The sequence below is a fragment of the Shewanella basaltis genome, from assembly GCF_023283885.1.
Taxonomy (GTDB): domain Bacteria; phylum Pseudomonadota; class Gammaproteobacteria; order Enterobacterales; family Shewanellaceae; genus Shewanella; species Shewanella basaltis.
Map to the genome: position 1 here is coordinate 57,672 of NZ_JAKILA010000017.1, position 53,343 is coordinate 111,014.

Below are 53,343 nucleotides of genomic sequence, written 5' to 3' on the forward strand. Positions count from 1 at the left end.
CCGGCTGTTAGCCACTCGCTCGGTAAACTCAGGGCACATTTTGATGACGCCTTATTCATAAGGCAGGGTAACGAGATGCGACCTACCCCTGTAGCCAAAAATGTGATTGACGATGTTCGTGAGGCATTGCACCAACTGCAAGTGTGTTTAGTGCAATCGAGACAATTTGAACCGCTCACGTCTCGCAAAAGCTTTTCGTTGTCATTGCATGGCTCGTTAGAGCCATACTACCTGCCCATTTTACAAGAAAGTTTATCGCTAGAGTCACCAGCGATTCACCTCAATAGCAATAAGCGAGTTAACCGTAACGAACTGGAAAATAAATTAGCCAGTGGTGATATCGATTTAGCCATTGATGCGTTATTACCTGTTAGTAACAACATTTGTCATACCCAACTGCAACGCGATAAATTAGTCGTAGTGGCTCGCAAAGGCCACCCCGCACTGTCTACAACCCTTGATTTAGACACCTACTTAAAACTTGATCATGTGTTGGTATCCTCTCGTTCGACAGGACCAGGCTTAGAGGATTTTGAGCTATCGCGAATGGGTTATCACCGCAAAATAGCACTGCGATGCCAACAGGCTTTATCTGCATGTAAAGTTATATTAAACAATGACATGCTTCTAACCTTACCTAAAACCGCCGCTCAGATGTACAGTGAAATGCTCGATATAGCCACACATCCCATGCCGGTCGATTTACCCGAAATTGGCATACATTTGTATTGGCACGTAAATGTCGATAAGGAACCCGCTAACAAATGGCTAAGAAATAAGATGATACTTGCAGCATCGAGCACTACAAAACCAGTTTAATACCCATTTGCGTAAGTATGTGAATATGTTCCAGCATGCAATACTGCTACTGTTTGTGCTATGCGCAAGAATGTTGTTAAGTGTTTGTATTATAAACAAAAACAGCTGGACACATTTTAGCGATTTATTCATTAATGCGTTTTGTATTATAGCGTTACATCTGTAGCCTATAATTGAGACTTGCCACCACAATATTTAACAACATCATAAGTTTTCGTCTATCCAGTCGACTATTTGTTTGTCTGAAACCAAGTTTAACAGAGTCTCTTTTTCGCTTTTATCAAGCTTACATAAAAGTCTCAATTTAACTAAATACATAATTAAACCCAGTTTGTCTTCGTTGAAAGCTTGAGCGCCAAAATTAGGATTATCTTGTAGCAAAATCAGTTTACAAAGATCGACAGAAAACCCCCACAAGGTCAAAATATACACAGTAAGAATACTTGCATCTCTGAGCACAAATAACTGTTCATCACATTCAGCTGTATTGATGTATTCATCTGACTCAGCAATCAGTGCTAATTGGCCAATACCTGTAAGTAAGGCAGCAATTGATACCATGTCGGTCATAGCAGAGTTAAACCCCATAGACTGGCTCAATTGTCTTGATTGACTAGAAAAATTAAATGCCCAGTCATTAATCAAATGGTGCAAATTAGCGGGTACTTTATCACGCAGGCAATCACTGACAGCCATTGATATTACAATGGTTTCTGTCATTTTTAATCCTAAACGCTTTATTGCTTCCGCCAATGACACCGTTGGGCGGCTGTATCCTAAAAAAGCTGAATTGGCGAGTTGAATAATTTTAGCGGCAATAAAAGATTCATGGATAATAACGTCTGCGGCTTGTTCTATATCGACGTCATCTGAGGCAAACAATTTCTGTACCTCTGTGACAATCTCAGGTAAGGCAAAATAGTAACCTATTCGTCCAAATTTATTACGAGTTTCTTGGTTAAAATTGAGAGTATTAAGACGCTCTACACATGAAAAGACATGAGTTAAATCGTCAATAGAAAAAGGTTTTTTCAATACAAAATGGGTAATGGCACTGACTTTAGTGACAACATCTTCGGCCGTATCACCTGTCAGTAAGACTCTCACCGCAGAAGGAATTATGTTTGCTATGTCTAACAGAACATCATCACCATTACTTTGTGGCATGAGGTAGTCACAAAAAACCACGTCAGGAATGACACCAATTGGTAATACCGATTGCCAATTATTACAATCTTCACAAAGATAAAAATCCCAATCAGGCTTACTTCTGCGTGCTGTACGTTGCAATGCTTTAAGCATAAATACATCATCATCTATAAACAGTGCAGTCAATTTTTTCATATTTTACCCATCACAGAAGCAATAGACACATCGGCATTAGAAATCAGCGCAGTAAAATGATCTTCAGCCTGGGGCCTAGCAATAATAAACCCTTGAATAACATCGCACTTGAGTTTTTCTAACAACTTGATTTGATCAATCTGCTCAACGCCCTCAACAACCACTTGCATACCGAGATCGTGAGCCATACGGGTGACACTACCGACCATACTTTGGGTGTTTACATTATGAACGATATCCGTAATAAGTGACCGATCGATTTTAAGTACGTCAATGGGGAGTTTAGATAAATAAGACAAAGATGAATACCCAGTACCAAAGTCGTCCATTGCAATACTGATCCCCGCATTTTTAAGGCGCGTTAATTTTTCAGCACTTTCTTCCAAGTTATCAACAAGCCATGATTCTGTTAACTCAAATTCAAGCTTGGTCATATCGATATCAAACCCAGAAAGTAAAGCTTCGACACGAGGAATAAAATCAACTTGCGATAATTGTTTACCAGAAACATTAATTGCGACCTTGTCCAGGTGAATGCCTTTTTGTGTCCAACTCGAAATCGCTTTACATGCACTCTCTATCACCCAGTAACCTAACTCAATAATTTGACCTTCTTGTTCAGCGATAGGAATAAACACCCCTGGCGAGACATTACCCAATTCAGGGTGGTTCCAGCGTAACAACACTTCGCAACTGCAAATTTTACCTTTGTTTAAATCAAATTTAGGTTGGTAATGCAAAAACAATTCATCATTTTCGACGGCATGAAATAACGCTTTACTGATCAATAACTGATTGCGTTTTTGCTCTATCATCGCAGCATCATAACGCATAAAAAAATGGGTATGCGAAGAACGATATAAACGATTAGACATTAATACGTTATTGAGTAACTGTTGAGCGTTATCGCCATCTTCATGGGCAATACAATAGGTAATAACAAATTCCACGTGCACTGATTTGTCTGAAAACCGGCTCGTATTAAACGGCTCAATAAAATCAGTAAGTTGTTTATGTAAATCAAGTTCAGATTTGTAATTATCCAAGAGTAAAACAAAGTGTTCGTCACTCAAAAATGATAAAGACGCATTAAACTGTTTAGATTGGCTTAACATTGTGGAAGTAATTTCATCGAATAAGGCTGTACTCTCTGGCAAGCCCATCATATCAGTCCAATAGCTATAGTTTTTTAAATGAATCGCAATCATTGCAAAATGGGTGTTTGATTTAATCAAACCATCTACAGACGACAACAATTCATTTTTGTCTAAAAATGCCGCCAACGGCTTGCGATTAGACACCGCATCGTCATTTTTATTAACAAAATGCAGCTCAAAAAATCGAGAATTATCTGTTGCCAGCTTAAAATGTAATTCAACATTTTTGCCTTGACGGTTTTGCATAGTGATTGTGTGTAAATCATCTTCAAACAATGCAGATACGCCGTTATCAGTACAATACGGAAACATATCAGACAATAAAATGTGGTTTTGGGTAAAATCAAATAATTGTTTAGCAACACCATTAACGCGTCCCAATTGGCCATTAGGGTGTAATTCAACCAGCGCTTCAGCAGTATTGGACATGAGCAAGTTGACTTGCTGTTGATGTGCACGACTGTGAAAAGTACTAAAGGCTTCTTTCACTTCAGTAAACAGCGTTTGTTCATCCCAAGGTTTTTGTAAAAATCGAAATGCTGTTCCAGAGTTAATTAAAGCAACCACAGAATTAAAATCAGTATAGCCGCTGAGGATCATGCACATTGTCTCTGGATATTGGGCTTTAATTGCTGCGAGCAATTCAGCGCCATTCATTGTGGGCATTCTAAAATCTGAAATAACCACCTGACACACTTGTTGCAGCATAATACTTAGGGCTTCTTCGCCACTATTTGCTTTAAAAACTTGATATCCCGCGCGCGTCAACACTCGACTCAATGCACGTAAAATAGCAACTTCATCATCTACAATTAGCAGCTTGTTAGTCATAGTATTCCTATTTACTTTAATTGATTGTTAATCGTCGATATCAGTTGTGTGTTGTCAAAGGGTTTAGGCAGCACAGCATTAGCACCTAACTCCAAGGCTTTTTGTAACTGAGGATCAGATAATCCAGAAATAACTACAATCTTAATGTCTGCTAATTCTGGTTGCGCACGAATAAAGGTCAACACATCAAATCCATCAAGACCTGGCATTGATAAATCTAAGGTGATCAAGTGTGGTTTGTCACGTAGGATTTTTACACCTGCCTGAAAACCGTCGGCTGCAATATCGATAACAAAGCCCTTTTTCACTAGCACTCTGCGTATCGCATTGCGGATCTCTGTTTCATCATCAATAATTAAAATTCGTTTTTGTAATGCTGCGTCAACCGAGTTTTGCTCGACACTGGAGTGAGTGATTAACTCTGCTGGCATAGGCATATTTTGCGTTTGCAAAAATAAGATAAAGTCACTTAACAGCACGCGATAATTGCCCCGACCGGGCAGTTTATGCCCCTTGAGCTGCCCTTGAGCTATCCAACGACTGACCGTTCTTTGGTGCACATCACAATACTGGGCTATTTCACTCGGTTTTAAGGTTTTCATGTTTTGTCTACATTTGCACCGCTTGATTATTAACCATTTATAGCATACATTACCCTAAGAGACAAATAAGACATTAAAGACAAATGAGACGCTATGGCCACAAATAAATTGTCTTATTTCTCATACCCCATGCCAGGTTATTTTTGCGAAGCCATAAGAATAAACATGGCACAAAAGTATCTTGTAGTGATTAATAACAAAGAGTTAATTTGACATGATATTAACCAATAAACCCACATTACTGATCGCAAAACCTTTAACGATAAGACGTTTACGGTTTTTTTTCAGCATGTCGTTAATTGGCATATTAATGAATACTATTGCAGTAGACCTGCCTTTTGTGGTGCCATTTTTAATGGGCAATGTGGCATTTTTTATTATTTTATTTCGATTAGGATTCCTGTGGGCATTGCTAAGCATGATCTTGGTGACCTTGCCACTTAACAGCGAAATAGTCTGGTTAGGTAACAGCTTACAATTGCTTTTACTGCTGCCATTAACCCTAAAATTAACTCAACCTTTATGGAAAATAACACTCGTTTATGCCTTGTTGATCAGCCTGATATACCGATTATGTGGTTATGGCATTTTTTATGACTCGCTCGATCTTTTTGCCTGGACCGTTATTCTTAATACTTGCATATTTGTTCTATGTACACGAACGGCTTTATTATTAGAAAACATCACAAGCTCACCTGTAATACACAAAAAACAGAGCTTAAAACTTCAACTAAGCCACCGCATCGCGCTATATTGCTCAGTACCCGCAACCATCTTAATTGCAATGATTTTACAGGGTATTATTGGCCTTCACTTATCATCACAACTTAATTATTACGACAAAGTACAAAACACATTTGTTGACAGCATTGGCAGGCATATTGACAGTTACATCAATGAAATAGAAATGCTTGCGAGCCTTGGACAAGACTATATCAATAAAGAAACCTTAAAAGTCATGACTGATAAGCATCCCGAAAGTATTTCGGCATTGATGACAGATAAACATGGAAACATTATACAATTTTATAAAGCAGGATTTAACGACAATACCGTTAACCACGCATCAGTCAGTGATCGCAGTTACTTTTTTAAACCTAAAGAGTTAAATAGCTCATACATCAGTGAGATATTTCAAGGCAGGACCCTAGGTCAGGACTTATTGTTTGCGGTAAGTACCCCCTTGTATAAAAACGGCCAATTTGACGGCGTACTAGAACAATCAATCAACATTGTTTCATTAACAGACCATTTGTTACATGATAACAACACTCAAAACACAGCTGAGGTGTCCATTAACCGCATTATACTTGATAACCAGTCAAAGAAAATTTGGGGAAGTGAGCAATTAGGTGAACTAGGTAAAAAATGGACTAATCGAACATTACTAGACCCTTATATCCCCCCATTCTATCGGCAGATATTTTTAAACCAGCCAGAAAGCATTATTTTTACATCTGATGCTAAATATATTGTTATTCAAAAAAATATCGATAACTTACGCTGGACTGCGCAATACTATTTAGATGTAAAACCTTATGCGGTCAGATATTTTATTTACCTCAGTATTGCGATGTTATTAGTGATGTTATTAATGCAGTACATCACCATTTTATCTACTCGCTTTATACGAAATTATACCAATACCCTCGAACGAATAGCTCAATATGCACATCATTGGGATTTAGACACTCCGGCCTATCAATCATTAGAATTCGAACACAGCTCTATCGAATTTGAAATGTTGTCCAATAGCATAAATGAAATGCAAAACAAAGTGATGTTGTCACGTAAGGCGCTCATGAACTCGATGAAAGAAATTATAGTCATGAACGACGAACTAGAAGAAAAAGTGGCAGAGAGAACCAAAGAACTCGCACAAGAACGCGATAAAGCAAACCAACTCGCAGCCATTAAAACGCGGTTTTTAGCGAACATGAGCCACGAAATTCGCACGCCAATAACGATTATTAAAGGTTTTACAGAAGAACTGTTAGCCACAACAACAGGTGAAACTCACGCCACCCTAACACGAATAAACAGTAATACCCTTCATTTACAAAATGTCATTAATGATATTTTAGACACTGCAAAAATTGATGAAGGAAAAATGGAAGTCGCATTTGAAAACGTAGAAATAAAGCCATTTTTAACTGAACTTATCAATAATACTGCCATTTTAGCGAAACAGAAAAAGTTAAATTTTAACTACACCATATCTGTACCAGACACACTCAGCGTTTACGTTGACATGTTTAGGCTACAACAAATATTGCTCAATCTACTCAGCAACGCGATTAAATTCACCAAGCAAGGTACTGTCAGCCTAGACGCCACTTTATTACACAACAACCAACTACAAATTCGAATTTGTGATGAAGGTATTGGCATAAACCCAATACAACAAACACAACTGTTTAGCCCTTTTAACCAAGGTGATTCAAGCATCAGTAGAGATTTTGGTGGCACGGGACTGGGGTTACATATCAGTAAAAAACTAGCCGATGCCATGGCGATTGATTTATCATTTACGAGCAAACTGGGACAAGGTAGCGTATTTACATTACTGATAGATGCGAATGAACATGCTCCAAAATCGAGTGTTATAGCAACACCAAACAAACCGCTCACTCAAGATGTGGTTAATTCATTAACGGGCACCTTATTAATTGTCGATGATGTACCAGATATTCGCTCCTTGCTTGCATCCTACCTTAAAACGACTCAATTGCAGTTATTATTTGCCGAAAATGGCCAACAAGCACTAGAAGTGGCCCTAGCCCAAAAACCGGATGTAATATTAATGGATCAGCAAATGCCGATCATGGATGGCTTAACAACGGCAACTGAACTGAGAAAACGTGGATTTTTGTCGCCGATAATCTCCCTCAGTGCCGATGTATTTGAAAGTGATAATGACCAGCAAGCGTGTCCATTTAATAGCAAATTAACCAAACCAATAGACAAAAATGCATTGCTCACCATATTGTCAACATTACTGACAACATCGAGAACTGTTCAACCACAAGTGGCAATGCAAAAATCAATAAACATACCTGCAGACGACAGTGAAGATAACGAATTGCAATACGATTACTTGCATAGTCTGCTTAATATTGCGGCCGAATTAGAACACATGGTTAGCATTTCGGATAATGATTCATTGTTAACACTTTTACATAAAATTAAAGGCACAAGTGCATGTTTAGGTCTAAACGCCCTGAGTGAAGCTGCAACACAGGCTGAAGAGTCGATAAAAAAAGGGCTACCAATTGCGCAACTAACGTCTTCATTTATGCTTACACTTAGAGAAATTCAACTGGCGCATAACATCATTTAATCAATAGCAAGAACATCAACAAGGCGAAGCGATAATTTAGTCCAAGACAACGCATACTATAATCGCTATTGTTGTAATAAACACAAAGAGGGTTTTATGAAAGGTATTATTTTTAATGTACTTGAAGACATGATAGTTAAACAGTGTGGAATGGCTGTCTGGAATGATTTATTAGCAAAACATGCTCCCGAAGATAGAGTCTATATCTCAGCTAAAAATTACCCAGAAAATGAACTCTTTGCCATCGTCACAGAAGTGGCGACCATGCTAAACCTTCCAATACAAGATGTGATAAAGGCGTTTGGGCAATTTTTATTTTCGGGTTTAGCCGCCAACCATATAAAAGTCGTTGAACGGTTCGCAGACTTTACGTCGTTAGTGATGGGGATTCATAATATTATCCATGTTGAAGTCAATAAACTGTATCACGAGCCAGCCCTTCCGACGATTATTTCAACGATGCTAGATAGCAATAATATCGAACTAAAATACCACTCGCCACGCAAGCTGTGTTTTTGCGCTGAAGGCTTAATCTTTGGTGCGGCAGATTACTACCATCAACACATAAGCATTAAACATGATACTTGTATGCATCACGGTGCAGAACAATGCATCTTAAACATAGAGTTAAAACATGACTGATAAATCAAACCCTTACTACATAGCCTATATTCGTGAAAAAAAAGCACGTGCTGAAATTGAGCAGATGCTAGAAGATTACACGAGACAAGTGTATGAAAAAAACGTGTTATTAGAACAACAAATAGAGCAAATTAAAAACCAACAACAATCACTCATTCAACAAGAAAAACTTGCATTATTAGGTTCATTGGCCGCTGGTGTGGCCCATGAAATCAACAATCCGTTGGCTTTCGTGATAAGTAATGTCACCACATTAAATAGTTATATTGCAGACTTGTTACGTGTTATTGGCAAAGATCAATTAACTGATCCAGACAAACACAATATTGAATTTATCATTGAAGACTTACCAGAACTGATTAGTGATACCGACCAGGGATTTTTCCGTATAAAGGATATTGTCAAAAACCTGCTGTTTTTTGCGAGAACAGATACGGAACAAATTACCGAGATTGTGTTGTGTAATGCAATTGAAATGGCGGTAAAACTACTCGGGCCTAAACTAAAGAATATTCACATTAAACAGGAGCTTAGTCAGGTTTCTAATGTTCAGTTTAACACTGGGGAAATAAATCAAGTATTGGTTAATATTTTAGTTAACGCTATACAAGCCTGCGAAGCGTCAAACACTGATGACCCAATCATTACCATAAAACTGGCTCAAGATAATGATAAAATCAAACTCAATATAATTGATAATGGCTGTGGAATGACATCAGAAGTTAAACAAAGAATGTTTGATGCTTTTTACACCACCAAGCCTATTGGCACGGGTACCGGTATTGGTATGTCTATCGTTTTACAGATACTGCAACAGCACAAGGCCCAAGTTGAGGTTCAATCTGAAGTCGGTAAAGGCACTGATGTCCAAATAACATTCAACGCAGCATAGTTTAATATTTTCAATAACTTAAATGTTACTCATCAGCGGTTTTGTTAGTTAATAGTTTAATGATGGTCATCAGTACTGCAGGTCAGTATGCTTTAATTTACCTTAAATAATTTAATAACCTAAAATGCAAATCACCTCACCTATATTATTAATCTTGTTCAATATAATTATTATGAAAACAAGAAATAATTAAAATAAAATCTTGCAATATCAGGTAAGCGATTAAAACAATATCATCTCAATCGCTTTGTTAAATTAACGAACATACTTATCAAAAAAAGCTAATGTGCGTTGCCACGCCAGTTCTGCATTGACTTCATCAAACCGGGCTGTCGAATCATTATGAAAACCATGATTAGCTTTGCTGTACATTTGCATGGTGTAGGTCACTTTAGCTGCGATTAAGTCTTGCTCGTATTCTGGCCAGGTTGCATTAACACGTTCATCGAGTTCAGCTAACTGAATGAGTAACGGCGCTTTAATATTAGCCCTTAATGTTTTTTCAGCCGGTGTGCCATAAAACGGCACTCCAGCTTGCAATAAATCGGGTTTATAAGCTGCAAGGTAATTAACAATGTAACCACCAAAACAAAATCCAACCGCGCCTAATTTGCCATTACTGCGCGGATTGGCTTTTAAAAACTCAGCCGCGGCAACAAAGTCCTCTTCTATTTTGCTTCTATCAAGCGTGCTTTGCATTTGACGACCTTCATCATCGTTACCAGGATACCCTCCTAATGGAAACAATGCGTCGGGCGCAAAAGCAATAAACCCCGCTTTTGCCAGTCGTCTAGCAACATCTTCAATGTAAGGGTTTAAGCCGCGATTTTCATGTACCACTAACACAACGGGTAACGGGCCCTGCGTATTAACGGGTTCAACTAAATACCCTCGCCCTTTACCGTGTCCAGAAGGTGAATCAAAATTGACATACGTGGCCTTAATATCTGCATCATTAAACGACACCTGTTCTGCCAATGCATAATTAGGTAACAAAGCAGACGTTAACACACTCATTGAGTAGCCTAATGCCACTAATGATCCTAATTTTGCAATAAAAGTACGACGATCCATCCCGCCATGTGCATACGAGTCATACCAATCAAACGCTTCTTGCGGTATCGCTTTGGTTGATTTTATCTCCATGAGTTCCCTCTGATATTGATGAATAAGTTACAAGTAATAGCATGATGATGTATGGCAATATTACACCAGTGGTTGAACAATACGATTACCAGGTTCATTTAAGTTCATTTTTGATGGCGTTTCAGTGTTTGTGAAGGATTTTCTCCAAATAACTGGGTGTAATCTTTAGTAAATTGCCCTGGATGCCAAAATCCCCAATTTGCAGCAATGACCGATATTGTTTTATCTTGAGCCGGTTGTTTCAGTTCACGCCTGACGTTATTAAAACGTGTTAATCGTAAAAAACGTAATGGATTAATGCCTAGTATCGATTCAAAACTGTATTGCAAGGTTCGGCGGCTAACATGAGTGTACTCACACAACTGACTAATCGTGATTGCTTGATATGGATTAGCTTCAATAAATTGTTTTACCTTATCGACAACCATCAATCTATGCTTGTAACTCGGGGCCGCTGTTGGTACTGCTTCTTGCTTGCCTAATAAACTGATGGCTATTGTATTGATTACATCTTGCTGTAATTGACTTTGCAAACCTAAATCACTGGACACAAGTAGTTGCGACAATGCCTGTTTACTTTGTGCCAATATACTCGGGTTTATCGCTAAACGGGCTTGATTTTGTGACAAGAGATTCATTAGATTAACCCCTTGAATGTCTGCTATATCCTGCAAGACTTGTCGATTTAACACAATACCAAATACAGTAAAGTATTCTGGCGTAATTAACTCAAAATCATACTCGCTAGTGCGACACATAATTTGATGTTTCTCAACATGCAAACCATTGATTTTACTTTCAGTTGAATTTTCTGGAATACCTATCCATACAGAGTCTGGGGCAATATTACACTGCTGTCTTAATGCTCGCTGCGTAAACTCTTTAAACACATGTGAATGGGGGTATGTTACCCCTTCAATACAGCCATAAAATTCACCATCACTGGTTTGGTCATAAATTTGTTGCCATTGCGTCAGATTGTGTGCCTGTTGATCAACATCAGTCGTTTTAAAAATGTTCTTTCGTGGTGCTTGATGACCAATATGGTGCTGCATACGTGACCTCAATACTTTCTTGTTTTATTCATCACTGGTTATTCACCTATAAACCTAAGCCTATCTATCTGAAAAATAGCTAAAAAACTAGATTTGCCAAAAATCGATAGTCACTTGGTACGGTTTAAGCTGAATGACTTAAGGTGAGCAGAACTTATCTGAATGCAATTCAGCAAAAGCTATACCAAGAGTGCAGCGGTCAATATTGAGGTTTTAATGAGTCAGTCATACCGGTACATGTTAGGTAATCAAACCTATCATTTTAAAAATTTAGCGCAACTAATGGCCAAAGCGACGCCACAACGCTCTGGTGATCGATTAGCTGGTGTTATTGCGCACTCTGCTGAAGAACGGGCGGTTGCCCAAATGACATTGGCCGATGTGCCATTAAAAAACTTTTTGAATGAAGCCTTAATTCCTTACGAAAAAGACGAAATAACTCGGCTTATTTTAGATGAACATGACATCAAAGCATTTGCATATATCAGTCATTTAACCGTTGGCGATTTTCGTAATTGGTTATTGAGTGATTACGCAACACCTCAGGTATTAGCTTCGGTACGCATGGGGATTACTCCTGAAATGGCCGCTGCAGTCAGTAAAATTATGCGCAATCAAGATTTAATTTTAGTGGCTAAAAAATGCCATGTCAGTAGTGCATTTAGAAATACGATTGGCCTACCTGGACACCTTTCTACCCGTTTACAACCTAACCACCCTACTGATGATGTTAATGGTATTGCTGCGTCAATGCTCGATGGGTTGTTATATGGTAATGGCGATGCTGTCATCGGAATTAATCCAGCCACAGACAATGTGGCACAGGCCATAAAATTGATGAAACTAATGGATGATGTTATTCAAAAGTATCAAATCCCAACCCAAAGTTGTGTGTTAACACATGTCACTAACACCATTGAGTGCATAGAAGCTGGCGCACCTGTTGACTTAGTATTTCAATCCATCGGCGGAACAGAAGCGACTAACAGTAGTTTTGGTTTTAGTTTAAATACCTTAGCAGAAGCACAAGATGCAGCCCTTAGCCTGCAGCGCGGCACAATTGGCAGTAATGTGATGTATTTTGAAACAGGTCAAGGCAGCGCTCTGTCGGCCAATGCGCATCACGGTTTAGATCAACAGACTTGCGAATCTCGGGCTTATGCTGTTGCACGAAAATTTAATCCATTACTGGTCAATACCGTGGTGGGGTTTATTGGTCCCGAATATCTGTTTGATGGCAAAGAAATCACCCGAGCAGGTTTAGAAGATCATTTTTGCGGCAAATTGCTTGGCATCCCAATGGGGTGCGATGTTTGCTACACCAACCATGCTGAAGCAGACCAAAACGACATGGATAACTTACTCACATTGCTCGGCGTGGCAGGATGTTCGTTTGTTATGGGTATTCCTGGCTCTGACGACATTATGCTTAATTATCAAACCACTTCATTTCACGATGCTTTATATGTTCGCCGAGTGCTAGGTTCGCGCCCGGCTCCAGAATTTGAACAATGGTTAACTAAAATGAACATCATGCAAGATGTTTCAGACACCATTTTGTCAAATCGCCTCCCAAGTGCATTCGCTAAACCGCTGCGAGCTATACAAGGAGGTCATTAAATGAAGCAAATGAATACCAAGTCACCATTTACACACATCGACTCAGATGAAGCATTGGCACAAAACGGTGCTGTGGTTGCCAATCCTTGGCGCGATTTACGCCAATTTACAGATGCCCGAATTGGGCTAGGTAGAGCAGGAATTAGCTTACCTACAGCAGAATTACTCGCGTTTCAGTTATCACATGCACAGGCTCGTGATGCCGTAAATTTGCCTTTAGACATCAGACGTTTAACAACCTTGCTATCCACAACCTCAGTATTAGAAAACCTTGATCCACCCTTGGTGGTAACAAGCCAAGCTATAGACCGCTTAACCTATTTACAACGACCCGATCTGGGTAGAAAACTCTCTGAACATGGTCGCAACCAGTTAATCGATTATGTTAATCGAAACAACATACCCAACAAACCATACGATTTAGCTATTGTGGTGGTTGATGGTTTGTCATCACTGGCAGTACAAAACAATGCCCAACCATTTATCAACGAACTGATAACTCAACTTAACGCAACCGACACCCCATTAACCTTAGCGCCAATCACATTAGTACAACAAGGACGAGTTGCCATTGGTGATGACATCGGCCAATTGCTCAATTCACAAATCGTCATTGTACTGATTGGAGAACGTCCAGGATTAAGCTCACCAGACAGCCTAGGGTTATACATGACATGGGCGCCTAAAACGGGCTTAACTGACGCTTATCGAAACTGCATCTCAAATATTCGTCCGGCAGGATTACCCTATCAAGAAGCAGCAAAACGCACAATCTACCTGATACAACAGGCTAAAAAGCTCAAGTTAACAGGCGTAAATTTAAAAGATCGAACTCAGGACGATGTAATAGAACACCAAAATAACACTAAAAACTTTTTAATCGCATAACAAATAATAACGGAGAAATGCAATGTCAGATAACAATGAGTATCTTGCCAAACGGCAATTAAAAAGCGGCACTGCCGGCTGGATTTTATTAGCAGGTTTAGGGGTGTCCTATGTGATATCTGGAGATTTTGCTGGTTGGAATTTTGGCATAGCCGAAGCTGGCTGGGGCGGATTTGCCATCGCAGCTATGTTGATGGCGGTAATGTATTTGTCTTTAGTGTTGTCATTAGCAGAAATGTCAGCAGCCATCCCGACAGCGGGAGGTGGTTATAGTTTCGCGCGACAAGCCATGGGCCCTGCCGGTGGCTATTTAACAGGCTTGGCAGTATTAATTGAATACGCCCTAGCACCTGCTGCCATTGTCATTTTTATTGGTTCAGCAGTACAAGAACTGCTTGGCTTTAACGGCCCTTGGGTTTATGCGCTATTTTATTTAGTATTTGTTGGTATCCATTTAGCCGGCGTCGGTGAAGCGCTAAAAGTAATGATGGTAATCAGTGGGTTAGCAGTACTGGCCATTATTGCTACCGCAGTGGTGTTAGTGGCAAATTTTGATGCCAGTAAGTTATACGATGTTGCTGTTACTGATGCCGCCGGAGCCAGTGAATTGTTGCCATTAGGCTGGTACGGTGTATGGGCAGCATTACCCTTTGCGATGTGGCTATTTTTGGCTGTTGAAGGTGTACCATTAGCTGCAGAAGAAGCTAAAAACCCTGCAAAAGATGTCCCCAAAGGGATTATAGGTGCAATGATCTTTTTATTATTTACCGCGTTACTTGTGGTGGTATTAGTGCCAGGCGTTGGCGGCGCGGCTGCAATGGGCGCGAGTGCGGTTCCGTTAGTAGATGCATTAAAGGTGACCGGTAATGACAGTTTAGCAACTGTGGTAAACATTTTAGGATTAGCGGGGTTAGTGGCATCATTTTTCTCCATTATTTATGGATATAGCCGTTTAGTCTTCGCATTGTCTCGTGCAGGGTATTTGCCACGTTCATTATCAATTACTACGTCTCGTAAAGTCCCTGCCCGTGCACTTATTGTACCTGCGATATTTGGTTTTATTGCCTCGCTCAGTGGCGAAGGAGATTTAATGTTGGCAATGGCTGTGGTTGGTGCAACCGTATCTTATGCATTAATGGCACTGAGCCATATATTACTGCGTATTAAACAACCTAATTTAGCACGACCATACAAAACACCTGGCGGAGTGTTTACCTCTGGGCTGGCGCTTGTTCTGTCGTTAATAGCCTTAACAGGTGTTTATGCCTTTGACCCACGTGCTTTTATTTTTACCATGGGCTTATTTGTTATTGGTGCGGCATATTATTTTGGCTACAGCTCAAAACGATTAGTCGCAAAAAGTGCAGACGAAGAGTTTGCCATGTTAGCCGCAGCAGAATCCGATTTATCACTGGCTAATTAGTTAACCTGAGCTCAGGATAAGGGATGAACTTATGCTATTTAAAATCAACATGTTACCCATTCTCACTTTCAAGCTTGTCATTTGTTCTGCTAACAAGGCGAATTGACGCGTCAATAGCTAGCCTATTGTAAGTCGATTCAACGCAGTGAGCAGGGCAAAGGACTGTTTGAAAGGCATTTATTATCCCGAGCTCAGGTTAGTTAGAGTTTACTATAAAAAGGCCCTGATTATTCAGGGCCTTTTAGTATCATTATTTACCCCAGGGATTACTGGGATCTGACGACACAGAACGACTAGGTTTAGATGAACTGTCACCATCTCGACGGTAGGAGTTCTTGGGTGCACTTGCCCCAGCACGATTGTCATAACCTGTGTTTTTTCTATTCACTTGATGCTTACCCGCACCTCTTGGACCATTGGTATTTCGGTTTGCTTCAAAATTTTCGGCCGCTTGGGCGTGCATTCTTGCGATAGACTCAAAGGTAAGCTCCATTGGCTTACGTGGTACTATGCCGGCAGCAAAGCCACGTTCCCGTGGTTTTAAATCAAATTGATCGCCTACCGCTTTTGGCATGCGTTTATATCGGTATAAATAAAAATTTTCGACTTTTTCTCTGGCCCATTCGGTCTTTTTTAAAAACTTAATGCAACCTTCAATTGACGGATTTAAATTAAAACATTCAAGCTTTAATGCCGCGTATAATATTTTCCAATCGTAACAATTAACCAGCTCAGTAATTAATGTTTCAAGCTTAAGTCCATGTAATGGATTGTTTTGTTGCTCTTCTACCATGGTATGTCCAATTTTGTACTGCATGCCAAATATGCATTAATGCCTTTATACCCAAACAACCTGAAGAGGCTCGATTTCAGCAAGCATTACAGGTTAATTGGGTATAGTATCAACAAAACACCATAAACTACGATTAAATCTGATGTGCTTGGCACATAAAACCCAGTTTTAAGTCTGGTTAGTAAAGTAATGTTTGCAAATCTCATTGGCGCTTAATGGCCGTGAAAAATAATATCCTTGGGCGATATCACAACCATGCTCAACTAAAAAATCCAGCTGTGCTTGTAACTCGACTCCCTCAGCCGTCACTATTTTACCCAACGAATGTGCCATGCTGATTACCGCTTTAACCACGGCTTGATCTTCAGCTGAATCAATAAGATTGCGGATAAACGATTGGTCAATTTTAAGCGTTGTTGCAGGTAATGACTTAAGATACGCCAGCGATGAATACCCGGTACCAAAATCGTCGATAGCCACATGCACATTAGCAAGTCTAAATTTTTGTAAAATATCAATAGATTGCGTTGGTATTGCCATTAACGCGGTTTCGGTAATTTCAAACTTAAACCAACTAGGTCGTGCCCCATGTTCGTCAATTAACGCAAGTAGCTCATCTGCTAGCAGTATATTCATTAAATCTAGCGCAGATAAATTGACCGATACACGTTTAAAATCATAACCTTGATGATGCCACAACACTAATTGCTCACACACATTAGCCAATACCCAACGGCTAAGTTCAAATATCAGGCCTGTATCCTCAGCAATGGGGATAAATTCAGCAGGAGAAATAATACCTAAATCGGGATGATCCCATCTCACCAGCGCTTCAAAGCCAGCGAGTTGACAATCGGGTAACGAAATTAATGGTTGGTATACCATAAATAACTGTGGTTGTTGCAGTGTTGACACGGTTAACGCCTGACGCAAGCCTTGCTCAATAACCAATCGCTTCTTATTAAAAATGGCTTGTTCTTTATTACAAAAAGCCACACAAAACGGTGTTTTTTTAGCTTCAAACAAGGCCGAGTCAGCTTTGCTCAACATGGCTTCAGCATCGGCGCCATCATCAGGAAAAACACTAATACCTACTCGACAACCTAAAATGATGGTTTGCTCAAGAAACTCAAAGTGATGTTTAAAATTATCGATTAAATCAACGGCAATAAGATTGGCTTTTGTCGCATCAATGTTCGGCAACGAAATACAAAACTTATCACCGCCAAAGCGTGCAACCGTATATTCAGAGGTTAAACTTTTAATAATCCTTTGCGCAGCTTGTTTAAGAATATAATCACCTGCGCTGTGCCCAAAAGTATCGTTGATGACTTTAAAGCGAGTTAAATCCAAAAAAAGTAACGCCAAAGGCTGCTGATTTTTTTGACACGATTCGATCTCATCGTCTAATAATAGTTTAAAAAAATAGCGATTCACTAAGCCTGTCAGTTCATCGTAATGAGATAATTGGTAAAGTTCATCTTGCTGTTGTTTACGCGATGTCACATCGTGGGCAATCCCTTCGCAGCCTATACAATTACCCTCTGCGTCGTGCATAGGACGTTGCAGCACCTCAAAAGTATGAATATTTCCTTTGGTGTCATACATTTCAATTTCAAATGGTGGTAAATGCTCGCCAGCTAAAATACGTTTAGTGTAATCAGCAATCTTGGCATTGCGAGGGTTATTGGTTAAAAATTTACTGTAATAATCACCAAAACCAGTGATCGTATGGCCCAATATATGAGTCACAGATGGGCTAACATAATACACAAAGCCATTGGTATCATGCTGGTAAAATATGTATTCGTCTTCAAGTGACTCAACTAAACCACGATATCGATTTTCACTATGGCTTAACTGTAATGTTCTTTTTGACACCTGCTGCTCAAGATTATCCTTAATGAGATTTAACTCGGCATTGGCTTTTGCAGTTTGTTTATTGGCCAATAATAGCGCACGATTATTACGCCTTGTTTGGATAATCCAAATAATCAGTAACAACATCAGCACACTGGTTATCACTGCCACCTCAATAAACTCTTGATAATCTTTTGGCAGAGTAATGTTTGCGCCCCAAGCATCATTGATTGCTTTCTTTTCTGCCAGGGTGACCGAATCGAGACCTTTTTGCATAATGACTGCCAGGATAGGTAAATCATCCCTTATCGCAATAGATTCATTTGCATTGTTTTTTTCGTAAAAAGCCGCAACCTTTAAATCCGCAAAAGAATATTTAAATTGGTAATAATTAGCTGCAGCCAAAAAACTAATGGCAGCATCTGCCTGACCAGCTTGCACAGCCTCTAGTGCTTCGCGCATATTGTCTACATAAAAAGGCGTTACTGTTGGGAATTCAGCAATGATTTTTTCTGCATAATGATAACCCTTTACCAACGCGACAGTTTTACCACCAATGTCGCTACGGTTAAAAATAGAGAACTTGCTTTTTTTAGTAATGATGACTAAAGACTTGTAAATAATTGGCGTGGTAAACATAAATCGTTCGGCTCTTGAGGGGGTATTAACCATAGTAAGCACGATATCGAGTTGTTTATTTTCAAAGTTATTGACGATGTTTTGCCAGTGATATTCATCATCTATTTCAAAAGTAATGTTAAGTTTTTCGCCTATCAAATTAAGCGTATCAACTGCAAGGCCAACAACTTTGCCATGTTCATCAATAAAACTATAAGGTGGGAAATAACCGTCTACCCCCACTTTAATGGGCTGATGTTGTGCTAACCATGCGATTTCTTGTGGCGTCAAAACATCGGTTAACACAGCTGGAGAGTCAACTGCAGGCGCAGCGCGCTCAATGGCTGGGGTAAAAGCAACAAAACATAAAATGGTAATCAAACAAAACACAATTTTAACAAGCACATTTGAGATTATCTTAATCATTCAACCAGTCCATAGTCATACGTACACAAATGCGTTCGTTTATCTAAAAATATTATTTGGGGAAGACCAAATAAAACCAGACAAAATATATGGTTTTAGTATAGACAGTTAACAGTAAAACATGAAAATTAAATTAGCGAGCGCTTATTTTGATATAAATGTTGTGAACAAGTACACAAAAATAGACTTAAAGCTAACTAAAACACTGTTAACTTTAAAATTATATTCACAAAAAGCTCAAATACCCTTCTGTTGAAGGCGTAAATGCTAACAAGCAAATTGTGCACTTAATGGCAATATTAGCCTATCCTTGTTATCAAACTGATTTAACATTAGATAATAAATCGACAATTGATGACTTATCGGTATAATTCGCGCACTTTTATCTAACGTCCTGTCAGTCTTCTTTTCACAACGCTACACCCTAGCCGCTTGCGATAACAATGCTGTATCACTCTATGGAAACTTGTTTTGATTTCTACCGCTAATATTACTATGCAGTTTGGCCCTGAGCCGTTGTTTGAAAACATTTCGGCACAATTTGGTAACGGCAATCGTTACGGTTTAATTGGTGCCAATGGTTGTGGTAAATCCACATTTATGAAAATACTCAGCGGCGCATTAGCACCGACATCCGGCAACGTATCGATTACACCGGGTTTAAAAGTCGGGACATTAAGCCAGGATCAGTTCGCCTTTGAAAAATACACCGTGGTTGATGCTGTCATCATGGGTGATGTAGAACTGTGGAAAGTCAAACAAGAGCGTGATTACATTTACAGCAAAGCAGAAATGACCGATGAAGATGGCATGCGTGTTGGCGATCTTGAAAGTCAATTTGCCGAAATGGACGGCTACACAGCAGAAAGCCGTGCAGGTGAAATTTTATTAGAAGCAGGCATTGAAGAGTCGTTTCATTTTGGGTTAATGCAACAAGTTGCCCCAGGTTGGAAACTCCGCGTGCTATTGGCTCAAGCTTTATTTGCCAACCCAGACATTTTATTACTCGACGAGCCCACCAACAACCTAGATATTCATACCATCAGTTGGTTAGCCACTGAGTTAAATAAACGCAAGTGCACCATGATCATCATTTCGCACGACAGACACTTTTTAAACTCAGTGTGTACGCACATGGCAGATATCGACTACGGTGAGCTGCGTATTTACCCTGGTAACTATGAATATTTCCTCGCACAATCTAGCCTGCTGCGTGAACAACTCTTAGCCGGTAACGCTAAAAAAAGTGCAGAAATTGAAGAGCTACAAGACTTCGTTAACCGTTTTGGTGCTAACGCATCTAAAGCTAAGCAAGCCAGTTCGCGCGCTAAAAAAATGGATAAAATTAAGCTAGATGAAGTTAAATCATCAAGCCGAATTACGCCATCCATACGTTTTACCGAATCCAAAAAATTACACCGCCAAGCCTTAGTGCTAGAAGATCTAGGCCATGGGTTTGATGAGGTGCTATTTGAACATGGCGATCTCATTTTAGAAGCGGGCTCAAAGCTTGCCATTATTGGTGAAAACGGCGTGGGTAAAACAACCCTGCTACGATGTTTGGTAAATGAAATCCAACACAACCATGGCCGTATTAAATGGTCAGAAAATGCCGCCATAGGTTATTGCCCACAAGACAGCACCGCAGACTTTGACAATGACATGTCAATATTTGACTGGATGTCACTATGGCGCACGCCAAAACACAATGATTTAATGGTTCGTGGCATGTTGGGGCGTCTTTTGTTTACCGAAGACGATGCCAATAAAAAAGTCCGTAACTGCTCAGGTGGTGAAAAAAACCGTTTACTATTTGGTAAGTTAATGATGATGGACATTAACGTACTGGTCATGGACGAACCAACAAACCACATGGACATGGAAGCAATTGAAGCATTAAATCAAGCGTTGAAATTATTTGAAGGCACATTAATATTTGTTAGCCACGACCGCGAGTTTGTGTCATCACTTGCAACTCGAATTATTGATGTTAAAGGCAAAAAGCTCGTTAACTTTCAGGGTACTTTCGATGAATATCTTGCAAGCCAAGCAGTAACTGAGGCTTAATACTACCCGTAGTAAATGCGTTAAACCGAATAATTAAGGCCTTTATTGTGGGGTATTCAAACCACATTGAAGGCCTATTTATTGATTAAACAGCACACGAAAAACCTCAAGCACACATATAACCAATCAACCCCCGGATTTCCAATAAAAGCACTTTGGGATGACGGCACAAGACGACAGCAACATCACCCGCTTTGTAATCCCTGCCTTGTCGCACTTATGTCACTCCTGCAATGCTGCACTTATGTCATTCCTGCAATGCCGAACTTATGTCATTCCTGCAATGCCGAACTTATGTCACTACTGCAATGCTTTTAAGCAGGAATCCAGATGTTCGCTCTGGCTGTTAAACAAATGCGTAAAAACCAAAGCAACACCTGGATCCCCAATACAAGCATTTGAGGATGACGACATAAACCAAACCACCCGGATCCCCATACAAGCATTTAGGATGACGACATAAACCAAACCACCTGTACCCCCATACAAGCATTTAGGATGACGGCATAAACCAAAAGCCACACCGGGATCATCATTAACCAATCTCACAAATGGCAGACAAAAATTAAAACGCCAATCCCTAAATAAAATAGTCTGCGACATGCCATGACAGTAGGTAATTCGGTAACAAACCAAATTGGTATGACAACAAATTAAAACAAGACTGACCAATTGTAGATAATTGTTATGGCTTTGTAACTCACTTAAGACACGTCAAAATCAATTTAACAGAAATAAGATTCTGTTTTTTCTTAAACAATAAATACGTCCTATTTATTAGCTATAATAAGCATTAGTGCTTATTAACATTGAGAAAACCATTCAAATTTCTCCTCATTAGACCTTGGTATGACAAGATTGTTATTTTGGTAAAGTAGATTGCAATTATTGGTAACGTGTTATATAAATGTTGGTGTTGAATAAAACAACGACAATTGGTAGACCAACTGGTAATGCCAAACAATTAGTTCTTTGGGGGGAATTATGAAGCTTAATAAAATAAGCGCTATGTTTAGTAGCTCAAAAAAGAAAGCCAATAACATCACAATTTTTGGCGCAACACTGACGGCATTGTTAAGCATGCCTGCAGCATACGCCGCTGATGCAGAACAGGTTGCTGCAGAAGAAGTCGATACAAGTGAAATTGAAGTTATTGCGGTTCGTGGTATTTTTGGTAGCTTAAAAGCAGCTAATTTACTTAAACGTACTGACGACCGTATTGTTGATGCCATTGTTGCTGAAGACATTGGTAAACTACCTGATAACAACATCGCAGAAGCACTACAACGTATTACCGGCGTGTCAATTGAATCAGATTTTGGTGTGGGCGAATCGGTCACGATCCGCGGCGTATCTGAAAACCTTATTCTATTAAATGGCCGTTCTACAGCCGGTCCTGGCCGTGGCGGTATTAGCCTAGATGACTTCCCTTCAAGCTTTTTGAAAACCGTTGAAGTTGTTAAATCACCAACACCAGAAATGATTGAAGGTGCACTCGGTGGTACGGTTAACATGCAAACGGTTCGTCCTTTAGAACTATCTGAGCCGCTTTATGCGTTTACACTTGACGGTGAATACGCCGACAAAACAGAAAACGTTGCCCCAAACTTTACCGCAGCAATGGGTAATAACTGGGATCTAGGCGAAGCCGGTACCTTTGGTGCATCAGTTAACTTATCTTACCAAGACCGCGAACTACGTCGTGACGAATACTTTAACAAGGTCGACTTACAAAATGATATTGATATCGATGGTGACGGCACAGTTGATGTATCTGGTGGACCAAATGGTAAATACCTACGTCGTACTGAAAGCACCGTTGAGCAAAAAACCGAAGAGCGTGAACGTACCGCTTACGGTTTATCACTACAATGGGCGCCAACAAACGAAGATTTAAACATCTACGTTGACATGAACGCAACTGAACTTGACGGCGGCCAAGCAGCCTACTCTATTCTTGACGTTGGCGGAACTGTTGTACCAAGAAGCGATTCTTACTATGACAGCAATGGTCAACTACACAATTACGATTTAACCGGTGTGTTAACTATTCCAAAAACGTGGAGTGACTTTACCACCAATGAAACGTCATCTCATGCCATCGGCGCAGAGTGGAACCTTACTGACAACATCGAATTGTCTGGTGAGTACTCAATTTCTAAGTCAGAAGAACGCCAAGTTGCATCAGAGTTTAACCTACGTCCAATTGAACGTACCGATCCAACCCTAAGCCTTGTCACACACACCAGTACGGGTAGTTCAACCAGCGGTGATGGTATTCCATCTTACGTGTTTGCTGACACAGGTATGTTAACTAACCCAGACAACCTTGTTTTCCGTGAGTTTTTCCATAAAACATTAGACACAAATAACGAAGAACAAGCATTACGTTTCGACTTTAAAATCAATGATATTGGTGTTGACTTTGTCAGTGCAGTAAAAGCCGGTGTGCGCTTTACCGACCGTGACTATTCCGCTAACCGTTTTGACCTTAAGCCAAATGGTAGCACGTTAAAAGACGCTTATAAGAATGCTAAAAATGCCGATGGTTTATACAGCCCAACCTGGATTGATAACCCAATCATTGCCGGCAGTTTCAAAACCATTAACATGGACAACTCATTTGACCAAACCGGTATTGCAGGTCAAAACGATTTGTTGACTTACAATGTTTACGATGCTGAACGTTTACAAGACACTGAAGCAACTTATGCACTTGTACAGCAGATGTTAGCAGGTACCACCTATGCGATGGATGGATCACTTGCAGACAACATGGTTGAAGACACAAGCGCTTATAAAGAGATTAACGAGAAAACCAGTGCTATTTACGCACAATTCCACCTAGACTTTGAAGACATTAAAGCCGTTGTGGGTGGTCGTTACATTCAAACAGAGTTGGAATCAAGCATTGTTGACTCAATCGACTCAAACGGTAACCGTATTCTAACAACGGGTAAAAATGACTACTCAGACTTTTTACCTAGTTTAAACGTAACTTACACATTATCTGAAGAAACATTATTACGTTTTGCAGCGGCAAAAGTGATGCGCCGTGCTGACTTTGATGAGCTAAGCCCTGCACTGTCAATCGATAACTCGCTAGTGACTGGTACTCAAGGTTCATATCAACTCGATCCATACCGTGTCACTCAGTATGACTTCTCGGTTGAACACTACTTTGACGGCGGCGGGATTGTCTCTGCGGCGATATTCTACAAAGATGTGCAATCGTTTACTCAAAGCGACAGCAGCTGTTTAGCTGACTCTGCGACCATTACTGGCCAAAACACAACGCAATGGAACAACATCTGTTTACTTGACACCGCAGGCCAAAGCCAAGGTGACATAGTCAACGCGACAGAAGCACAAGGCCTTGCGTATGTTGATGCAGAAAAAGCCGCTGGCCGTACAGGTATTGTAATTGATACCGACGTCAATGGTGGTAGTGGTGAAGTAAGAGGTTTAGAGCTAGGTTATCAACAGCAGTTTGACTTTTTACCAGGCATTTGGTCAGGTTTAGGCGTTAACGCTAACTATACTTACGCAGACAGTGAGCAACCAGACGGTAACCCATTGTTGAATATCTCTAAAAATACCGCTAACACGCAAATCTACTGGGAAGGTGAAGATCTTCAACTACGTCTTGCATACAACTGGCGTGACCGTTATTTAGATGAGCAAACAACTAAGCGTGTTCAAACGGTAGGTGCGTTAGGTTACAACGTGTTTAACCAAAACGACCCTACAGCAGACGGCTATGATCCAACAGTAGGTAACAGCTACCGTGAAGCCAGAGGGCAATTTGACTTCTCTGTGAGCTATGACATCAACGAAAGCTTCACTGTTGTAGCCAATGCGGTAAACCTAACAGGTGAACCGATTGAATACACAACAGAGTTAGGTTCGGTTTGGGCGTATAGCGAAGCAGACCGTCGATACACACTAGGCGTGCGCGCCAAGTTCTAATCGACAACCCGTAAAAGCCTATCAAATTGATAGGCTTTTTTATTCATGTACTCACACAAACAACTCACAAATACGACACGAATTAAGATTGTAAAAAACTAAAATAAGCTCATTAAAATCAGTTGGTTTATATAGAACCTTACCAATTTTACTTTTGGTATGTCCAATTGCTATAATTGGTTGACAATCTGGTTGTAATTAACTAACATTTTGTAATACAAGTTCATTGATCAGTTATAAACAGTAGTAATAGCTCATTCAGTATGTATACCCAAACAACCTGAAGATGCTCGATTTCAGCAAGAATTTACACACGTTTAGGCAAGGCATTGATTATGGGTAATGGTTGTTCCCTTTCCAAAATCAGCTAAATTAACAAAAGCCGCCGCATAAACGCGTGTATAACTTGCTCCTTGGGAGTTTATCCGTGTTCCTACTACGTTGTTGCGTTAATTTATAAGGTACCTACATTACCGCATTAACGCGCCTAGTATTGAAAACAAGGTGAAGCTCTGAAACACAGATCTTCAAGTTGATTGAGCACAAGACATTGCCTACCTCTAAACGCAGGTGTGCACTTTTAATTGCCAGATACGCATTAACTAATATATTTAGGAGTTAGATATGACAAAACCAGTCATCGGTTTCATCGGCCTAGGCCTTATGGGCGGCAACATGGTTGAGAACCTACAAAAAAGAGGTTACCAATTAAATGTAATGGATCTTAACAAAGATGCCGTTGCAACGTGTGTTGCTCGTGGTGCTAAAGCGGTTAGTTCAGCAAAAGAGCTTGCTGCAGCCAGTGACATCGTCATGTTATGTTTAACCACCTCAGCCGTAGTAGAAAAGCTAGTTTATGGCGACGACGGTATTTTAGCAGGCATTAAAGAAGGTTCAGTACTGATTGACTTTGGTACTTCTATTCCATCATCTACACGTAAAATTGGTGCAGATCTGGCCGCAAAAGGCGCAGGTATGATAGACGCACCACTAGGCCGCACCCCTGCTCACGCTAAAGATGGCTTATTAAACATCATGGCTGCTGGCGACATTGACACCTTTAATAAAGTGAAGCCTGTATTAGACGATCAAGGCGAAAACGTATTCCACCTAGGTGAATTAGGCGCTGGCCACACAACAAAGTTAATCAATAACTTTATGGGTATGACCACAGTTTGCGCAATGTCACAAGCTTTTGCTGTTGCGAAACTTGCAGGTGTTGACCGTCAACAATTGTTTGACATCATGTCAGCTGGCCCATCTAACTCACCGTTTATGAAGTTTTGTAAAAACTACGCGGTTGATGGCGTAAGCGACCTAGGTTTCTCGATTGCTAACGCAAATAAAGATTTAGGCTACTTCTTAAAAATGGTAGAAGATTTAGGCACAGAATCTAAAATTGCTGAAGGTTCATCTGCTAACTTACAAGCAGCATTTGACGAAGGTTTAGGTAACGGTAACGTACCAGAAATATTTGATTACTTTGTAAAACTAGCTAAATAATCAAACGGTTGTTATTTAAGCAACTGAATTTACATATATTTTGACGTGTTAAGCAGCATTAAAATACTAAAATGGTCTTCATTATGAAGACCATTTTTTTTATCAAGATGTTTAGCTATAAACTCGGCGCTCAACGCTTAGTGATACTGTAACTAAATCTAGTCAGTTTGAACAAAAATCGACACAACACATGTTGAGTAATTATAAAAGTTACATTTCGTCTTCTTTTCTTATCATTTTACGGCGCTTAGTTGAGTATTCATCGTTTGTAACCTCAAACGAGTCAGTTAACTCACGCAGTCTGGCACCTAACTTGGTAATATCAATACTGACATGATCGCAAAGCTCAATAGATTGGCGAGTGTTTTCAAAACTGGTATCCATGTTGTTAAAATTGTCAGACACACCAGACAATGAATGAAGCTGCCCTTGTATCGCTACATCAATCGTTTGTACGTATTTTTCTATTGTTTGCATTGCAGACTCAATATCACCCCAACTAGACTCCGTTTTATTCACATTAACAGCACATTCACGCGTGGATTCTAAGCTTTGCTTCATAATAATCGCCACTTGACCTGTGCTTTTTGTAATATTATTAATCATAGTTGCCACGTCATTTGTCGACTCTTGAGTACGAGAAGCAAGGCCCCTCACCTCATCGGCCACTACAGCAAATCCACGGCCCATGTCTCCAGCTCTTGCCGCTTCAATTGAGGCATTAAGTGCTAATAAATTAGTTTGCTCAGCAATGGTTTTAATCACATCGACAATACGCACAATTTCATTGGCGTTTTGTTCCAGTAAATTAACTGCCTCTGCGGCACTGCTAATATCTTGCTGTAACGCCAGCATTTGCTTAACGGTTGTAGCAACGGTTGTTCTACCCACACTGACCTCTTGCGACGCATGTGTGGCTGCCGTTTTAATATTGGCTAATTCAGTGTCAACCACTCGGCTAGAACTTAACGAATCGGTTAATTGTTGCTGAACATGAACAGACTGCTCCTGCGTGTTGTTAGCATACTCAATTAAATGGGCGTTAATGTCTTTCACATCTTCAGACATGGGCTGCATTCTAATAATCGAAGCCATCAAACTTGAAAACGTATTGTCCAGGTAATCGATAAACTTATTCACTCCTGTAGCCAACGTTGCCAGTTCATCACTGCCGCTCACAGGTAACCGGATACGTAAATCACCTTTACCCGACGACAACTGATTAACGGTATCTAACATGATTCGCAACGGTGACGTGATAGTCGTGGCCAACACCCAACCAGCAAAACTACCAATAATCAATGCAGCAATAGACAACACAATTAGCGACATCAGCGTTTTTTGCTCTAACAAAGCCACAAGCCGTAGTGCTTCCTCTTCATCAATTTCGCTTAATACGCCCCAATTGAGTCCCTCTACCTTAAGGGGTTGATAGGCAGACACAACACTAATATTGCGATAATCATTAAAAATGGCAATGCCTGTTTCCCCTTTTTTAATCCGCTCAGCGCCAATCGTATTCACCGGCTGCAAGCCCATAGAAGTCACATTGGTTTTCATTTTTTGGATTACCGACTCAGGTAAGCCAACATTCTTCATGGTATTGTAATACGCCGTTGGGTCCTCAATTAAAAAACGCGCATCCGAGCGCATTAACCCGTCGTGACCAATTAAATAGGTTTCACCACTGTCACCAAAACCAGAGTCAGTCCAGTTTTTATTGTGGGTCATAATATTATTTAAACGATCAATCGGTAATTGAAAAATTAACACACCAATAATACGGTCTTGTTTCATTATGGGGGTCGCGATAAACGCAGCTTGAGCATTATAAGAAGGTAAATACGCTGAAAAGTCGGTTAAATAAGTGCTTTTAGTTACAAGAGACTGTCTAAATGCTTCTGCGATTGCACTTTTTGCAAATGGTCCATGGAGTAAAGAGGTTGCATAATCGATTTCTTTAAATACCGAATACACAATATTACCGTTTTGGGGCTCAACCAAAAAAACATCGTAAAAACCAAACTCGCGTTGAAACGCCCTAATAGACTCATGATACTTTGCATGCACATCAGCATAATACGAACCGTCATTAAGCGAGGTAAGCTCATCTTTTTGCCCTAGTGCGGAGGGATTATCCGCAATAAAGGCTCGCTGTAATGACTTTTCTTTATCTGACAAAGAAGAAAGTAAACTCATCACAGATAAGTTATCAGCCGGGTTTAAACTTTTAAACTTTTGCTCAAATTGGCTCTGATAAAAACGCGTAAGCGAACTATGGTCATTATCTGTGACAACCTGACGGGTAAACGCGTCAGTAAATTGCTCCATAGCATCAATATACATGAGGTTTTTAGCTGATGTACTGACCTGGCTGCGGATCACATTAAAATAACTTTCAACTTGCTTAGCAACCTGATTACGACTAGCCGTTAATCTGTTTTCTGCATTTTTTAGCAATAACTTTTCAGATTCCGCTAACGTAATACCGCCCAAAATTAAACAACACACAACCGAAAATAGAATGCTCAAAGAAGATGTGCTTAGCAACAGCTTTAATTGTAATTTCATTGTTAAGTCTGGCCCCATGTAAGTGTTATTTTAATTTTAATCACTTTTAAAAAATTAACAAAAACAAAACAGTAAAAACACAGTTAGATAAAAAAATAGACTACAAATAATCAACGCTTACTCGTCAACAGCCCTTAGTCTTTTTTATTGGTCAAACAACGCCAAGCGTAACTCAGTATTATTGACCAAGTTAATACAAGCTATTACAAGGCACGTTTTTATTAAGGTCAGCATACACATCGAAGTAACTAAGTAGAGGGAATACACAATAGGTTAAAATCAGTTCTATCTGGTCAGTTGACCTAATCCGCGCTATGGTAAGCTTAAATAACCCCTCGCCAATGGATTTTAATTGTTTAGCTATAATATCAACGGTAAAGCCAGCCGCCATTTTACCTATGCCGATCTCATACATTGTGGTGCCACCGCGCTCGAACACCAAATTGAAAACCTGCCATTACAACCTGATACCTGGCGTGCACTGAGTTTACTGGCCACAAAATTATTAGACCCCATAGTTGACCATTTTGGCCCTATAGCCCTAACATATGGTTTTTGCTCACCAGAGCTTGCCAGAAAGATCGCAAAAAACCGCAATCCACATATTGCTCCAAAACTAGATCAACATTGCTCGCACGAACTCAATCAAAACCAACAACTCATTTGCGACCGCCTTGGCGCTGCTTGCGACTTAACCTTAGCTAGCAACAATGAAAACAAGCCAATCGATATGCAACAGGTGGCATTATGGGTATGCGAAAACCTACAGTTTGATCGCCTGTATTACTACGGTAAACACAGACCAATCCACATTAGTATTGGCCCGCAAATGAATCAGTTTATCCAAACCATGAAAACCAACCCCGACACCGGCCACAGAGTACCCTCCAAAAAAGGCCGAGGGCTAACCGCAATTAGCGTAATTAAGCAGGTTGATTATTGATGCACCGCACCTGCAATTTTCAGCACTAGCCGTTTGCCCCCTCATAATTACTGCAATGCCACCCCAACCGTCATACCTGCAATGCCACTCTATCCGTCATCCCTGCAATACCGCCCCATCATAATTACTGCAATGCCACCCCATCCGTCATCCCTGTAATACCGCCCAATTATCATCCCTGCAATGCCTCCCCATCCGTCATCCCTGTAATACCGCCCAATTATCATCCCTGCGATGCCACCCCATCCGTCATTCCTGCAATGTTTTTAAGCAGGAATCCAGGTGTTCGCTCTAGCCCTAACGCCACATAAAAACCAAAATCAGCACATAGCACTTAGCACATGGCCCTTAACACTGTGCCCCCAATACAAACATTTGCGGATGAGGGCTTAAAAACACAGTAACGCCTTATTGGCTAAAAGAGCTAAATGGTAACCACAGGGTAATTCGCATCACCCCATAACTCTTTTGGGTGATCCATCATAATATTGATAATAATTGGAATAAATTTAGACAATAAAGCAACGCCATCTCTAATTTGATTGCGATTTGCCGAACTTTGCCAGGTCGCACCACCGTGAATAAGTTGGTTTCGCAAGGTGTATAGGCGCTGTAAAATGATGGCGGTTAAAATAGCAGTCGATTTAGTTGCAAGGGCATAATTTGCAGCCGCCTTTGCTTTAGTAAAACGCGTTTGCCATTCCTGTTCTGGTATTTTTCCGTTATGAAAATCCCAAAAAGGTTGGAACACAAATTGATTATCTAATAGCACCCTAATGCTAGATGAAAACTCACGCCAAAGCAGAGTGTAAATCTGGTTGTTTGTATCAAGGTTAATTAATTTATTAATAAACTTCGAAAATGCTTCAGACTCTGTATGCCTTAACACCTCTGTGTCCTGCGCATAAGCCGCATTAAACGCAATCCAAAGAAAAATAAACTGACTGTCTTTATCGTCACAATGTTCAGACTTGTCTAACCAACTAAGAGACCGATGCACTCTTAACGCAAGCCCTTCACAAAATTCACCACGAATAAGCCGCTGTTTATCTTTTAATGTTTGAAACTTCATTCCAATATCCTTATCCGAAATCATGCTCTGCGTAAAAACACGCTGAAAACACCTACATTGTTTACAAAACAACATTACACCAACACAGCAGTATAGCTATTATTATTTATCGTTGTATCGCATTGTTAATAAGACAAAAAGCTTTATCATTTGCTAAAGACCAAGATTAATCAACAGATCACTTTGAGTCATTATCTATGTGTATCACCACTCAATTAATCACCTCAAGCTACTTAGTTGGATTAAGCGCTAACGACGGTATTTAAATGCGGTTTGTTTAGTAAATACCAATTCATTGCTTGAGCCATTTGTTATATTTAAGCTAGAATCAAATTAATTAAATCATAGGCTTAGTTATGTCTACCATCGAGTTTTACAATCAACATTCCCAAAGCTTTTTTGACACAACGGTTAACGCCGATGTGAGCGAACTCTACCAACCATTTATTGAATGTCTTCAACAGAATGCACATATATTGGACGCTGGTTGTGGTTCTGGCCGTGATAGTAAAGCGTTTATTGAAATGGGTTTTACTGTAACCGCCATTGACGCAAGCAGTGAACTGGCTAGCGCCGCAGCTAAATTTATTGGCCAACCCGTTTTGGTGTGTCGTTTTGACGAAATAGACAAAACAGATCAATTTGACGGGATTTGGGCCTGCGCGTCTTTACTTCATGTTGAAGCAAATGCACTACCCAGTACATTTGCGATTTTAGCCAGCACACTGGTTGCAAATGGTGTATTTTATTGCTCTTTCAAATATGGCGTACAAGAGCGAACTCATAATGGCCGATCCTTTACTGATGCAAATGAATCTTTGCTTGAGCAATGGATACAAGGCTCAGGTTTACACATTAAACAAACCTGGGTTACAACCGATGTACGCCCTGGCAGAGAAAACGAAAAGTGGCTGAATGCCATTCTTATTAAGACCTCAAAGTAGAGAAACAACATGAAGTTAGCAGATGGACCTGTATTAACTAGCGGTGGTTTGGACGACCCGTTTTTACCTAAATTATTGCAAGCAATTAACCGAGCAAGCAGTATTGAAATTTCCGTTTCTTTTATTCAACGTTCTGGGCTGGATTTAATTTTTGATGCCTTGTCAGATGCATTAGAACGCCAAGCAACTATTGATATTGTCACCTCTGACTACCTTTACATTACCGATCCAGTGGCATTACGCCACCTAATGATTTTGCAGTCTCGTGGTGCTAAAACCAAAATATTCACTTGTAAAAGTGGCCAAAGCTTTCACATGAAAACCTACATTTTCATTCAACAGCAAAAGGATCAAGCAGACAAAGGTTGCGCTTATGTGGGTTCCAACAACATCAGTAAAGCCGCATTTACCCATGCGTTCGAATGGTGTTTACGACATGATTTGATTGAAAACCAAGATCCCAATGATTTTAACTATATCCGCCAACAATTTTTGCAGATTTTTAACCATCAGCAATCGATTCATCTCAACGATGAATTTATCAATCGCTATGCCGACAAACGTAAAAAGGTTAAGCCGCCACTTGCAATTGTTAATGAAGTGGAACCGGTAGAGCCTGCACCAAACTCTGCCCAGCAAGAAGCTTTAGCAGCCCTTGCAAATACACGTCGGCAAATGCAATCAAAAGGCTTGGTGGTATTAGCAACTGGCATGGGTAAAACATGGCTAGCGGCATTTGATGTGCAACAATTTAACGCTCGTAAAGTGTTATTTGTTGCGCACAGAGAAGAAATTTTACTGCAAGCAGAGCGCACATTTAAGTCATTATTACCTAAACTTGTCAGCGGCCATTTTAATGCAAAAACCAAAGTCGTTGATGCCGATATTGTGTTTGCATCAATTCAAACATTAGGTCAGCAAATACACCTCAATAAGGTGAGTCCAAATCATTTTGATTATGTGATTGTCGATGAGTTTCATCATGCTGGTGCCAGTAGTTATCAATCATTATTAAACCACTTTACCCCGCAGTTTTTATTAGGTTTAACAGCCACGCCAGAGCGCACAGATCAAGCGGACATTTTATCTTTATGCGATAACAATTTGGTGTACGAAAAGAACATCGTTGATGGTATCGAATTAGGTATTTTGGTGCCATTTCACTACCAAGGCATCAATGATGACACAGTTAACTATCAAGACTTACCATGGCGTAACGGTAAGTTTGATCCCAAGGCTCTTGAATTTAAGTTTGCCACACAAAAGCGGGCTAAGCATGTTTTTAGCCATTGGCAAACACACAAGCAGCAAAGAACATTAGCCTTTTGTGTCTCTAAAGCCCATGCCGATTTTATGGCTCAATGGTTTGACGCTCGAGGCATAAAAGCGGTGTCAGTGCACAGTGATTCAGACGTAAGACGCGCAGAAGCGTTAAACTTGCTGGCTTCAGGTAAAATCGAGGTGATTTTCTCGGTCGATTTATTCAATGAAGGTACTGATTTACCTTCAATTGACACCATATTAATCTTACGGCCCACCGAGTCTAAAATATTGTTTTTACAACAATTGGGGCGCGGATTACGCACATCACCCGACACCAATAAACAGTTTGTTTCGGTTATCGATTTTATTGGTAATCACATCAGCTTTTTGAATCGACCAATGGCGTTATTGCAATCCAAAAATATTAATGAAACTGTAAAGCGGCTTAATGATCCGAAACTGCACCCTGACTGTGTAATTAATATTGCTCCTGAACTGATTAACTTTTGGCAACAGCTAAAACTTGATTACTCTAAAGCAGATCAACAATATCAATTGCTTAAAGATGATTTAGGCCATCGCCCTACTGCAACAGAATTTTATCATAGTGATTATTCATGGGGTAAATTAACCCAGCAATTTGGTAGTTGGTTTGAATTGGTGTTAAGCCAAGAGCAAGATGATAAAACCTTACAAACATTAACACCCTATTTGACATTTTTAAGCCGCGGTGTTGAAAAAGCCTCAATGAGTAAAAGCTTCAAAGCCATATTACTTGAAGCATTTATTGAGTTGGATGGTTTACGCACACCACCGAGTATTGACGCAGTTTGTATTAAAAGTTGGCAAGTGTTTAAACGCTACCCAAATTTGTGGACCCAAGATGTTAAAGCTGATTTACAACAAGTCGAGTCTGACTCACCAAAATGGCGAAAATACTGGTTAAGCAACCCTATTACTTTTTTAAGCAAGCAAGATAGCACCGATACTCAATCTTGGTTTAACGTTGAGGCTGATTGTCTTCACGCAAATATTGATATTGCAGGTACAGATATTGATACTTTAACAACGGCAATGCGGGAGTTAACCGCGTTATTACTTGCACGTTATAGCCAACGAAAAGCCGCTAAGACCAACACGAAAAAATCATCAGCAAATGTCATTACGCTAGCTGAAAATCAGCCTCAAGAACACATTCAGCAGATCAATTTTTACCCTGACCTAAAAATTGCTTGTGGCCATTTTAAAACGGGTACTGATGAGCATAGCGAAAACCGAAAGTTAAATTCGAGTTTTAATCGACTCGATCCATCCATTCATTTTATTGCCCCAGCCAGCGGTAATTCGATGAATGGGGGTAAAAATCCCATTCACGATGGTGATTTATTATTACTTGAACGAGTTACAGCAATCAATGCAGGCTCGATTACCGGTAAAATCATGGCGATCGAAATCCAAGATAAAGCCGGAGACAATCAATACTTACTGCGAAAAGTGAGCAAATTGCCAAATGGTCAATACCAACTCAACGCACATAACCGTGACTATGCCCCCATGATTGCCAATGAAAGCATGGTTACGTTTGCGCGTTTAAAGCAGGTGTTAGATGCAGCTGATTTTGTTGAATAACAACGTCATAATGACTACTAAACAGCAGTCATAAATCATGCCGCTTAATCTTGTGATCAATTGTCCACTTGTTACTTGTTACTTGTTACCTTTGGCTTAACCATTTGTTTGCTTATCAAATGCCAACCCCAAAGGGTCAAAGTACGCTTGCAAGGCTCGATATATTTCATAGCAGTGCTCTTTATCTGGATATGCACCATACCTAGATAATGGTGAGTTTATAGTGCTATTAACCAGGTATGGATTCGATATCTCGGCAAACTCTTGTGAATACATTTCAATGCAGGATTCAAAGGCGCGAGCCATCATTTCTGTTGGTTTGGCAAAATAGTGGCAAGCTTGCTGTTTGTCTAATGCGATTGAGCGGCGAACATAGTCGTGGGGTTCTTGGCCGTTGGCGCTTAAAAAAGTGATTTGAAATAACTTAGATAATTGCTGATTTAACGGATGCTTGACCATGGTTTTATCTGCCAGCCAGTGGTCGGTGGCGCAGGCAAAGCGGTTTGCTGTACTCATGTAACCGTCTGGGCATAATAGGCTGTCGTCGATAAACATTTTGTCGGCAATGTAGTGATCAAAGGCATGCCAAAATTCGTGGGCTAATGCCCCTGCTCCGGCATTTTTGGCTAGCGCTAATTCTTTATAAACGGGAGAGTAATGTGCCTGTACGCCTTTTTGGCCACCAGAGCCAAAAGCAAATCGTAGGCTACCGCGCAGGCCAATTAACTCTGGCGGCACACGTAAAATATTGGCAAGGTCGGCAAGTGAATCAAATATCAGATTGGCGGCCAGTGCCGACTCTTCACGGTTAACCCATTTACCCACGCGTATGTGCTTTAAACCAAAGGTGTGTTTAATGTCTAAAAAGCTCACCGAGGCGCCATTACGATAGTCTGGGCCGATGCGCTCAAAGTAGCGCGGGTGATTTAACAATGCATGATGTGACGCCAAACAATACCTCTGTGCTACAAACTGAACTGACACTCTTTTAACGAAGTAGTTTACAACTTTAGTGCTTTTGAACGTAGTGTAATACTAATAAACCTGAGCTCGGGATACTCATAACGGCGTTACACATGTTGAAGCTAGAACAACTTGCTCGCTGCAATTTTTGCCTTATTCTAAGCGATTTCTTATTGGCAACCCCTGTTCTCTTATTTTTCCTGATTGGTGTAGTGTTAACAATTAAATATTAATTGGTGTTATTCAATACCAATCAGGCCACCAGCATATTTATGCAGCCTTATGCAAAATAAAAAGTATCACCCTCGGTAATTTTTTAACCACTACGCACAAAAGTGAATAAATAGTCAAACAAAGCGTTTTATTTATTACGTATTCAATGAGGTTGCCATTGATTTACCGCAAAAGGTTTTTATGACAGAAGATGCACACAATAAAGTCTTTGTTGTATAACAATCCGCTGTTTCTTAAACAACGCCATGACATTAAAAGTGGTGATGCGGTGTTTGATAAAATCTGTAATGTGCTTGAATAGTTGAGCACAGTAGCTACAACACCCAATCAGTAATCACTCATCTATGCACGCCGATAATACCAATTCCAGCAATTATCTGGTCATTCAGCGGGAATTCTGTGTCTTCTAGGCAAGTAATAGGATTGTAGGCATAGTTGCTCTACGTCAAAATGCTATTAAGCAGTATAGAAGGCACAGAAACCCGCCTTGTAGGAGACACTAAGACTGTCCATTTCTTTGTTGCATCGCCTTAAAGGGAATAACCATTATTTCAACAATGCGCCTCAAACTGAAAAGTCTGAGTGGCTCTGATTGGTCACATAATTAATGGAAATGGTATAATAATCCCAGTGACAGGTTTGCGTTACTGGGATTATTTAGGCTTTATTTCATTATGGGTAAGCGAACATAAAACCGCGCGCCTGAGCCGGGTTCAGATTGATAACCTATGCTGCCATTCATGGCACCAATAAGCTCTTTACACAATGCCAGCCCAAGTCCTGTGCCGCCTTTGGCTTTTGAACTGCTGGCATCGGCCTGGGAAAACTTTTCAAAAATTTTATCTTTAAAATCGTCAGGTATACCGCTGCCCTGGTCTTGCACGGCGATTTCGATGTGATCATCGATCACTAAAGCAGACAAGGTTACTTTGCCATTTTGAGGTGAAAACTTAACCGCATTGGATAAAAAATTGGTCAAAATTTGCAGTAGCCGATGTTCGTCAACATAAATCGTGGCATCGTTGATTTGGGGCGAGTGTAGCAACGCTAGAGTAATATTGTGCTGTGCCGCATAGGGTTGATGGTCGTTAAGCGCACGCAGTAAAAGTGGCGGCATGACTAGGGGTTTCATTTCGAACAGCATCTTACCTGCTGCTAGCTTTTCAATGTCTAGCAGGTCGTTAATTAATCGACTCAGCTGCAAACAATTACTGCTGGCAATATCCATCAGCTTTTGGGCTTTTTCTGGCAGACTGACAATTTTACCCGACTGTAAAAGGTTTAACGCACCACTGATGGAGGTTAATGGTGTACGCAGTTCATGGCTCACCGTTGAGATAAAATCATCTTTGATTTTTTGTAACTTCATTGCATCGGTGATGTCTTGCACCGAGCCTATCATGATTAAGTCTGGGTTTTTGTCTTCTGAGACTAGCTGCCCTAGTTCATGTACCCAACGTACCTCGCCACTTGGGCGAATAATACGGTGAATGACATTGTGAATGCCTGTAATGCGTGCTTGATCTTCACTTTGCTCAACTTTTACCACATCATCGGGATGGACGGCACTTTTAAACAGCGACACACTTGGGCTAAAGTCTTGCTCGTTTAAGCCAAAAATTTGGTAAATCATTGGCGACCACCATAATGTGCCGTGTTTTAGCGATGCTTGCCAATAGCCAATTTGTGCCTGTTCGCTGGCTAAATCGAGGCTTTGCTGGGCTATATTGAGCTGATGATTGAGCTGTTCGAGTTTAAGGTAATGCTCTTTGGTTTGGGTAATGTCTTGAATATAACCATGCCACAAGGTGCTGCCGTCTGGCATTCGCTCGGGCGTGGCACTGCCTGATAGCCACTTTGGCAAGCCATTATCATCTACCACACGATATTCCAGCTCCCAAACAGATAGAGTGTCTATCGAGTGTTGAATACTGTCGACTAATGCGGTTAAGTCATCTTGGTAAATTTTAGCAAATGCGTTTGAGGCATCGGTAAGCACCTCTTCAGGAGTGACGCCGTAAATGTCTTTAATTGCACTGCTCGCATAGGGGAAGGCATTTCGTCCGTCTGGCCACGACTGATATTGATATACAACACCGGGCAGCTCTTGTGTGAGTTTATATAATTGGTCGCGACTTTGTTGTAATGCTATTTGCCCCAGTTTTTGTTGGGTGATGTCGGCATGGGTACCGTACATCATGTGTGGTTTGCCATCGTCAGTATATGTCACCACTTTGCCACGGTCATGCACCCACACATAATGGCCGTCTTTGTGTTTCATACGGCATTTAATGTCAAAAAATGAGTTTTTACCATTGAGATGGTCTTCTAATTGAGCATCGGACTCTGCTACGTCATCGGGGTGCAACAAATTTAACCAGGTATCGACTGAAATGGGTTCAAGCTCAGCTAGGGTATACCCCATAATGTCAGCCCAACGCTCGTTGAGTACGGTTTCGCCGGTTTGTACGTTCCACTGCCAGGTGCCTATTTTGGTGCCTTCTAGCACAGAGCGATACATTTGCTCGCGTGCGGCTAACTGTTGGTGAGCATGATCTTGCAACCTGTCTTGAATTTCTTGCTCGATACTTTTACCAAACTCGGTGGCAATTTGGCGTTCTGTATCGGTGAATGTGCGTGGCTTACTGTCGATAAAACAAAGGGTGCCTATTTTTTCACCGTCACTGACCAAAGGCACACCAGCATAAAAACGAATATTGGGGCCGCCTAATACTAAAGGGTTGTCGGCAAAGCGATTATCGAGCAGTGCATTTGGCACCTCAAAAATCCCCTCACCTAAAATGGTGTGGCCACAAAATGACACATCCCTTGCGGTCTCACATGCATCTAAGCCTTGTTTTGATTTAAACCATTGTCGATCAGAATCAACCAATGAAATAAGCACAATCTCGGTGCCTAAACTAAGCTGGGCTAAATTCGTTAAACGGTCAAAGCGTGTCTCGGGTACGGTATCTAATAAACCCGTGTCACGTAATGCACTCAGTCGTTGTTGCTCAGAATCGGGTATTGCTGGGGTTTGCATCTATGACTCCCTGTGGTTAGCGAGTGGCACTTACGTGATCCTGAAATAGCGTTTCAAGCTCATCGCCAAGGCTCATAGGATCAAATGGCTTTTCGATTACGGCGATTGCACCAGCGGTTAAATATTCTTGTTTTTCTTGCTGCTGTATGCGGGCTGTCATAAATACCACAGGGATCCCCTGGCATTGAGGCAGCTTTTGTATTGCATTAAGTGTTTGCAGTCCATCCATGCCAGGCATCATGGCGTCTAATAAAATTAAATCGGGGGTGAAATGCTCAAGTGTATTGATGGCTTCGCTACCGCTGTCGCAGGAGGTTAAGGTAAAACCGGCGATATCGACCAATGCCATTTCGACAATCACCCTGATAGACTCATCGTCTTCTACGTGTAATATTTTCTGTAATGGCATTTTGACTCCAATGAAATTATTTGGCACACAACACAACAAGCTTGTACTTGCTATTTTATGCCCAATACTACTGACTTATTGTTTATTATGAATGACTAATCGAACTAAGCCATTGAATAACTATAGTGATTGAGTATAAATTAGTAAATGATTTGTTAATTTAGTTATGTGACCATTTCTCGATTAGCCCTGCTGGCACGATTGCCCTACACCAACCGAGAACCACCGTTATGACAAAAGATAAACAATCTGTTGTCCCGCAGCAGCTTAGCCCTCCCTGTAATGACCAGAGTGTCAGCTTAACACCTAATACTTTAGCGCAATTGTTAGCACCGTTTGCGGGTAAACAAGCGTTTTACCGTCGCTTGATCGCAATTTTTGAGACGAATTTACGCCAGCAGCTCAGCACGATTGAATCGTTAATAGCGCAACAAGATATCACGGCATTATTAAAGCTAGTGCATACGCTTAAAGGCACATCTGGCACCGCAGGTTTGCCGACACTTCATCATACATTGCGTGCTTGGGAGCAGTTTTTAACACAATGTATGCAAACTGAGGCTGGGGTTGAGCTAACTCATTATGCTGAATTAGGCACACACATTAGCGATGTCGCCGAGCGCGAACTCAAGGCTATCCATGCTCTGTTAGCCACTTCAACGCTTGATACGGCCATAGATCCTGCTACACAAGGCACTGACGGCATAACAGCAGCACAAATCACTGCTGAACTTGCCACGCTTAAACAAGCGTTACTGGACGGTAATCTTAATGCTGTTGAGTGTTGCCAAGCTTTGCAAGCAAAACTGGCTAAAGACAGCCCATTTGCTGCTGATATCATTGCCCTGTGTCACTCGGTTGATGAATTAGATTTTGACAGCGCTCTTAGCCAATTGGCTGTACTGTCTGTAAAGCTGAAATAGCAAAGCAGGCTGGTAAGGCTTAACGTAGGGCTAAAAACAACGTTGTTTTTTATGTTTGTCTCACGATATTACCCCGGTAAATAAGCGAGCCATCGTAAGGCTGGTAGACGTCTAGCGATTTTATGGACTTTTAGCAAATTTAGTCACCATCTAGCCAATAGAACATGCAATTAAAAAAGCCGAAAACACCTATTGTTTTCGACTTTCAGCAGGTTTGTCAATCTTTTACTCTTTTAGTGAGTCGATATTGGCTAACACATCTGTATTAGCACTCGCTACACCACCGCCTAACACTTTGTACAGCGTGATACGGTTATCTAAATCGGCTTGGCGCGTTGTAATGAGCGACTGCTTGGCACTGTACATAGTGCGTTGCGATTCTAGTGCGGTTTGAAAGCTGTCGATGCCATTTTCATAGCGTGCAAGAGAGAGTTGATAGCTTCTCGTTGACGCCTCAACTAAGGCATTTTGCGCATCAAGTTGATCTTGAATTGTCGCCCGTCTTGCCAGCGCATCGGCAACCTCGGTAAACGCACTTTGAATGGCGTATTCATAGGATGCCAGATACTTTTGTTGTTGCGCTTCGCTATAAGCTAAATTCGCTTTATTTTCGCCGCCATTGAATATGGGTAAGCTAATGCTTGGCGCGACACTCCAAATTGAGCTGGCTCCACCACTGAAAATATCAGACAACACCGAGCTGGCAAGGCCACCGTTGGCGGTGAGTGAAATCGTCGGGAAAAAGGCTGCACGAGCGGCACCAATATTGGCATTAGCCGATTTTAAACTGTGCTCGGCTGACAATACATCAGGGCGTTCTAGCAAAATCGTTGAAGACACTCCTGCCGGTACGTCTGCCACTACACTGTCATTGCCCGGTAAAGTAAAGGCCAATAAATTTTCGTCAAATTGTTCCCCCACCAACAAGCGTAAAGCATTAATATCTTGCTCTACTTGAGTTTTATAACTGGCTATATCTGAACGAGCAGAATAATAAATCGTTTCTGCGCTAGCCACATCTATGCGTGAATCTATCCCGTAGGATAATCGCTTTTGGGTAATGTCCATCGCTTGTTTTGCATTCGTGGCCGTTTCTTCTGCCAGCGACAGCAGATTACTGTCGGCCGCTAAGGTTAACCACGCGCTGGCGATTTCACCAATAAGCGTTATTTTTGCCGCTTTTGCCGTTTCTGCACTGGCGAGATAGGCTTCCATTTCTGCAACCGTTAAACTGCGATTTTTACCAAACAAATCGAGTTCGTAACTGCTCAGTCCTGCTGCGGCCTCATAACTGGTGCTAATATCACCCGTTGACGTTTTACTTCGATCCCCACTTAAACTGACGTCTAGTTCAGGAAATAAATCTGATCGTTGTACACGGTATGTCGCTCTTGCTGATTCAACGTCAGCAAGGGTTTCTCTAAGCGTTCTGCTGCTGTTTAATCCCATATCGATAAGGCTAACTAAGCGCTCATCTTTTATAAAATCTTTCCATGGAATATCTATTGCCTGTTGCGAAGATAGCCCTTGGGTTTGTGCAACACTGTCGAGCTGCCATTCATTGGCGACTGCTGAATCTGAACGATTATAATCTGGTGCAATTGTACTGCATCCTGCAAGTACTAATGCAGCAACAATAGGCAATAACCTCACGCTGCACCTTGGTTTAACAAGGTGTTGCTTGGTTTTGTTGATGACATCGGCAAATGGTGCATGATGTGATTCAAAATAATTAGTCATGGCCATTCTCCAACTGCGTTTGAACTAAGGCATGTTCTGGGTGTTTATTGTCTGTGTCGTGATATACCGGGCGACGCTTAGGGAACAAGCCACGCACTAACACAAAGAACATAGGCACTAAAAATATTCCCAATACTGTGGCGGTTAATGTCCCACCAATAATACCTGTACCAATGGATATACGACTGTTTGCCCCCGCACCGCTCGACGTTGCTAAAGGTAAAATCCCGAACATGAAGGCTAATGATGTCATAATAATGGGGCGTAATCTTAATCGCGCAGCATTCACGGCGGCCTCAATTAACGACATCCCTTTTTGGTAAGATTCTTCTGCGAACTCAACAATTAATATGGCGTTCTTTGATGCCAGACCGATCGTTGTCAGTAACGCCACTTGGAAATAAATGTCGTTTTCTAACCCTCGTAACGTTGAGGCCAATGCCGCACCAACCACACCTAAAGGGATCACCATAATCACCGAAAATGGCACTGACCAGCTTTCGTACAGGGCCGCTAACGCGAGGAACACCACTAGGATAGATATCGCATACAGCATAGTTGATTGGCCACTGGCAATCTTTTCTTGGTACGACAAGCCGCTCCAAGAGTAAGCCAATTTACCTTGCCCTACCTCGTCAACTAAGCGCTCCATTTCAGCCATAGCCTCACCAGAGCTCACGCCGCTGGCAGCAGAGCCTTGAATTTGATAAGAAGCAATGCCGTTAAAGCGAGATAAACTTTGAGGCGCACTTGACCAAGAAGCGCTGCTAAATGCTTCAAACGATGTCATGGTGGTGTCACCATCTGCATTAGTCCCACGGACATACCACTCGTGTAAGTCTTCGGGTTTAGCGCGATACGCCGATTCACTTTCAATGTAGACTTTTTTCACTCTACCGTCGTCAATGAAGTCATTGACGTAACTGCCAGCCCAAGCCGATGTTAATGTGTCTGAAATATCCGCCATAGACAGGCCAAGCGCACTTGCTTTGCTATTATCAATATCAATTTTAAGCTGTGGTGTATCACTTAATGCGCCTTCACGAATACTGGTGATCAACTCACTTTGTCGTGCCCGAGTTAATAACTCATTTTTTAAGGTGGTGAGCTCATCTCGACTGGTCCCGGCAGCGGCCTGTAGTTCAAAGGTAAAGCCATTGCTTTGCCCTAAACCTTGAATCACCGCTTGCGACAACGCAAACACACTTGCATCGCGAATACTTGATAAGTTTCTGTTAATACGCTCAATTAATGCATCTGCGCTTTCATCATCTTCGGTGCGATCATCCCACGAATACATGGACACAAAGCCCATTCCCGCATTTTGCCCGGTACCTGAAAAGTTAAAGCCAGCAATAGAAAAGGCTTTATCGACGACAGCTGATTCTTCATTGATTAAGTAATCTTCAACTTGCTCTACTGCTGCACGCGTGCGTTTAATCGATGCGCCTTCAGGTAAATTGACCTGAAACATGATACTGCCTTGGTCTTCATTTGGTAGAAAGCCTGTTGGCATGCGGATAATTAACACACTTAATACACCAATAATGATTGCATACACCACTAACCAACGAAATTTTTGGTTAACAATTCGGCCCACATGGCCGGTATATGACGTGGTTAGATGATTAAACATCGCGTTAAATTTGCCAAAAAAGCTGGTACGTTGGCCCTGTTGAGATTTATCGCCACCGCTCTTTTTAGGCGCTTTGTGCTTAAGAAGCGTGGCACATAATGTTGGACTTAGGGTTAAGGCAACAATCACCGACAATATCATCGACGATACAATAGCGACTGAAAACTGCTTATAAATAACGCCGGTAGAGCCTCCAAAAAACGCCATTGGCAGAAATACGGCTGACAGTACAACAGCAATACCGATTAACGCCCCTGTAATTTCTGACATGGATTTAATTGTGGCGTCTCGCGGCGAAAGGTTTTCATCTTCCATTAACCGCTCAACGTTTTCGACCACCACAATGGCATCGTCCACTAACAGGCCGATAGAAAGCACAATACCGAACATGGTTAAAGTGTTAATCGAAAAGCCAAAGGCTGATAACACCCCAAATGTGCCCAGCAAAACCACAGGCACGGCAATAGCAGGAATAAGTGTTGCGCGCCAGTTTTGTAAAAACAGCCACATCACCAAAACGACCAACACAACGGCTTCTGCTAGGGTGTGTACCACTTCAGTAATCGAGATTTTAATAAATTCAGTGCTGTCTTTTGGAAATGCCGTTTCATAGCCTGTGGGTAACTTATCGGCTAATTCTGCTACCTTACTTTTCACCGCGGTGGCAGTGTCTAAGGCGTTAGCCCCTGGCGACAACATGATGGCAATACCCGATGATGGGTGACCGTTTAAACGAGAGATGACGCCATAAGTTTCGCTACCCATTTCAACTCTTGCTACATCACTCAACAATACATTGGCGCCTGTTGAGTCATATTTCACAATGATATTGCGAAACTCTTCAGGGGTAGACATCATCGATTGCGCTGTTACTGTCGCGTTTAATTCTTGGGTTGCTAAGGTTGGACTGGCACCAATATTACCTGCTGGTACCTGTACGTTTTGTGCCTGTAAGGCGCTGGTAATGTCTGACGCCATAAGCTCATAGGCGGCTAATTTAGTTGGGTCTAGCCAAATACGCATGGCATATTCAGAGCCAAATACTCGGGTATCGCCCACCCCTTCTACACGCGCTAATGAGTCTTCCATGTTAGAGGTAATGTAGTCAGAAATATCTGCAGCCGTCGCTTGATCGGTTGCATCATAAACAGCCACAACGAGGAGAAAGTCAGTATTGGATTTGGTGACAGTTACCCCTTGAGACTGTACGGCCTCCGGGAAACGAGAGCTGACTTGTTCAACCTTATTTTGCACCTGTACCTGAGCGTAGTCGGCATCAGTATCTTGCTCAAAGGTAATATCAACAGAGGCTGAACCATCTGATGTACTTGACGACGAAAAATACAACAAACCATCAAGGCCGGTTAATTGCTGCTCTAAAATTTGTGTGACACTGTTTTCTACCGTTTGCGCATCAGCACCGGTATAGGTAGTACTCACACTGATCACTGGGGGAGCAACACTGGGATATTGTGCAATAGGTAACGACATGATGGACGCGATACCCGTTAGCATAATAATAATTGAAATAACCCACGCAAAAACGGGACGATCGATAAAAAAGCGCGCTAACATAAGTTATTTACTCCCTTGTGAAGCAAGTGTCGCTTGGTCATTATCAACGTGAGCGATCATCACTCCGTTGCTGTCCATTTCTACTTGGATTGGCTTAACTTGGCTGCCAGGTCGTACTTTACTAGAGCCTTCAACAAGTAGTTTGTCATTACTCGACAATCCATCAGTCACTACCCATTTGTTATCTACGGCGCTTGCAATTTCTACGCTACGCTTTTCAATGATATTGTCTTGATTGATCACATAGGCATATGTTTTATCTGTCGCACTATGATAAATGCCCTGCTGTGGTACCAAAATTGCCTTGTTATTGACACCTTCATTTACGCTAGCACGCACAAACATGCCTGGAAGTAGAAAGCCATTAGGATTAGCAAATTCTGCACGTAACGTTACCGCTCCCGTAGACGCATCTACGGCAACTTCTTGCATTTTAAGTTCACCGGTTAGTTCATATTCGCTACCATCTTCTAGGGTTAGCGTGACTTCTGTTGTGCCTTGATTGATGCCCTTGTCGAGCATTAATTTGCGTATTTTAAGCAGCGATTTACTGCTTTGGGTCATGTCGACATAAATAGGGTCTAACGTTCTAATTGTCGCTAAGGCTGAATCTTGTTGAGCACTCACAAGGGCACCTTCAGTGACCGAAGAGATGCCAATGCGGCCAGAGATAGGTGCTAACACGTTAGTGTATTTAAGGTTGATTTTTGCCGTGTCTAATGCCGCTTGATACATCTCAACATTGGCTTTTGCCTCAATATGTGCGGCATGTGCCTCGTCGGCATCTTGCTGAGATACACCTTCAATTTTTAATAATTTAGCGTAACGTTCATCTTTTAATTTTGCCGCATCAAATACCGCCAAAGCGCTGTTTAAGGTTGCTTTTGCCTCGTTATAAGCGGCTTGATATGTTTCAGATTCAATTTGATATAACGTTTGGCCTTGTTCCACCATTTGGCCTTCGGTAAATAAGCGCTTTTGAATAATACCGCTTACCTGTGGACGCACTTCAGCCTCTTTTGAGGCCGTCACTCGACCTTGTAATTTGGTATCAATATTATGTGTAGAGAGGCTTACTTTTACATAAGAAACTGCTGTAGCATGGGCCATTTGAGGTGTTGCGACTTGCGATACGTTTTGTTGCTCACAGCCGCTAAGCAACAACACTGTGATAAAAAGACCTATTGAACCCCTTAGGTACATATTCATTAAGCTATCCTCATTACTAGTAAGTACTCGATATCGTTAAGTGGACTGACGTTCATGTATCCACAGAGACTAGATGTAGACCAAGTATAGCTACCTGTTGGTTAATGGTGGGTTAAGGTGGCACAGATAAATGAGTCATTAAGAGTCATCCGACCAATTAGCGAGTGTTAAGTGATGAGTGTGATGATAAGAATGTTAACCTTATTCTGGTGATATGAGTGACCAAGCATAAAGCAGCTAACTAAAAGCGTATTAGAGCAGCATAAAAACCATCACTAAAAAAATCCAATATCATGGCTGATATTGGATTTTTGCTGCTGATACACGAACTATCGTGCTTGCTATGTTTATGGTGCAAGCACGAAAGCATTAGTTACACCAAAGCATCAGTTATTTGTGATTGGCGGCGCAATATCACTGCCGCCAAGGGCTTGATACAAGGTCGCTTGGGCGCTAAACAAATTATAGCGGTTGGCTAATAGCAAAACTTCAGCGTTGCGCTGGGTTTCTTGTGCATCTAACCAGTCTTGAATACTCACTGCGCCATTGCGGTACTGGCTAGCGTAAATGTGCTCTGCTTGTGTCGCGGCGTCATATTGTTCGCGTAACTTTTGTGCTTGATACTCATAATGTTGCCGTGCAGAAATGGCGTTATCCACTTCTTTAAAGGCGTTATATAAGGTTTGTCTGTATGTTACAACGGTAGACTCAACCTCTACGGTAGCCAGCGCTTTATACAATTGCATTTCGTTCCATTGCACAAAGGGCAAGAGTAAATTGGCTCCCAGCGTACCAATGGGATTTTGTAATAACTCTTTGAGCTCAGTTGATGATGTCCCCAACGACCCCGACAGCGACAACGTGGGTAAATACCCCGCAAAGGTGGCATCTTTTGCTGAATAAGCCGATTTAAGTTGATACAGTGCCGATTTCACATCGGGCCTGCGAATTAACACATCGGCCGGGATCCCTTCTGCAATGCTAGGCAATTCACTGTCTGGCAATTGCTTAATGTGAATGCCCATTTGAGTGGGCGGCTGATTAAACAAAATGGCTAAGGCATTTTGCGCTTCAACTAATTGTTGCTCAAGTTCGCTATGGCTTGCCTGTTGCCCTGCTAGACTGCGTTTTGCTTCAAATACATTGAGCTGCGAAACGGCACCTGAACGATATTGACGCTGTGCAAGATCATAGGTTTGTTGTGCATAATCAATACTCTTTTGGCTTAGGGTAAGGCTGTGTTTAAGGTAGCCAATTTGCCAATACAATATTGCCGTTGTAGACACTAAACTTTGGGCGGTGCTTTCTCTGTCTTGCTCGCTGGCTAAACTGGCCCATTTAGCCGCGTCCATGTCGGCAGACACTCGGCCCCATAAATCCACTTCGTAACTCAGTGATACGTTTGTGCCATAGTCACTTACGCTTGCCCCGCCATCAAGACTTTTGGTTTTGTCGCCATTCACGCTGGCATTAATTTGTGGGTAGCGCTGTGTGTCGGTTAACCCCGCTTGTAGCCTTGCACTGCGTAAGGTTAACGTGGCAAGCGCTAAATCGTTATTGGTTAATAACACGTGCTCGATAAGCTGGTTAAGCTCTGGGTTATTAAAACGTTGCCACCAGGGATCAAGTTTAACTTGCTGATTGACACTAACACTTTGCCAGCTATCAGGTATCGTCACCTCAGGTGGGGTAAATTCTGTGTGAGTAAAACTGCTACAGGCGCCCACAAGCACTAGGCATAGGGCAATACTAGACAGTTTGAATGTATCTCTTGGCGTTATCATTATTATTCTCTCGCTAATGCATCAACGGGATCGAGCTGTGCAGCATTACGGGCCGGTAAAAAGCCAAACAAAATACCAATTAATGTTGAACAGGCAAATGCGGCAACAATCGACGTTGTAGAGTAAATCATTTGAAAACTCCCGCCGCTAAAGGCAAATATTTGACCAATTAAGTACGCAAGGCCAATGCCAATGGCGCCGCCGCACAAACACACCAACACCGCCTCAATAAGAAACTGGCGTAATATATCCCCTTGCCTTGCCCCTACCGCCATACGCACACCGATCTCTCGGGTACGCTCGGTAACAGACACCAACATAATGTTCATCACCCCAATGCCGCCCACAATGAGCGAAATAATGGCAATGGCTGAGATCAATAGTGTCATGGTTTGGGTGGTTTTTTCGATGCTTTGACGGATGGTGTCAGTGTTAATGGTAAAAAAGTCTTCCGTACCGTGGCGCATTTTTAGTAGTGCAATAATGCCTTGCTCTGCTGCACTGCTTGAAACCGATTGATCAATTCTCACCGTAATACTGTCGAGGTAGCGCTGACCGACCATACGGGCAGACACTGTGGTGTAAGGCACCCACACATTCAGTGAATCACTGTTACCAAACGCGCTTTCTTTGGCCTGGGTTACGCCAATAATCCGCACGGGTAAATCGTCTAAAAAAATCACTTCGCCGACCGCTGGGCGCTCAGGAAACAATGATTTGCGGGTGTTGTCGTCAATCACCGCTTGTTGTGCCATGTCTGTCTCACTGGCGTCGTCCCAATATTGGCCATCGGCTAAGGTGTAGCCTCGTACCCTAAAGTAATCGATGCCAACACCATTGAAACTGGCTGATACCGCCTGATTACCATAGCGAATGGTGCCAGCACTACTAATTGAAGGTGTCACACTGTCGACATAGGGCAACACTTTGAGTGATTCGCTGTCTTGCGCTGTTAAGGTGCGTATTCTAGCCGAGCGTCTGTCGCCAAAGCCTGTGCCCGATCGCACATCAATGGTGTTAGTTCCCATGGAGCTGATGTTTTCTAGCACAGATTGCTGCGACCCTTCACCAAGCGCTACCACTGACACTACTGAGGCAATACCAATAATGATGCCGAGCATGGTTAAAAAGGTGCGTAACCGATGCGATAACATGGCCAGTAAAGCCATTTTAAATGCTTCGATATAACGGTCCCAGTTTAACCATGAGGTAGTGGCCGTATTCACCTGTGGCAATGTTTGTTGTGCTGTTGGCTGTGCGTTAATGACATCACGAATTATGACACCGTCTTTAAGCTCAATAATGCGATCGGCAAAGTGGGCAACATCCATGTCATGGGTGACTAAAATAATGGTGTGACCATCTTGATGCAGCTCTTGCAGTAAGCTCATCATCTCTTTACCGCTATGGCTATCTAGGGCGCCGGTTGGCTCGTCGGCTAAAATCACATCGCCGCCATTCATCAATGCACGCGCCACACTCACACGCTGTTGTTGTCCGCCACTGAGTTGGCTGGGTTTATGGTCAAGCCGATCGGCAAGACCTAAACGAGACAATAAACGTTGGGCGCGTTCGGTGCGCTGTTTTTTATCTTTGCCGGCATAAATGGCTGGCATTTCAACGTTACCCACGGCATCAAGATCGCCCAACAAATGATAACGTTGAAAAATAAAACCAAAATGTTCACGGCGTAACTGAGCAAGTTGGTCAGCGTCCATGGTGGAGGTGTCTTGACCATTAATGAAATATTGACCTGTAGAGGGTTTGTCTAGGCAGCCTAAAATGTTCATTAAGGTGGATTTGCCCGAGCCTGAAGCGCCAACAATCGCCACCATTTCGCCACGCTTAATGTTGAGGTTAATGTCTTTTAATACTGTAAGTTGCTGCTCGCCAGCACTAAAAGAGCGATAAACACCACTGATATTAAGTAAAGAAGCTTCATTCATGACTTAAAATCCCATCGGTGGGCGGCGATTGCCTCTTTTGTTACTAAAGGTATCCGATGATGGCGCGCCGAGTACGATTTGATCGCCTTCTTGCAGTCCTTCTGTAATTTCGGCATTCACTTTATTGTTAATCCCAACACTGACATTGCGATATTCAATTTTATCATTCACTAACACAGGTACACTAAAGCTTGGCCTTGGCCCAGGATTACGTTGCAACACTTGCGATGGCACCAAGATGACGTTTTTGGCTTGATTAAGCACAATAGAGACTTGCGCGGTCATACCGATCCGCAAAATACCGTCTGGGTTTTCGACATCAAACAGGCCATTATAATAAATAGCGTCGGTATCACTTGAGGTCATGTTACTGTCGTCGCCATCCATAATGGTCGGCCCGGGTTCAATGGCGCGCAGGGTTGCGTTGAATCGTTTTTGTGGCTGGCCCAAAATGGTAAAATATACCGCTTGCCCGGGTTTAACCTTAATCACATCGGCTTCTGATATTTGTGCTTTCACCGTCATTTTACTTAGGTCGGCTAACTCCACTATGGTTGGGGTGGCTTGTGATGAGTTTACGGTTTGCCCCACGGTCACTGCGGTATAAACCACCATGCCGTCCATGGGTGCTTTAATTGTGGTGTAGCCAAGGTTAAGTTGTGCACTTTCGACACTGAGTTTGACCTGTTCTTGTTGAGCTTTTAACTGGTCAAGTTCAGCTTGATAAACTAATAGCGTGGCTTGTGCACTTTCAAAATCGGCTTTCGAGCTGGCTTTTTCGGCTAGCATGGCTTGTTGGCGAGCAAACTCTTGTTGAGCCTGGTTGATTTGCGCTTGTTTTGCTCGGTACTGCGCTTGGTTACTTTTAAGGGAGGCAAGCGCTTCATTTAGGGTATTTTGCTGAGTTAAGCTGTCTATTTGAGCTATCAATTCACCTTGTTTAACCTGCTGCCCGAGTGTCACGGGTAAATTGATGATTTGCCCCGACGCCTGCGCACCCACGCTCACAAGTTTTGAGGCTTGAAGCATACCGTTTGCCAGTACACTGTTTTCAATATTGCCACGGCGCACCGACTCAGTGGCGTAACTAGGGGCTGGACTGGCGCGATTAAACACATAATAAGCACCTCCAGCGGCCATCAATACAATCGCAATGATGACAATAATCAGCTTTTTTCTACTGGTTTTCTTCATGTTTTAGACACGTCCACAGGTTTAACATAGGTGAATCACATTGAATGAGATTGAGCATTTACACATGCAAAATACTCATATGCATTTAGCTCGTTATTTTGATGAGTAATGTTACATGGCGTGTTGTAAAACTATGTCTTCACAACGTAATTGAATGTAAATAACCTGAGCTCGGAATAAGGAATGAACTTATACAATTTGTTACCCATCTCGCTTTCAAGCTTGTTATTTGTTTTGCTAACACATATGAGCCTTCCTCCAGTCAATAGGCGAGCCTAACTTATTTGACTGCTTTTGCAGTCAAATAAAAATCAATCAACAAATTCATCTACTTCGTCTGTCATTTAGCTGTCAAATCATCGTTTACAGCAAACACATATAGAGGCTCTCTTAGTGCGATCTTATCGCTGCCTGACGCTTTTCAATCCGTTGAAATGTCAGGGGCACTAGACATTTATCGGTTAACCCTAAGATGGCACTATTCAAGTCAGAGGTGCTTTTTGCACAGTTAGTTTCAGGCTCATTTAGGGTGTAAACGACTTTGTTGATTGTATTCATTAATGCGCGCCAATAAGGTGTCTAATCAAGGCGATGTAGCTTAAATAGCATTTGGCATAGTGATGATGGTGAGAAGTCATTGCTTCATTAGCCACAACATTCACGGTCATGCTCGCTTCTCTTTTTAAGAGTATCTAGTTAGACGTTCAGCTCACCTTATTGCGCGACTTATCCTTTTAAGAATCGTTGTTCATCAAACACCGTTTTGTTCTTCAGCATGAAATAGACGCAGCGACCAAGCTTATGTGCCAGTGCAGATAACGCCTTTGCTTTACTCATTCGTTTTTGTAATCGATTAAGGTAGTTACGTGCTTTGTCATTACCACGTAGGTAAAGCACCGCTGCTTCTGAGAATGCCCATTTCAAATGAGCATTACCGATTTTATTGCCATTTGTGCCATAGGTTTTACCCGCTGATTCTGCTTTGCATTTGACCAATCGAGAGTATGAAGCAAACTTTTGTACTGACTCAAATCGACTGATATCACCGATTTCATAGAGGATTGTTAGTGACAAAATCTTGCCAATACCTGGTACTGTTTTCAGTAATTCTAAATAGACGGGATTATGGTTTTTGGCCTGTTTTTCAATGAACCATTCAACCTGTGCGAGTTCCTTTGCATAACAATCAAGTAGTGCCATGTCTAAATCAATGTTGCGTTGGACGATAGGGTCTTGATATTGCTCGCGAAGCTTTTGTCTTGCAGAGATG

32 protein-coding genes and 1 pseudogene (1 of these 33 cut by a window edge) are annotated in these 53,343 nt (G+C 41.5%); 14 read left to right on the forward strand and 19 right to left on the reverse strand.

The annotated features are described in order from the left end of the window. Positions 1-819, forward strand: partial view of a LysR family transcriptional regulator gene (locus tag L2703_RS12845; protein WP_248971490.1) — the 3' portion only. Its footprint begins 93 nt before the window's first position; only the last 819 of its 912 coding nucleotides appear in the window; its start codon lies beyond the left edge, outside the window; the stop codon is at positions 817-819. A 204-nt stretch (positions 820-1,023) separates the two neighbouring features. Here L2703_RS12845 and L2703_RS12850 read toward each other — a convergent pair whose 3' ends face one another. From L2703_RS12850 to L2703_RS12860, 3 genes are read right to left on the reverse strand one after another with little or no spacing between them, the layout of a single operon-like run. Continuing rightward, on the reverse strand, positions 1,024-2,163 hold the full coding sequence (locus tag L2703_RS12850; protein ID WP_248971491.1) for an HDOD domain-containing protein: 1,140 nt from the start codon (positions 2,161-2,163) through the stop codon (positions 1,024-1,026). Next, positions 2,160-4,151, reverse strand: a complete 1,992-nt coding sequence (locus tag L2703_RS12855) for an EAL domain-containing response regulator (RefSeq protein WP_248971492.1) — start codon at positions 4,149-4,151, stop codon at positions 2,160-2,162. The genes L2703_RS12850 and L2703_RS12855 overlap by 4 nt, the downstream gene beginning before the upstream one ends. Before the next feature lie 11 nt (positions 4,152-4,162). Continuing rightward, positions 4,163-4,753, reverse strand: a complete 591-nt coding sequence (locus L2703_RS12860) for a response regulator (RefSeq protein ID WP_248971493.1) — start codon at positions 4,751-4,753, stop codon at positions 4,163-4,165. Positions 4,754-5,063: 310 nt separating this feature from the next. Here L2703_RS12860 and L2703_RS12865 point away from each other — a divergent pair, with 310 nt between their 5' ends. From L2703_RS12865 to L2703_RS12875, 3 genes are all read left to right on the forward strand, one after another. Beyond that, positions 5,064-8,093, forward strand: coding sequence for an ATP-binding protein (locus L2703_RS12865; protein ID WP_248971494.1), 3,030 nt, complete (start codon positions 5,064-5,066; stop codon positions 8,091-8,093). Positions 8,094-8,189: 96 nt separating this feature from the next. Beyond that, positions 8,190-8,735, forward strand: coding sequence for a heme NO-binding domain-containing protein (locus tag L2703_RS12870; protein ID WP_248971495.1), 546 nt, complete (start codon positions 8,190-8,192; stop codon positions 8,733-8,735). Continuing rightward, positions 8,728-9,627: a sensor histidine kinase gene (locus tag L2703_RS12875; RefSeq protein ID WP_248971496.1), complete on the forward strand. Its 900-nt coding sequence runs from the start codon at positions 8,728-8,730 to the stop codon at positions 9,625-9,627. Before L2703_RS12870 ends, L2703_RS12875 begins: the two co-directional genes overlap by 8 nt. A gap of 255 nt (positions 9,628-9,882) precedes the next feature. Here the strand turns inward: L2703_RS12875 and L2703_RS12880 are convergent, their stop codons facing one another. Together L2703_RS12880 and L2703_RS12885 are read right to left on the reverse strand one after the other, a co-directional pair. Then, the gene (locus L2703_RS12880) at positions 9,883-10,773 is read right to left on the reverse strand and encodes a dienelactone hydrolase family protein (protein WP_248971497.1); all 891 of its coding nucleotides are present in this window, start codon (positions 10,771-10,773) and stop codon (positions 9,883-9,885) included. A gap of 104 nt (positions 10,774-10,877) precedes the next feature. Then, positions 10,878-11,828 (reverse strand): helix-turn-helix domain-containing protein, encoded by a 951-nt coding sequence (locus tag L2703_RS12885; RefSeq protein WP_248971498.1) that lies wholly within the window; start codon positions 11,826-11,828, stop codon positions 10,878-10,880. A gap of 216 nt (positions 11,829-12,044) precedes the next feature. Between L2703_RS12885 and L2703_RS12890 the strand changes: the two genes are divergently transcribed. The 3 genes from L2703_RS12890 to eat are packed head-to-tail and all read left to right on the forward strand — an operon-like array spanning position 12,045 to position 15,759. Further along, on the forward strand, positions 12,045-13,448 hold the full coding sequence (locus L2703_RS12890; RefSeq protein ID WP_248971499.1) for an ethanolamine ammonia-lyase subunit EutB: 1,404 nt from the start codon (positions 12,045-12,047) through the stop codon (positions 13,446-13,448). A 9-nt stretch (positions 13,449-13,457) separates the two neighbouring features. Next, positions 13,458-14,336 (forward strand): ethanolamine ammonia-lyase subunit EutC, encoded by an 879-nt coding sequence (eutC, locus tag L2703_RS12895; RefSeq protein WP_248971520.1) that lies wholly within the window; start codon positions 13,458-13,460, stop codon positions 14,334-14,336. Positions 14,337-14,358: 22 nt separating this feature from the next. Further along, on the forward strand, positions 14,359-15,759 hold the full coding sequence (eat, locus tag L2703_RS12900; protein ID WP_248971500.1) for an ethanolamine permease: 1,401 nt from the start codon (positions 14,359-14,361) through the stop codon (positions 15,757-15,759). 250 nt (positions 15,760-16,009) lie between these two features. On the opposite strand, the gene L2703_RS12905 is transcribed toward eat, so the two are convergent. Together L2703_RS12905 and L2703_RS12910 are read right to left on the reverse strand one after the other, a co-directional pair. After that, positions 16,010-16,552, reverse strand: coding sequence for a VF530 family protein (locus L2703_RS12905; protein ID WP_248971521.1), 543 nt, complete (start codon positions 16,550-16,552; stop codon positions 16,010-16,012). Between the two features lie 168 nt (positions 16,553-16,720). Beyond that, complete coding sequence (locus L2703_RS12910; protein ID WP_248971501.1) at positions 16,721-19,456, reverse strand: EAL domain-containing protein; 2,736 nt, start codon at positions 19,454-19,456, stop codon at positions 16,721-16,723. Between the two features lie 471 nt (positions 19,457-19,927). Between L2703_RS12910 and L2703_RS12915 the strand changes: the two genes are divergently transcribed. From L2703_RS12915 to L2703_RS12925, 3 genes are all read left to right on the forward strand, one after another. Continuing rightward, positions 19,928-21,523: an ABC-F family ATPase gene (locus L2703_RS12915; RefSeq protein WP_248971502.1), complete on the forward strand. Its 1,596-nt coding sequence runs from the start codon at positions 19,928-19,930 to the stop codon at positions 21,521-21,523. Positions 21,524-22,507: 984 nt separating this feature from the next. Further along, positions 22,508-25,492 carry a TonB-dependent receptor gene (locus tag L2703_RS12920; protein ID WP_248971503.1) on the forward strand — a complete coding sequence of 995 codons (2,985 nt, stop codon included), beginning with the start codon at positions 22,508-22,510 and terminating at the stop codon, positions 25,490-25,492. A 624-nt stretch (positions 25,493-26,116) separates the two neighbouring features. Next, entirely contained in the window at positions 26,117-26,995 is an 879-nt protein-coding gene (locus L2703_RS12925; RefSeq protein ID WP_248971504.1) for an NAD(P)-dependent oxidoreductase, read from the forward strand. Between the two features lie 210 nt (positions 26,996-27,205). Here the strand turns inward: L2703_RS12925 and L2703_RS12930 are convergent, their stop codons facing one another. Next, positions 27,206-29,566: a methyl-accepting chemotaxis protein gene (locus tag L2703_RS12930; RefSeq protein WP_248971505.1), complete on the reverse strand. Its 2,361-nt coding sequence runs from the start codon at positions 29,564-29,566 to the stop codon at positions 27,206-27,208. Between the two features lie 352 nt (positions 29,567-29,918). On the opposite strand from L2703_RS12930, the gene L2703_RS12935 reads away from it, so the two are divergent. Beyond that, positions 29,919-30,509, forward strand: coding sequence for a hypothetical protein (locus L2703_RS12935; protein ID WP_248971506.1), 591 nt, complete (start codon positions 29,919-29,921; stop codon positions 30,507-30,509). A gap of 424 nt (positions 30,510-30,933) precedes the next feature. Here the strand turns inward: L2703_RS12935 and L2703_RS12940 are convergent, their stop codons facing one another. Then, the gene (locus L2703_RS12940; protein WP_248971507.1) at positions 30,934-31,581 is read right to left on the reverse strand and encodes a HEPN domain-containing protein; all 648 of its coding nucleotides are present in this window, start codon (positions 31,579-31,581) and stop codon (positions 30,934-30,936) included. Positions 31,582-31,937: 356 nt separating this feature from the next. On the opposite strand from L2703_RS12940, the gene L2703_RS12945 reads away from it, so the two are divergent. Both L2703_RS12945 and L2703_RS12950 read left to right on the forward strand, forming a co-directional pair. Next, on the forward strand, positions 31,938-32,525 hold the full coding sequence (locus tag L2703_RS12945) for a class I SAM-dependent DNA methyltransferase (RefSeq protein ID WP_248971508.1): 588 nt from the start codon (positions 31,938-31,940) through the stop codon (positions 32,523-32,525). Between the two features lie 9 nt (positions 32,526-32,534). Beyond that, the gene (locus tag L2703_RS12950) at positions 32,535-35,417 is read left to right on the forward strand and encodes a DEAD/DEAH box helicase family protein (protein ID WP_248971509.1); all 2,883 of its coding nucleotides are present in this window, start codon (positions 32,535-32,537) and stop codon (positions 35,415-35,417) included. Between the two features lie 96 nt (positions 35,418-35,513). Here the strand turns inward: L2703_RS12950 and L2703_RS12955 are convergent, their stop codons facing one another. The 3 genes from L2703_RS12955 to L2703_RS12965 form a co-directional block, all read right to left on the reverse strand. Further along, positions 35,514-36,368 carry a CLCA_X family protein gene (locus tag L2703_RS12955; protein ID WP_248971510.1) on the reverse strand — a complete coding sequence of 285 codons (855 nt, stop codon included), beginning with the start codon at positions 36,366-36,368 and terminating at the stop codon, positions 35,514-35,516. A 910-nt stretch (positions 36,369-37,278) separates the two neighbouring features. Then, positions 37,279-39,657, reverse strand: a complete 2,379-nt coding sequence (locus L2703_RS12960; protein WP_248971511.1) for a PAS domain-containing protein — start codon at positions 39,655-39,657, stop codon at positions 37,279-37,281. 16 nt (positions 39,658-39,673) lie between these two features. Further along, the gene (locus tag L2703_RS12965) at positions 39,674-40,066 is read right to left on the reverse strand and encodes a response regulator (RefSeq protein ID WP_248971512.1); all 393 of its coding nucleotides are present in this window, start codon (positions 40,064-40,066) and stop codon (positions 39,674-39,676) included. A 230-nt stretch (positions 40,067-40,296) separates the two neighbouring features. Here L2703_RS12965 and L2703_RS12970 point away from each other — a divergent pair, with 230 nt between their 5' ends. Continuing rightward, positions 40,297-40,989, forward strand: coding sequence for an Hpt domain-containing protein (locus L2703_RS12970; protein ID WP_248971513.1), 693 nt, complete (start codon positions 40,297-40,299; stop codon positions 40,987-40,989). 225 nt (positions 40,990-41,214) lie between these two features. On the opposite strand, the gene L2703_RS12975 is transcribed toward L2703_RS12970, so the two are convergent. The 7 genes and pseudogenes from L2703_RS12975 to L2703_RS13005 form a co-directional block, all read right to left on the reverse strand. Continuing rightward, a complete protein-coding gene (locus tag L2703_RS12975) occupies positions 41,215-42,729 on the reverse strand; it encodes an efflux transporter outer membrane subunit (RefSeq protein WP_248971514.1) in 1,515 nt (504 codons plus the stop codon). Then, positions 42,722-45,940, reverse strand: coding sequence for an efflux RND transporter permease subunit (locus tag L2703_RS12980; protein ID WP_248971515.1), 3,219 nt, complete (start codon positions 45,938-45,940; stop codon positions 42,722-42,724). Before L2703_RS12980 ends, L2703_RS12975 begins: the two co-directional genes overlap by 8 nt. Before the next feature lie 3 nt (positions 45,941-45,943). After that, entirely contained in the window at positions 45,944-47,149 is a 1,206-nt protein-coding gene (locus L2703_RS12985) for an efflux RND transporter periplasmic adaptor subunit (RefSeq protein ID WP_248971516.1), read from the reverse strand. Between the two features lie 386 nt (positions 47,150-47,535). Beyond that, positions 47,536-48,933 carry an efflux transporter outer membrane subunit gene (locus tag L2703_RS12990; RefSeq protein ID WP_248971517.1) on the reverse strand — a complete coding sequence of 466 codons (1,398 nt, stop codon included), beginning with the start codon at positions 48,931-48,933 and terminating at the stop codon, positions 47,536-47,538. A 2-nt stretch (positions 48,934-48,935) separates the two neighbouring features. Beyond that, entirely contained in the window at positions 48,936-50,879 is a 1,944-nt protein-coding gene (locus L2703_RS12995; RefSeq protein ID WP_248971518.1) for a MacB family efflux pump subunit, read from the reverse strand. A 3-nt stretch (positions 50,880-50,882) separates the two neighbouring features. Next, positions 50,883-52,073: an efflux RND transporter periplasmic adaptor subunit gene (locus L2703_RS13000; protein ID WP_248971519.1), complete on the reverse strand. Its 1,191-nt coding sequence runs from the start codon at positions 52,071-52,073 to the stop codon at positions 50,883-50,885. A 726-nt stretch (positions 52,074-52,799) separates the two neighbouring features. Then, a pseudogene (locus tag L2703_RS13005) lies at positions 52,800-53,343 on the reverse strand (IS110-like element ISShfr7 family transposase); the annotation flags it as partial.

What these genes read in the sequence shown, in the direction of transcription:
- L2703_RS12850 (WP_248971491.1), bottom strand. Translation starts at nt 2,163, where the DNA reads ATGAAAAAATTGACTGCACTGTTTATAGATGATGATGTATTTATGCTT.
- L2703_RS12855 (WP_248971492.1), bottom strand. Translation starts at nt 4,151, where the DNA reads ATGACTAACAAGCTGCTAATTGTAGATGATGAAGTTGCTATTTTACGT.
- L2703_RS12860 (WP_248971493.1), bottom strand. Translation starts at nt 4,753, where the DNA reads ATGAAAACCTTAAAACCGAGTGAAATAGCCCAGTATTGTGATGTGCAC.
- L2703_RS12865 (WP_248971494.1), top strand. Translation starts at nt 5,064, where the DNA reads ATGAATACTATTGCAGTAGACCTGCCTTTTGTGGTGCCATTTTTAATG.
- L2703_RS12870 (WP_248971495.1), top strand. Translation starts at nt 8,190, where the DNA reads ATGAAAGGTATTATTTTTAATGTACTTGAAGACATGATAGTTAAACAG.
- L2703_RS12875 (WP_248971496.1), top strand. Translation starts at nt 8,728, where the DNA reads ATGACTGATAAATCAAACCCTTACTACATAGCCTATATTCGTGAAAAA.
- L2703_RS12880 (WP_248971497.1), bottom strand. Translation starts at nt 10,773, where the DNA reads ATGGAGATAAAATCAACCAAAGCGATACCGCAAGAAGCGTTTGATTGG.
- L2703_RS12885 (WP_248971498.1), bottom strand. Translation starts at nt 11,828, where the DNA reads ATGCAGCACCATATTGGTCATCAAGCACCACGAAAGAACATTTTTAAA.
- L2703_RS12890 (WP_248971499.1), top strand. Translation starts at nt 12,045, where the DNA reads ATGAGTCAGTCATACCGGTACATGTTAGGTAATCAAACCTATCATTTT.
- eutC (WP_248971520.1), top strand. Translation starts at nt 13,458, where the DNA reads ATGAATACCAAGTCACCATTTACACACATCGACTCAGATGAAGCATTG.
- eat (WP_248971500.1), top strand. Translation starts at nt 14,359, where the DNA reads ATGTCAGATAACAATGAGTATCTTGCCAAACGGCAATTAAAAAGCGGC.
- L2703_RS12905 (WP_248971521.1), bottom strand. Translation starts at nt 16,552, where the DNA reads ATGGTAGAAGAGCAACAAAACAATCCATTACATGGACTTAAGCTTGAA.
- L2703_RS12910 (WP_248971501.1), bottom strand. Translation starts at nt 19,456, where the DNA reads ATGATTAAGATAATCTCAAATGTGCTTGTTAAAATTGTGTTTTGTTTG.
- L2703_RS12920 (WP_248971503.1), top strand. Translation starts at nt 22,508, where the DNA reads ATGAAGCTTAATAAAATAAGCGCTATGTTTAGTAGCTCAAAAAAGAAA.
- L2703_RS12925 (WP_248971504.1), top strand. Translation starts at nt 26,117, where the DNA reads ATGACAAAACCAGTCATCGGTTTCATCGGCCTAGGCCTTATGGGCGGC.
- L2703_RS12930 (WP_248971505.1), bottom strand. Translation starts at nt 29,566, where the DNA reads ATGAAATTACAATTAAAGCTGTTGCTAAGCACATCTTCTTTGAGCATT.
- L2703_RS12940 (WP_248971507.1), bottom strand. Translation starts at nt 31,581, where the DNA reads ATGAAGTTTCAAACATTAAAAGATAAACAGCGGCTTATTCGTGGTGAA.
- L2703_RS12945 (WP_248971508.1), top strand. Translation starts at nt 31,938, where the DNA reads ATGTCTACCATCGAGTTTTACAATCAACATTCCCAAAGCTTTTTTGAC.
- L2703_RS12950 (WP_248971509.1), top strand. Translation starts at nt 32,535, where the DNA reads ATGAAGTTAGCAGATGGACCTGTATTAACTAGCGGTGGTTTGGACGAC.
- L2703_RS12960 (WP_248971511.1), bottom strand. Translation starts at nt 39,657, where the DNA reads ATGCAAACCCCAGCAATACCCGATTCTGAGCAACAACGACTGAGTGCA.
- L2703_RS12965 (WP_248971512.1), bottom strand. Translation starts at nt 40,066, where the DNA reads ATGCCATTACAGAAAATATTACACGTAGAAGACGATGAGTCTATCAGG.
- L2703_RS12970 (WP_248971513.1), top strand. Translation starts at nt 40,297, where the DNA reads ATGACAAAAGATAAACAATCTGTTGTCCCGCAGCAGCTTAGCCCTCCC.
- L2703_RS12975 (WP_248971514.1), bottom strand. Translation starts at nt 42,729, where the DNA reads ATGACTAATTATTTTGAATCACATCATGCACCATTTGCCGATGTCATC.
- L2703_RS12980 (WP_248971515.1), bottom strand. Translation starts at nt 45,940, where the DNA reads ATGTTAGCGCGCTTTTTTATCGATCGTCCCGTTTTTGCGTGGGTTATT.
- L2703_RS12985 (WP_248971516.1), bottom strand. Translation starts at nt 47,149, where the DNA reads ATGAATATGTACCTAAGGGGTTCAATAGGTCTTTTTATCACAGTGTTG.
- L2703_RS12990 (WP_248971517.1), bottom strand. Translation starts at nt 48,933, where the DNA reads ATGATAACGCCAAGAGATACATTCAAACTGTCTAGTATTGCCCTATGC.
- L2703_RS12995 (WP_248971518.1), bottom strand. Translation starts at nt 50,879, where the DNA reads ATGAATGAAGCTTCTTTACTTAATATCAGTGGTGTTTATCGCTCTTTT.
- L2703_RS13000 (WP_248971519.1), bottom strand. Translation starts at nt 52,073, where the DNA reads ATGAAGAAAACCAGTAGAAAAAAGCTGATTATTGTCATCATTGCGATT.